Raw genomic sequence first — 55,635 nt, forward strand, 5'->3', positions numbered from 1 at the left:
CGACTTCATCCCGGAAAGCGACGTGCGCATGCCGATGTTCATCGCGCGCGATCGACCGGTGCATACCGGGCAGCGGCGGACGGTAGCGCCCGCGTTCACGCCATCCGAAATGGTGCGGATGAGCGACGACATCCGCCGCCGCACCGCGGAAATCCTCGACAGCCTGCCGTGGAACACGCGGTTCGACTGGGTGGATACCGTCTCGATCGAACTGACGACGCAGATGCTCGCCATCCTGTTCGACTTCCCGTGGGAGGACCGGCGCAAGCTCACCTTCTGGTCCGACTGGGCGGGCGATATCGAGCTGGTGAAGAACGAGGAGCTGCGCAAGCAGCGCCTCGGCTACATGTACGAATGCGGCGCGTACTTCCAGAATCTGTGGAACGCCAAGGTCGGCCAGCCGCAGACGCCCGACCTCATCAGCATGATGATCCATTCGGACGCGATGAGCCACATGGATCATTTCGAATTCATCGGAAACCTGATCCTGCTGATCGTCGGCGGCAACGACACGACGCGCAACTCGATGACCGCGCTCGCGTATGGCCTCGATCGTTTCCCCGACGAGCGAGCGAAGCTGGAGGCGGACCCGTCGCTGATCCCCAACATGACGCAGGAGATCATTCGCTGGCAGACGCCGCTCGCGCACATGCGCCGTACCGCGACGCGCGATACCGAACTGATGGGGCAGACGATCCGTGAAGGCGACAAGCTGGCGCTGTGGTATATCTCCGCCAACCGTGACGAGAGCGTGTTCGGCCCGGATGCCGACAAGATTGTGGTCGACCGGCCCAATGCACGCCGGCACCTCGCGTTCGGCCACGGCATCCACCGTTGCGTGGGCGCGCGGCTGGCCGAATTGCAGATCGGCATCCTGATGGAGGAAATGGCGAAGCGGCGGATGCGGGTGAACGTCGTCGGCGAACCGACGCGCGTCGCCGCGTGCTTCGTGCATGGTTACCGGCAGTTGCCGGTGGAGATCAGCCGGTATTGATGGCTGCCCCTCCCGTCATTGCGAGCGAACCTATGCTACGCTCGCAATGACGGTCAGAGGACCCACCCCTTAGTTCGGCTTCACCACCTCGACGCTCACCGGCGCCACATCCGAGCAGTCGCCCGCTTCCGCCTTGGCAACCGCAGCCGGCTTCTTGCGACCCATCGTCCAGTTCGCCTGCATCCGCACGCGCGGGTTGGGCGCGCACCAGATTTCGCCGGTGTCGTTGATCGCGGTGACCCAGATCAGATTATGCTCCTGCCCGTAATCGATGACGGCGAAGGCATAGCCTGCCCCCTTGTCGAGGACGTGGACGGGAAGCGGCGGATCGAGCTGCTGGAACGACATGGTATCACCTCTCGGTCATGCCAAGCGCGCGAATGGGAAGCGAGGTTCCCGGCCGAATCAATAGCATGGGTGGGGATGAAACCGGCCCGATCCCGTCCTACATCCTCATCATGACCGATCAGCCCAGCCGCCGCTCGCTTCTCTCCCTCGCCGCCACCGGTGCCGTCGGCGCCTTTCTGTGGGGGTGCCGCAATGCGCCCGCCGCAGCCGCGGAACGCTATCCGGTGGAGATGAGCGATGCCGCCTGGCGCAAGAAGCTGGGCGATGCGGCATGGACCGTGTTGCGGCACGAGGGCACCGAGCGGCCCTATTCCAGCCCGCTCAATGGCGAACATCGCGCCGGCACCTTTGCCTGCAAGGGCTGCGCGCAGCCGCTGTTTTCGTCCAAGACCAAGTTCGAAAGCGGCACCGGCTGGCCCAGTTTCTATGCGCCGCTGAAGGGTGCGGTCGGCACGCGCAGCGATCGGTCCCTGATGATGGAGCGTGTCGAGGTGCATTGCAGCCGCTGCGGTGGGCATCTGGGCCATGTGTTCGACGACGGGCCGAAGCCGACCGGCAAGCGCTATTGCATGAACGGCGTGGCGATGACGTTCCGGGCGGGGTGAGGGCGCGCTCTTTCGTTCGCGCTAAGCCTGTCGAAGCGCACCCCTCCCCCCAAGCGTCACATCCGCGGATGGCTGCCCTTCGACAGGCTCAGGGCGAATGGCGCTGGAGGTAAGCCCGTGGGTGTGGATTACTTCGCGGCGACCGGAACCACCGGCACGGCGGCAGCGGTGGCGATGATGCTGGTGTCCATGTCGACCATCGGCGTGGCGGGCTCGTCATCGATCGCCGGGGCATGGCCCGAATAGATGAAGCCGTTGGTGGGATAGCTCGAGGTGCCGAGGCCGCCGGTCGGGCCGTACCACACCTTCACTTCGCTCCAGTCGCCGGCGGCCGAGACGTCGATCGCGCGAACGTTGCGCTCGATCGCGCCGGGGCGCGACCAGTTGGCGTGGGTGAGGAGCACTTCGCGGTCGCTGACGACCCGCGACACCATCGCGACATGGCCGACGCGCATGCGGCGGGTGGACTGGAAGGCGAGAACCGCACCGACCTTCGGCGCATGGCCGCGTTCGTACCGGCCGGCGGCCTGGCTCCACCAGGTGTTGGCGTTGCCGTGGATGTCGATGCCCGAGATTTCGCGGGCATAGGGCGCGCACTGCCAGAACTGCGCCATGGCCGGGGTGGCCATCATCAGGCCGCACGATACCACCAGCGCAAAACGCGCTGCCAACGCCTTCAAAGTCATTTGCTGACCCCCCGGTCAAAACCCGTTCGTCGAGGATGTCGCTACACAGGGGGTCGGCTTTCGCCAACAGGCGCGGGAACCATAAGCGCCCAACGGTGTTTGCGCGCCGACGAAGCGATGGGATGAGCGGTGAATCGCGATCCTGTCGCCACGCTGAACGGCGAAATGCTCAGGAATCAGCCAGTTTTGCTGCCCCAAGTCGTGCCAGCCGCGCCTCATGCTCGGCACGGCCGAACGGAAAGCGGGTGAAGACGAACGCCGCGCAGCCGGCGATCAGCAGATAGGTGAGGCCGAAGGTCAGCGTCAGCCGGTCGATCGTGTCGATCGGTACGGTGCCGGGCACCGCCTTTTCGGGGAAGCCGGCGATCGCCAGGATGACGCCCGCCAGGAAGATACCGATCCCCGACGTGCATTTCTGGACGAAGAAGGATCCGGCGAAGAACACCCCTTCCGAGCGGCGACCGGTGCGCATCTCCGAATCCTCGACGACGTCCGCCATCATCGACGCCCCCAGGATGAACGCGCTGACGTTGCACGCGGTCGCCGCGGCGAAGAAAACGAGCAGGATCGGCAGCAGCGCGGGCTGCCCCACATCCGGCAGCACATGAAGCAACCGCAGCGCGTACGGCGCGATGTTGAGCGTCGCGCCGATCGCCACCGCGCCCGCCGCCGCGCGCGGCTTGCTCATCCGCTTGCCGATGCGCGGCGCGGCGACGAAGGCGACCAGCACGCCGCCGAACAGCGCGACCGTCGCATAGACGAACACGACGCCCTGAAAGCCCCAGACATAGGTGTAGAGATAGGTCGACATCGCATAGCTGATGCCCTGCACCGTATAGGCGCACAGGCCCGCCAGCATCAGGATGGCGAAGGCGCGGTTCTTCACCGTGTCCGCCAGTTCGCGCAGGTTTTCGCGGAACGTCTGCCGCTCGATCGGCGGGTTGGGCAGATTGGGGATCTCCTTATGCGTCCCCGCCGCCGAAGTCAGGATCGCCGCGCCCATCAGCAGGGCGCCGAGGATCGAATAGCCGATATAACCCTGCCGGTTGAGCAGCCCGTTGGCATGCTCCGGCGTCGGCGCGAGAAAGTAGAGATAGGCCGACACCAGCATGGTGAGCCCGCCCGCCCAGCCGAACAGATAGCGCCACGCCATGACCCGCGTCCGCTCGTCATAGTCCGACGACAGTTCGGGTGTCAGCGCGACCGAGGGGACTTCATAGGCACTCACCGCGGTGCGGACGAGCACGGCGCAGGCGAACAGCCAGCCGAGCGTCGCGCCCTGCCCCCAGCCGCTCGGCGGATTCCACAGCAGAACCCAACCGACCATGATCGGTAGCGCGGAGCCATACATCCACGGGTGCCGCCGTCCCCAGCGCGTGCGCGTCCGATCGGACAGGAACCCCACGGCAGGGTCGACGAAGGCATCGATCAGCAAGGCGACCATCACGACGAGGCCGACGGTGGCGGAGGGCAGACCGACCACTTGGTTGTAGAAGAGCAGCAGGAAGGTGCCGAAGCCGGCATCCTTCACGCCATAGGCGACCGCACCGAAGGCGTAGCTGCCCATCGCACCGCTTCGCAGGCGCCGTGCCGCCGGTACGGCCGTCGTCCCTGCTGTCGCCTCTGCCACCGGTCGCATGCAAGCTCCTGTTTTGTCGGGGATCATAGCCGCGCACCGGGGGTGGTCAATCACGCTTTCGAATTTCGGGTTTGCAGCCGTTTCGTCCAGATCATAGGATAATCAGGTCACAACCCGCCCGCATCAGGGCATCGCAGTGGATACGGCATGGCCCTCGACCCCGAAACCTTCGACGCGCTGATCGATACCGTCCGTCGCTTCGTCGGCGAACGGCTGCGCCCCCTCGAAGCCGATGTGGAGGCCGCCGACGCCATTCCCGATGCGGTCGTCGCGGAGATGAAAGAGATGGGCCTGTTCGGCCTGTCGATCGCCGAGGACTACGGCGGCCTGGGCCTCGACATGGTCGAGGAATGCCGCGTCGCGATCGAGATGGGCCGGACCACGCCGGCCTTCCGATCGACCTTCGGCACCAATGTCGGGATCGGCAGCCAGGGGCTGGTGATGGCCGGCACGCCCGAACAGAAGGCCGCATGGCTGCCGCGCATCGCGAGCGGCGAGATCGTCACCAGCTTCGCGCTGACCGAACCCGATGTCGGCAGCGATTCCGGCAGCGTGAAGACACGGGCCGTCCGGGATGGCGACGTCTATCGCCTGTCGGGGACCAAGCGCTACATCACCAATGCCGACAAGGCGCAGCTGTTCACCGTGATGGCGCGCACCGGTGACGAGAAGGGCGCACGCGGCGTCTCCGCCTTTCTGGTGCCCAAGGACCTGCCCGGCATCACCATCGGCGAACCCGAAAAGAAGATGGGGCAGAAGGGCGCCAAGGTCGCCGACGTCCATTTCGACGACGTGCCGGTGCCGGTCGCCAATCGACTGGGCGCGGAGGGCGAAGGCTTCAAGATCGCGATGCGCGTGCTCGACCGCGGCCGGCTGCACATCAGCGCGGTCTGCGTCGGCGTGGCCGAACGGCTGATCGCCGACAGCGTCGCTTATGCCACCGGTCGCCAGCAGTTCGGCAAGGCGATCGCCGAACACCAGCTGATCCAGGGCATGATCGCCGACATGAAGACCGAGGCGCTCGTCGCCCGCGCGATGGTGCTGGAGACGGCGGCGAAGAAGGATCGCGGTGAAGACGTCGTGCTGGAAAGCGCAGCGGCGAAGTATTTCGCCAGCGAGATGGTGGGCCGCGTCGCCGACAAGGCGGTGCAGGTCTATGGCGGCGCGGGCTATATCGCCGATTACGGCATCGAACGCCTGTACCGCGACGTGCGCCTGTTCCGCATCTACGAAGGCACCAGCCAGATCCAGCAGGTCATCATCGCGCGCGAAACGATGAAACGCGGGGGGTAGGCCGCAGCGAATCAGCCCCGCTGATCCGCGGCTCGGCGGCCTACCGCGGCCAGCGGGTCGCGGCACGCGAACCCGACTGACGACGCGGCTTTGCCGCGGCGCGTAACCAGGAGAAACATCATGGACACCACCAACCTCTTCCGCCTCGACGGCAAGGTCGCGCTCGTCACCGGCGGCAGCCGCGGCATCGGCAAGATGATCGCCGCCGGCTTCATCGCCCAGGGCGCGAAAGTCTATATCTCCAGCCGCAAGGCGCCGGCCTGCGACGACACTGCCGCCGAACTCGGCCCCAATTGCATCCCCCTGCCGTGCGACGTCAGCACCGTCGCCGGCTGCAAGGCGCTGGCCGAGCAACTCGTCGCACATGAGGACAAGCTCGACATCCTCGTCAACAATGCGGGCGCCGCCTGGGGCGTGCCGTTCGAGGAGTTCCCGGAAAGCGGCTGGGACAAGGTGATGGACCTCAACGTCAAATCGCCCTTCTTCCTGACGCAGGCGCTGCACGGCCTGCTGAAGGCCGCCGGCACGGCGGGCCGCCCGGCCAAGGTCATCAACATCACCTCGATCGACGGCCAGCGCCTCAATCCGTGGGAGACGTACAGTTACCACGCCTCCAAGTCGGCGCTGATCTATCTGACGAAGCGCATGGCCGCACGGCTGGTGCGCGACCACGTCAACGTCACCTCGATCGCGCCGGGCGCCTTCGCCAGCGACATGAACAAGGCCGCCCGCGACCATGGCGACGACGTCGCGCAAGGCATACCCGCCGGCCGCATCGGCACCGATGAAGACATGGCCGGCGCCGCCATCTACCTCGCGTCGCGCGCGGGCGATTACGTGATCGGCGAGACGATCACGGTCGACGGCGGGTTGGTCCACGCCGCGCTGGGCACCAGCATCGACGCATGAGCCCAGCGGCCGGGACGGTGATGTCCGTCCCGGCCAGCGCGCGCCCTCACCCCGCCCCGCTGACCGCAGCCGTCTCGGCGGGCGCAGGCGCATCGGGCAACGCCTCGACGCCGGGCAGGTCCCAGCGATCCATGGTGATCGCCGAACAGGCATAGGTCGCCTTGTTGCGGAAGGTCGCTGGCTTCATCGCGGCGGCGAGGGCCGGCTGCGATCCGGCCAGCGCCTTCTGCGCGTCATCGGCATGGCGGACATAGACGATGCCGGAGGTCGACACACCGAGCGCCGACTTGCTGTCGACGACCGGAATGAAATCGCCGAGATAGGCCACCTCGCCCGCCTCGACATGAAAGGTCGGTGCCCCGAAGCAGTTGGTCGTCGTCGCCATCTTGGTGATGACGGCGGTCGAGGCGATGACATAGTCGCCCGGCGTCACGCGCAGCACCTGCACCTCATAGGGTGCCTTGCGATCGGCGCTGCCGACGGCGAGGTCGTAGACGGTCTTGTCGCCCGTCTTCTTCCAATCCTTGGGGCGATAGACGAGGTCCCGCCCCTTCGTGTCGTACCGCGTCAGTTGCACAAAACCGGACCGGCCCGCGCTCGCCGCGTTCGGGCGGCGGAAGGCGACGACCACCGCCGCCTCGCCGGGCGCGAGGACGAAGGGCGCGGCGGCATCCACCTTCTTGCCCAGGAACAGCGTACCGGGCGCGCTGAGCGGCGCATCGACGCGCGCGACGAGGTCCTCGGGTTGCGCGAAGGTCGTGCGTTCGGTGATCGTACCGTCGACGGTCTGCGCGCCGACGATGCCGTTGAAATAGGCGTCGCGATCCGCGTCGGTCATCGCACCGACCCTCGCGGCATTCTCCTTCGACACCTCGACCATGCGCCAGCCGTCGATCAGCAGGCAATTGCGGCGGTTCGCGCGGCGCTGCTGCCCCTCAGCGATCGCGCCGGCGATCAGGCCGCCAATCCCGCCGCCGATCCCCGCGGCGATCGGCGACATCAGCGCCGGGTTGTAATAATAAGGGATCGACCCCGAGGGCGTCCGCGACCCGCGCGCGATCAGGCGACAGCGCTGCCAGGCCGCATCATATTGCGCGCGCGTCGCGCCCGGCCGGTTGTAGAAATGGCTGTCCTTCAGGTCGCGCGCCGCATCCTTGGCGATCTCTTCGGGTGTATCGCGCGGATCGGCGGGCGGCGTCTGCGCCACGGCGGGCGGTTTGGTGCCGCCATAGGTCACAGGCAGCGTCGCCTGAGCATAAGCGATATGCGCCGTACCGCACGCCGCGAGCAGGCTCGCGGCCACCATCATCCTGTTCATGCATCCCCCCCGGAACTGGTTCCGAAGCGGATCATACGCAGGCCAAGGCCGGCGGCAAGGCTCTATCGCCCGCCGCCGGCCCCTGTCCGGTCAGCGCGCGATGCCGCCCGCCGCCAGCACCGCCAGTGTCACCAGCTCGCTCGCCGTCGAGGTCATCGGCGCGATCTGCACGGGCTTTTCCATGCCGATCAGCATCGGGCCGATCACGCTGTCACCACCCAATTCGCGCAACAGCTTGGCGGCGATATGCGCCGATTGCAGGCCCGGCATGATCAGGATGTTGGCGGGCCCCGACAGGCGCGCGAACGGATAGTTCGCGAGCTGCTTGGGGTTCAGCGCGACGTCGGGCGGCATCTCGCCTTCATATTCGAAGCCGACATTGCGCTTGTCGAGTTCGGACACCGCATCGCGGATATTGTCGACCCAGGCGCCCTTGGGGTTGCCGAAGGTCGAATAGCTCAGCATCGCGACACGCGGTTCGTGGCCCATGCGGCGCGCGACCTGCGCGGTCTGTTCGGCGAAGTCGGCGAGCTGTTCGCCGGTTGGCCGTTCGTTCACCGTCGTGTCCGCGATGAAGACGGTGTGGCTCTGCCCGACGAGCACGTGAATGCCGAAGGGGGTGCGCCCCGCCTCCGGATCGATCACGCGCTTCACCTGGCGCATCGATTCCGCCCAGGTGCGGGTGATGCCGGTGATCATCGCATCCGCCTCACCCAGCTGGAGCAAGGCCGAACCGAAGACGTTGCGGTCCTGGTTGATCATCCGCTCGACGTCGCGGCGCAGATAGCCGCGGCGTTGCAGGCGGTTGTACACGAAGTCGACCATCTTCGGCACCAGCGGCGAATGGCGGCTATTGTGGACCTCATATTCCTGCGGGTTGGAGACACCCAAAGCCTTCAGGCGATCGTAGACGTCGTCGCGGCCGACCAGCACCGGCGTGCCATAGCCGCCTTCCTTGAAGGCGATGGCGGCGCGCAGCACGACTTCCTCCTCGCCCTCGGCGAACAGCACCCGCTTGGGCCGCGCGCGCGCGCCTTCATAGGCGAGGCTGAGCACCGACGTCGTCGGATTGAGCCGCGCGCGCAGCTGCTGGCGGTACGCCTCCATGTCGAGGATCGGCTTGGTCGCGACGCCCGAATCCATCGCCGCCTTGGCGACGGCGGAGGGCACCAGCTCCATCAGCCGCGGATCGAAGGGCGCGGGGATGATATATTCGGGACCGAAGCTGTGCTGTACGCCATAGGCCATCGCCACCTCTTCCGGCACGCGTTCGCGCGCCAGTTCGGCGATGGCATTGGCGGCGGCGATCTTCATCGCATCGTTGATGCCGGTCGCGCGCACGTCGAGCGCGCCGCGGAAGATGAAGGGGAAGCCGATGACGTTGTTGACCTGGTTCGGATAGTCCGACCGGCCGGTGGCGATGATCGCATCGGGGCGCGCCGCCTTGGCGAGTTCGGGGCGGATTTCCGGTTCGGGATTGGCCATGGCGAAGATGATCGGCGCCTTCGCCATGTCCTTCACCATCTCGGGCTTCAGCGCACCCGCGGCGGACAGGCCCAGGAAGACGTCGGCGCCGTTCAGCGCCTCGGTCAGCGTGCGGCGGTCGGTGGCGGCGGCATGCGCCGACTGCCACTGGTTGATGTCTTCGCGGCCCTGGTAGATCACGCCTTCGCGATCGCACATGATGACGTTGTCGTGGCGCACGCCCATCGCCTTCATCAGTTCGGTGCAGGCGATCGCCGCCGCGCCAGCGCCGTTGACCACGACCTTCACCTCGTCCAGCCGCCGCCCGGTCAGCAGGCAGGCGTTGATGAGCCCCGCCGCACAGATGATCGCGGTGCCGTGCTGGTCGTCATGGAAGACCGGGATGTTCATCCGCTCGCGCAACGTCTGCTCGATGATGAAGCATTCGGGCGCCTTGATGTCTTCCAGGTTGATGCCGCCGAAGCTCGGCTCCATCAGTTCGATCGCATCGATGATCCGATCGACGTCCTCGGTCTTCAGCTCGATGTCGATCGAGTCGACGTCGGCGAAGCGCTTGAACAGAACCGCCTTGCCCTCCATCACCGGCTTCGACGCCAGCGCGCCGAGATTGCCCATGCCGAGGATCGCGGTGCCATTCGAGATGACCGCGACGAGGTTGCCCTTGGCGGTATAATCATAGGCGGTGGCGGGATCGTCGGCGATCGCCTGCACCGGCACCGCGACGCCGGGCGAATAAGCGAGCGCTAGGTCGCGCTGCGTCGCCATCGGCTTGGACGCGATGATCTCGATCTTGCCCGGGCGCCCCTCCGAATGGAACAGCAGCGCCTCGCGCTCGGAAAACTGGACGGACGCTGTGTCGGACATGGGGACCTCGCTGCCGGGGAAGGACGCTACGGCTCTTGGCCGTTCCGGCACGGGCTTTCAACCCAAAGGCGGAGCAGGTATGATCGCGGCATGAAGCACGAGGCCGACGTCGTCCCCCGACCGCGCCGCATTCCGGACGCCGGCGACTTTGCGCGTGCCAAGGCGGCGTGTGCCGCGGGCGCCCCGGTCGAGCACGTCGTCGTCGGACAATGGCTGCTGACCTGGGGCAAGCCCGGTCGCAAGACTTTCGAGGACTGGCTCAACGACCAGAATGGCTGAGGTCGTCTGGGACCCAGCGGCGCTCGCAGACCTGAACGATACGATCGCCTATATCGAACAGTTCGATCCACAGGCGGCGGACAGGATCGGCACGCGGCTGTTCAACCTCGGCGAGAGCCTTGCCGACTTCCCCCATCGCGGGCGGCCTGCGGGTGGCCGTCAGCGCGAGATGACGAACGTTCCGCCCTATATTCTACGCTATGACGTACACGGCGATCTGGTCACGATCCTCGCCATCCGGCATGGCGCACGCCAACCCGATGCCGACTGACGAATCATGACCACCCCCACCCCGATGATGGCGCAATACCTCGGCCTGAAGGCGGAGGCGGAGGATTGCCTGCTGTTCTACCGCATGGGCGACTTCTTCGAATTGTTCTTCGATGATGCGCGCATTGCGAGCCAGGTGCTCGATATCGCCCTCACCGCCCGCGGCGAGCATGACGGCGAAAAGGTGGCGATGTGCGGCGTGCCCGTCCATGCCGCGACCGCCTACCTCCAGCGCCTGATCAAGGCGGGCCACCGCGTCGCCATCGCCGAACAGACCGAAAGCCCCGAGGCGGCGCGCAAGGCCCGCGGCAGCAAGGCGCTGGTCAACCGCGCGATCGTGCGGGTCGTCACTGCCGGCACGCTGACCGAGGAGGCGCTGCTCGACGCGCGGGCCGACAATTGGTGTGTCGCCATCGGCGAGGCGGCGGGCGCGGTGGCGCTGGCGGCGGCGGACGTATCCACCGGGCGGTTCGTGGTGATCGACTGTTCGGCCGACGCACTGGGTGCGGAACTGGCGCGACTGGGCGCCGCCGAGGTGGTGGCCTCCGAAACCAGCGACCATGCAGACGCGGCGACCAGCCTGCGGCCGCGCGGCGGCTTCGACAGCGGCAGCGCGGAGGCGCGGCTGAAAGCATTGTTTGGCGTGGCGACGCTCGACGGCTTCGGCAGCTTTTCGCGCGCAGGCCTGGCCGCGGCGGGCGGTCTCGTCGCCTATCTGGAGCATACCGCGAAGGGCGCCCTGCCCTTCCTCCGCCCGCCGCAGCTTGCCCGCGCCGCGGAGACGATGGCGATCGACGCCGCGACGCGCGAAAGCCTGGAGCTGACCTGCACCACCAACGGCCAACGCAAGGGCAGCCTGCTCGACTGTATCGACCGGACGGTGACGGGCGCGGGCGCACGGGCGCTGGCGAGCGATCTTGGCGCACCACTGATGGATGCCCGTGCGATCGACGAGCGGCTGGATCTGGTGCAGCATTTCCACGATCAGGCGGGCCAGCGCGAGCAGGTGCGGGCCGCGCTGCGGGCACTGCCCGATATCGGGCGCGCCATCGGCCGGCTGGCCGCGGGGCGCGGGTCGCCGCGCGATCTGGGGCAACTGCGCGACGGGCTGGACGGCGCGTGGCACCTCGGCGAGCGGCTGGGCCAGATCGACGCGCCGCTGGCGTTGCTCCGCCGGATCGCGCCTGCGCTGCGCGGCCATGGCGCGCTGATCGACCTGCTCCGCCGCGCGCTCGTGCCGTCGCCGCCGATCGAGGCGAGCGACGGCGGCTATATCGCGGCGGGCTATGACGACGCGCTCGACGCGCTGCGGGATACCGGCGCAGGCGGCCGGCGCGCGATCGCGGCGCTGGAGGCGGAGATGAAGGCCGCGACCGGCATCGCGACGTTGAAGGTCCGCCACAACAATGTGCTCGGCTATCACGTCGAGGTGCCGGCGCGATCGGCCGACGCGCTGATGCAACCCGACAGCGGCTTCACCCATCGCCAGACGCTGGCGGGCGTCGTGCGCTTCAACACGCCCGCGCTGCACGAGGTCGCGGCCAAGGTGTCGCAGGCCGGCGCGCATGCGCTCGCCGCCGAAGCGGCGCATCTGGAAGAGCTGACCGCCGCGGCACTGGCGCAGCGCGAGGCGATCGCCGCCACCGCCGATGCGCTCGCCCGGATCGACGTCGCCGCAGGCCTTGCCGAACGCGCGGCCGAAGGCGGCTGGGCGCGCGCGACGATCGCCGACCATCCCTGCTTCGACGTGATCGGTGGTCGGCATCCGGTGGTCGAGGCCGCCGTCGCCAAGGCCGGCGAGCGCTTCGTCGCCAACGACTGCACGCTGTCGCCCGACTCCCGCCTGTGGCTGGTGACGGGCCCCAACATGGGCGGCAAGTCGACCTTCCTCCGCCAGAACGCCCTCATCGCCGTGCTGGCGCAGGCAGGCAGCTTCGTGCCCGCGACCAGCGCCACGCTGGGGCTGGTCGACCGCCTGTTCAGCCGCGTCGGCGCGTCGGACAATCTGGCACGCGGCCGCTCGACCTTCATGGTCGAGATGGTCGAGACCGCCGCGATCCTGGCGCAGGCGACGCCGCAGAGCTTCGTCATCCTCGACGAGGTCGGGCGCGGCACCAGCACCTATGACGGGCTCGCCATCGCCTGGGCGGTGGTGGAGGCGATTCACGAGGACAATCGCTGCCGCTGCCTGTTCGCGACGCACTACCACGAACTGACCCGCCTTGCGGAACGCTGCGACGCGCTGACGCTGCACCATGTCCGGGCGCGCGAGTGGAAGGGTGAGCTGGTGCTGCTCCACGAGCTGGCGACGGGGCCGGCGGATCGCAGCTACGGGCTTGCCGTGGCGCGGCTGGCGGGAATGCCGCCGGCAACGGTGGCGCGGGCGAAGGCGGTGCTCGCCAAGCTGGAGGCGGGACGCGCGAAGACCGGCGGCCTGGCCGCGGGGCTGGACGACCTGCCGCTGTTCGCGGCCGCCGCGCAGGTGGAGGAAGACACGTGCGACGCGATCCGCGCGGAGGTGGAGGCGCTCGACGTCGACGCGCTGACGCCGCGCGAGGCGCTGGACACGCTGTACCGGCTGAAGGCCCTGGCGCGGGAGGGGTGAGCAGGTTGCCGGGCCAACGGCCCGGCTGAAACCATCCGGGGGATGGTTTCACCTGCTCACATTCCGGACGGATCGCGGGGTGCGGGGATGGGCCTGCCCTACACCCGCCGTAACCCCGGGCTTGACCCCGGGTCCCGCTGTTTTGCGGCGGTGCAGAAGAAGCGGGACCCCGGCTCAAGGCCGGGGTTACGGAGGATGTAGGGCGGCGTTCCGGGTTACAACACGAACCGGCTCAGGTCCGTATTGCGCGCGATGCCGGCCAACTGCTTTTCCACATAGGCCGCATCCACCGTCACCGGTTCGCTGCGGTCCTCGGCATCGAAGCTCACCTCTTCCAGCAGCTTTTCCATCACCGTCTGCAAGCGGCGCGCGCCGATGTTCTCGACTTGGCCGTTCACCTCGGCGGCGATGCGGGCGATCGCGGCGATGCCGTCGTCGGTGAAGGTGACGTCGACGCCCTCGGTCGCGATCAGCGCCTTGTACTGCGCCGGCAGCGACGCCTTGGTGTCGGACAGGATCGCGATAAAGTCCGCTTCCGTCAGCCCCTTCAGTTCGACGCGGATCGGCAGGCGGCCCTGCAACTCCGGCAGCAGGTCAGACGGCTTGGCGACGTGGAAGGCGCCGCTGGCGATGAAGAGGATATGGTCCGTCTTCATCGGCCCGTATTTGGTCGCCACCGTCGTGCCCTCGATCAGCGGCAGCAGGTCGCGCTGCACGCCTTCGCGGCTGACCGAACCGCCGCGGACGTCGCTGACCGCGATCTTGTCGATCTCGTCGAGGAAAACGATGCCGTTCGCCTCGGCGTCGGCCAGCGCGGTGCGGCTCACCTCGTCCTGGTCTAGGCGCTTGTCGGCCTCTTCCTCGACCAATTTGTCCCACGCCGCGCGCACCGTCAGCTTGCGGCGCTTCAATTGCTGACCGCCGCCGAACGACTTCATCATCTCGGTCAGGTTGATCATCTGCGGCGCGCCACCGGGCACCTCGAACGGCATCGACGGCGCCTGTTCCAGCTCGATCTCGATCTCGGTCTGGTCGAGATGGCCGTCGGCGAAGCGCTGCTTGAAGCTTTCGCGCGTCGCCTGGCTGCTGTCCTTGCCGACGAGCGCGTCGAGCAGGCGCTTCATCGCCGCATCCTCCGCCTTGTCCTTCACCGCGAGGCGGCGGCGCTCCTTCTCCAGACGGATCGCTTCCTCGACGAGGTCGCGCGCGATCTGTTCGACGTCGCGGCCGACATAGCCGACCTCGGTAAACTTCGTCGCTTCCACCTTCACAAAGGGGGCGTCCGCCAGCTTCGCCAGGCGGCGGCTGATCTCGGTCTTGCCGCAGCCGGTGGGGCCGATCATCAGGATGTTCTTCGGCGTCACCTCATCGCGCAGGTCGGGCGAGAGCTGCTGACGGCGCCAGCGGTTGCGCATCGCGACCGCGACCGCGCGCTTGGCGTCGGCCTGGCCGATGATATGGGCGTCGAGCGCGGCGACGATCGCCTTGGGGGTAAGATTTTCGTTCATTATCTGCCTGTTCGCCGGAATTCGGCGATCTGAAAGGTCACAAAAGTCACACGGATGCGCGTGTTTTTCAGCTCGCGCTGTCGAGCATTTCGATCGTCGTGCGGTCGTTGGTGTAGACGCAGACTTCCGCCGCGATCGCCATCGCCTTGCGGCAGATCGTCTCGGCGTCCTGTTCGTAATCGACCAGTGCACGGGCTGCGGCGAGCGCGTAATTGCCGCCCGATCCGATCGCCGCGACGCCGTTTTCAGGCTCCAGCACGTCGCCGTTGCCGGTCAGGATCAGCGTGACGTCCTTGTCCGCGACGATCATCATCGCTTCCAAGTTGCGCAGGTACTTGTCGGTGCGCCAGTCCTTTGCCAGCTCGACCGCGGCGCGCATCAGCTGGCCCTGATGGCGCTCCAGCTTCGCTTCCAGCCGCTCGAACAACGTAAAGGCGTCGGCGGTCGCGCCGGCGAAGCCGCCGATCACCTGCCCCTCGCTGCCGAGGCGGCGGACCTTCTTCGCGTTGGGCTTCATGACCGTCTGGCCCATCGAGACCTGGCCGTCGCCGATGACGACGACCTTGCCATTGCGACGGACGGACAAAATGGTGGTGCCATGCCAGACCGGCATGGCGTGTGGATCGTTCCCGCTCATGGCCCGCGATGTAGGTGCGCAGCGGGTGGGTGCAAAGGGGGCTGTTCACGCGAAGACGCGAAGCCGCGAAGAGGGGGTTCACGCGGAGACGCGGAGAAGAAGAAGGCTCGCCGCGCCAGCGGCCCTCGACGACACGGGCTAGTGATGGTGAAAGACGCTTCGCGTCGAACGCAACACCTCCGCGTCTCCGCGTCTCCGCGTGAATCACCCTTCTTCGCGTCTTAGCGGCTTCGCGTGAATCACCTTTCCACCCCCTTCGCCTTCCCCCACGCCCGCGCGGCCGTGTAGCCGAGGTAGCCCGTACCGAAGAGCGCATAGAGCGGCTCAGGAATGGCATTGAGGTACGCACCCGCCCCCCGCGCCATGGCGATGGCGACATCGGGCCGGATCGCGGCGATCAGGCTCATCGGGATGGTCCACAGGATCAGCGCATACATCACGTAGAGGAAGGCGGGGCGCGCGCGGCGCACCCATGGGTCCTCCGCAACCGGCCGGCGCGGCGTCACGAGACGCGCCCCGCGAGCCAGCCGTACAGAAAGGCCTCGTTGGCGGGGCGGCGCTCGGCGAGCGCGACATAGCGTTCACCCTGCAAGGCATCGATCGCCTTGACCAGCACCGCCTCCCCCGCTGTGCCGCGCCGCGCCAGGAAGGCATCGAGTGCCGCGAGCGTTCGCGCGCCCACCGCCCCGTCGGCGGCGAGGTCAGGATAATCGGCCTGCCCACGGTTGAGCGCGTTGAGCGCACGCTGGAGAAACCCGATCGCGGTCGCGGTGCCCATGTTGACGCCGGTATCGAACAGCTCGCCCGCCAGCATGGGCGCTCGTGTGGCGATCCGGTCGAAGCCCGGCCCCCGCCAATAGACGCGTTCGTAGATCTCGACGGCCCGCGCCCGCGGCAGATCGCGGATCGCCCCCTGCCAGCCGTTGGCACGGGCGACCGCGGTGGTGATCCCCCAATGGGTGGCGCCGCCCCGATCGGCGGGATGATCGACATAGCCGCCCTCGCGGGCGATCAACCGGTCGATAAGGGCATGGATGGTCATGGTGCGCTCCCCTGCTGTGATGGTGCGGGAGGATCATGGTTTCGGGGAATAGGACAGGGGGTGGGTCTGGCGGCGGGATTTCCGGTTGCTGGGCAAGGAGATGCGCCGACCGGATTGTGACCGGCGTCCAACACGCCTTGGCGGCGACTCATTCCCGTCGCCCTACACACTTCGTCACCCCGGACTTGGTCCGGGGTCCACTCCGCGGCGAGGGGGGAGGCTGGAGGCGCAAACGCTCCCTCGCGGCCCAGTGGACCCCGGACCAAGTCCGGGGTGACGGAGGGAATGGGGCGGGCGCTGCGATCCCCTCGCCGTCCCCCATCCTCCCCATCGCCCCGGATTTGCATCGCCCCGGATTTGCATCGCGGCGCGCTTCGCGCTAACCGCGCCGCATTCGCATGGACCCGGTGCAATTCCGGGTGGCTATTCCGGCCGCCGATCCGCCGGACAACGTATACCGCGCCACTTCATACCATTGCCTTTGCCGGTGATGCCTCACCTTGCGCGGTCGATACGGACCCTCGTTACATGACTTTCGATTTCGCCCGCTACCGCGCCGAATGGTATAGCGGCCCCGCCGCCGCGCGCCGGGACATCCTCGCCGGCATGGTCGGCACCTTCGCGTTGGTCCCAGAGGTCATCGCCTTTTCCTTCGTCGCCGGTATCGACCCGCAGGTCGGCCTGTTCGCGTCCTTCGTCATCGGCATCGTCATCGCGATCGTCGGCGGGCGCCCGGCGATGATCTCAGGCGCGGCCGGCTCGGTCGCACTGGTGGCCGCCGCGCTGGTGACGGCGCATGGTCTGCCCTATCTGCTCGCCGCGACCGTGCTGGCGGGCCTGTTGCAGGTGCTGTTCGGTCTGCTGCGGCTCGACGTGCTGATGCGCTTCGTGTCGCAGTCGGTGCGCACCGGCTTCGTCAACGCGCTCGCGATCCTGATCTTTTCGGCGCAGGTGCCGCAGCTGCTCGGCGTCGACTGGCACACCTATGCGATGATCGGGCTGGGCCTCGCGATCATCTACCTCACGCCGCGGGTGACGACCGTCATTCCGTCGCCGCTGATCTGCATCGTCGTGCTGACTGCCGTCAGCGTTGCGTTTCCGATGCCACTGCGCACGATCGCCGACCTCGGGCGGCTGCCCGACGCACTGCCCGCCTTTGCGCTGCCCGCGGTGCCGATCGAATGGCGCACGCTCGGCATCGTCGCGCCCTATGCACTGGCGATGGCCGCGGTCGGCCTACTCGAATCGCTGATGACCGCGCGCGTCGTCGACGATCTGACCGAGAGCGGCAGCGACAAGGCGCGCGAGGCGACCGGCCTCGGCCTCGCCAATGTCGCCGCGGGGCTGTTCGGCGGCATCGCCGGCTGCGGCATGATCGGCCAGACCGTCGGCAACGTCCGCTATGGCGGGCGCGGGCGGCTGTCGACGCTGGTCGCGGGCGTGTTCCTGCTCGTCGTGATGGTGCCGCTGCGCCCCTGGGTCGCGCTGGTGCCGGTCGCGGCGCTGGTCGCGATCATGGTGATGGTGTCGATCAGCACCTTTTCCTGGGGATCGCTGCGCGACCTCGCCCGTCATCCCAAGGTGTCGGGCGTCGTCATGCTGGCGACCGTCGCGGTGACGGTGGCGACGCACGATCTGTCGGCGGGCGTCGCGGTCGGCGTGTTGCTGAGCGGCGTGTTCTTCGCGTTCAAGGTGATGCGGATGATGCGCGTCGACGTCGCCTATGACGCCGGCACCGACACGCGCGTCTACACGGTGTCGGGGCAGGTGTTCTTCGCCAGCGCGGAGATGTTCGCCGACCGGTTCGACCTGCGCGACACCGCGGCGCGCGTGCGGATCGATCTGACGCACGCGCATCTGTGGGACGTGACGGCGGTCGCGGCGCTGGACGATGTCGTCGCCAAGATGCGCAGCCATGGGATGGTGGTGGAGCTGGTGGGCCTCAACGCGGCGAGCGCGGTGCTGGTCGATCGGCATGCGCCGCTGGTGATGGGGGCTTGAGCGGGGGCATTGCCCTGCACGCTCGTCATTCCCGCGCAGGCGGGAATCCAGACTGGCTGACGGTGCGGCTTGATCGCCAGCGTTAGAGGTTATGGATCCCCGCCTGCGCGGGGATGACGTGGCTCATGACGGAAAAGGCCGGACGCGACCCTGTCGTCGCGCCCGGCCTTACCCGATCAATACACCCGCTTCTTCGGCTTGATGTATTCGACGTCGTCGGTGAGCGTGTAATCGTGCACCGGGCGATAATCGATCGCGGTCGCGCCGCCGACGCCGCCCCAGCCGGTGAAGGTGGCGATCGTGTGCTTCATCCAGTTCGCATCGTCGCGATCCGGGTGATCCTCGTTCACATGCGCGCCGCGCGATTCCTTGCGGTTGGCCGCCGAATCGATCGTCACCAGCGCCTGCGCCACCAGATTGTCGAGCTCCAGCGTCTCGATCAGGTCGGTGTTCCAGATCAGGCTGCGGTCGTTGACCTGCACGTCCTGCATCGAGGCGTAGATGTCCTTCATCAGCGCCTGGCCTTCGCTGAGCAGCGCGTTGTCGCGGAACACCGCGCAATGCTTCTGCATCGTGCGCTGCATCTTGCCCCGGATTTCCGCGGTCGGCGTGCTGCCGGCGGCATTGCGGAATTTGTCGAGGCGCGTCAGCGACAGCTCTTCCGAACCCTTGGGGAGCGGATTGTGCGTCGTGTTGGGCTTGCAGATGTTGGCGATGCGCTTGCCGGTCGCGCGGCCGAACACCACGAGGTCGATCAGCGAGTTCGAGCCGAGGCGGTTGGCGCCATGGACCGAAACGCACGCCGCCTCGCCGACCGCGAACAGGCCGGGGACGACCGTGTCCGGATTGCCGTCGACCAGATTCACGACCTCGCCGTGGAAGTTCGTCGGGATGCCGCCCATGTTGTAATGGACGGTCGGCGTGACGGGCAGCGGCTGGCGCGTCAGGTCGACGCCCGCGAAGATCTTGCCCGTCTCGGTGATGCCCGGCAGGCGCTCGTGCAGCACCTTGGGATCGATATGGTCGAGGTGCAGGAAGATGTGGTCGCCGTTCTTGCCGACGCCGCGGCCTTCGCGCATTTCCATCGCCATCGAGCGCGACACGACGTCGCGCGACGCCAGGTCCTTCGCCGACGGGGCATAGCGCTCCATGAAGCGCTCGCCTTCGGAATTGGTCAGATAGCCGCCCTCACCGCGCGCGCCCTCGGTGATGAGCACGCCCGCGCCGTAGATGCCGGTCGGGTGGAACTGGACGAACTCCATGTCCTGGAGCGGCAGGCCGGCACGCAGCACCATGCCGCCGCCGTCGCCGGTGCAGGTGTGCGCCGAGGTCGCCGAGAAATAGCAGCGGCCATAGCCGCCCGTCGCCAGCACGGTGTTGTGGCTGCGGAAGCGGTGGATGCTGCCGTCTTCCATGCACAAAGCGATCACGCCGCGGCACACGCCGTTTTCCATGATCAGGTCGAGCGCGAAATATTCGACGTAGAAGTCGGCGTCGTAGCGCAACGACTGCTGGTACAGCGTGTGGAGCATCGCATGCCCCGTGCGGTCCGCCGCGGCGCAGGTACGCTGTGCGGGCGGGCCTTCGCCCATATTCTGCATCATGCCGCCGAACGGGCGCTGGTAGATGCGGCCTTCGTCGGTGCGGCTGAAGGGCATGCCGGCATGTTCCAGCTCGTACACCGCCGCCGGCGCCTCGCGGACCATGTACTCGATCGCGTCCTGGTCGCCCAGCCAGTCCGACCCCTTGACGGTATCGTACATGTGCCAGGTCCAGTGATCCGGGCCCATGTTGCCGAGGCTCGCGGCGATGCCGCCCTGCGCCGCGACGGTGTGCGACCGGGTCGGGAACACCTTGGTGATGCAGGCGGTCTTCAGGCCGTTCTGTGCGCATTCCATGACGGCGCGCAGGCCCGAACCGCCCGCGCCGACGACGACGGCGTCATAGGTGTGGTCGATGATCTTATAGGCAGGCGCGTTCATGCCGCAGCTCCGAAGGCGACCTTGAGGATCGCGAAGATGGCGATCGCGGCGGTCGCGACCGTGAAGAAGTTCAGCGCGAGCATGTAGGCGACGCGCTTTTCGCCGTGCTGGTAATCCTCGATCACCACCTGCAGCCCGAGGCGGAAGTGGTAGAAGACCGACACGATCAGCAGGATCATAGGCACCGCGACCCAGCTGTTGCGCAGCCAGTCGTGGACGCTGGCATAGTCATAGCCCGGCAGGCGCAGCAGCGAGAAGACGAACCAGAGCGTCAGGAACAGGTTCGATGCCGCGGTGACGCGCTGGCGCCACCAGTGATGCGCGCCTTCCTTGGCGCTGCCGAGGCCGCGGACGCGGCCGATGCTGGTGCCCGAACCCATTACTTCATCCCCAGGTAGAGCCAGAAGGCCGCGGTCAGCACCACGCCGCCGACGATGACGACCATGCTGAACATCTTGTTGCGCTTCAGTTCGAACGCGGCGCCCGCGTCCATCACCAGGTGGCGGATGCCGTTCAGCGCGTGCGTGAAGAACGCCCAGGTCATGCCGACGCCGATAATCCAGCCGAGCGGATTGAGCGCGCCGCTGTCATGCGTGAACACGTCGCGGAAGGTCGCGTAGCTTTCCGCCCCGCCCGCGATCGCGGCGAGCCACCACACCAGCAGCACCGTGCCGACCGTCGCCATCCCCGAACCCGTGGCGCGATGGAGGATGGAGACCAGCATATGCGGCCCCCAGCTGTAGTGGAGCTTCAGAAAGCCCGAGAAAAGATGCGGGCTGCGCGGGCGCGCCGGGGTACGGGATGCCATGAACGGTCCTCGGGCAAGATCGATTGCAGTGCCTATTAGGCCACGCGTTCGCCGATGCAACCCATAGCATCCGCTCCTAACGGAGCATTAACCACTTGGGCGGTAGGCACGACGGTCGAGAGGCCCGTTTACCGGGCACGTCGCTCGTTCGCCGGAGACTTCAGCTTTGCCCGACATCGCCCTGCCGCCCCCGGCCAGCATCGCCGCCAGGATCGACCTGCCGAGTCGAATCAAGGCGTTCGACGGCGGCGACGACACATTGGTCGCGCAGGCACGGGAATTGTGGACGATCATCGAACCCGATGCGGGCGAGATCGTGGATGCCTATTGGGATCATTGGCGCGCCGCCAATCCGGGCGCACCGACCTGGACGCCAATGGAGGGGGAGCGTCGCCGCGCGGCGGGCGTGGCCTATCTGCGCAACCGCTTCTGCCATCTGGAAGGGATCGCCTGGGTCGAATCGCTCGAACGGTCGGTCGCCGCTGCCTATGCCGCGGGCGTCGAGACGATGGAATTGCTCGCCATGTCGTGCGCCAGCGATCGCGCCGTCCTGAAGGCGCTGAAGAAGCGCCTGCCCGAAGACACGATGCACCGCACCGGACTGGTGGACGCACTGATGCGGCTGTTCGGCATGGAAACCGAGCTGACCGTCGCCCTGTTCGCCGGCTTTGCCGGCTATAGCGCCCATGCGGCGCGCGAGCGGCTGGCGGGCGATTTCCGCGAAGGCATCGCCGACGCGGTCGAGACCGCGACCGTCGAAGGCCGCACCTTGCGCGCGCAGGCCGAACGCAGCTCCGGCTCGGCGCGCGGCATGCTGGGCAAGACCAGCGAGGTCGCCGCCGCCGCCGAACAATCCGCCGTCGCGATGCGCGAGGCGGCACAGACCGCCGCGGGCCTGATCCGCGCGATCGAGGACGCACGGACCGAGGTGGAGGCCGCTGCCGAGATCGCCAGCCGCGCCTCACGCCAGGCGACCGATGCGGTCGGCATGTCGGAAACGCTGTCCGACCACGCCAAATCGATCGAATCGATCCTGGGCCTGATCCGCGACATCGCCGGGCAGACCAACCTGCTGGCGCTGAATGCGACGATCGAGGCGGCGCGCGCCGGTGACGCCGGCCGCGGCTTTGCCGTCGTCGCGCAGGAGGTGAAGAGCCTCGCCAACCAGACCGCGCGCGCGACCGACGACATCGCTGCAAAGATCGCCTCGATCCAGTCAGCGACGAAATCCACCGTCGAAACCAACGCCAGCATCCGCACGACGGTGACCGAGGTGCAGGAATCGGCCGATCGCATCCGCTTCGCCATGGAGGCGCAGGCGCAGACCGTCACCGCCATCACCGCCGCGGTCGATGAAACCGCGCTCGCCGCCGATTCGATGGCGAGCACGATCGCCACGATCCGCATGGACACCGAAACCGTCGCCGCCGAGATCGACGGCGTGGGCCGCGGCTTCGACAGGCTCGACGGGCGGTTGCAGACACTGAAGAGCAGCGCGGGCGATTTCGTCGCCAAGGTCGCCGCCTGATGGCCCGTGCCATTCCGTCGCTCCGTTCGCAGCGGAGCTGACAGCATCATGCAACGCCGCATCGTCGACCATCTGGGCGAATATGACTGGGACGGCACGCTTGCCGACACTTCGCGCGATATCTGCGCCTTGCTGTCGGAGGCGGATTATCGCGACATCGCGCGCTGCTTCTGGGACCAGTATCTCTCGCTGCCCGCGACGCAATCGGTCCGCCACCTGTTCCATGGCGATCGGCTGGAGCGCCGGATGCGCGAGAGCATCGAATATGCCCGGCTGAAATATGGCGACCCGTTTGACGACGGCTGGGTGAGGATCGCCCACCGCCATGCCGACCAGTGCATGCGATCGAACGTCCCCCTGCCCAGCCTGCAGGCAGCGCTCGCCCATTCGCACAGCCACACGGTCCGGATCCTCGAAGGCTATTGCACGGGCGACACGCCGCGCCTGCTGCGGATGTGCGATGCGGTGCAGCGCATCTCGCTGGTCGAGGCCGATCTGATGTCAGGCTATCTTGCCGAGGTTCATGAGAACGAGGCGCGCAGCGAACGGCAGGAACGCTCCGCCGCCTTCCGCGAAAGCATCGCCGTCTCGATCGAATCGGCGGTGGCGCTGGGTGCACGCATCCGCGTGCAGGCCGACGCGGCCTCCACATCGACCCGCACCGTCATGGAAAAGGCGCGGATCGTCGCCAGCAATGCCGAGGAAACCGCGCTCGCGATGCGCAGCGCCGCGCAGACCGCCGCCGGCCTGACGCATGCGATCGACAGCGCCCGTACCGAGGTGGAGGCCGCCGCCGGCATCGCCACGCGCGCCAGCGAACATGCCGTCGATGCGGTGCGCGCCAGCGAGACGCTGTCCGACCACGCCAAATCGATCGAATCGATCCTGGGCCTGATCCGCGACATCGCCGGGCAGACCAATCTGCTTGCGCTCAATGCGACGATCGAGGCGGCGCGCGCCGGTGACGCCGGCCGCGGCTTCGCCGTCGTCGCGCAGGAGGTGAAGAGCCTCGCCAACCAGACCGCGCGCGCGACCGACGATATCGCCGCCAAGATCGCGGCGATCCAGGCGGCGACGCGGTCCACCGTCGAAACCAACATCAGCATCCGCCAAACGGTAGATGCGGCGCGCAATTCGGCGCTGCGCATCCGCAGCGCGATGGAGGAACAGGCGCGCACCGTCGACACCATCACCGCCGCGATCGATGAAGGCGCGCTCGCCGCCGACACGATGGCGGCGACGGTCGACACGATCCGCGACGACACGCATGCCGTCGTCGGCGAGATCGTGTGCCTGGGCGCGGGCTTCAGCGAGGTCGGTGACCGGCTGGCGCAACTGCAACGCTCCGCCGAAAGCTTCTCCGCCAGCGTGGGCTGACGCGGGATTTCCGCGCTTATCGCCGACGGTTGCCCGCCCGGCCACCGCCGGTTAGGGCCGCGGCCATGACCATCATCGTTACCGGATCGAGCCGCGGCATCGGCGCCAGCATCCTCACGACGCTCCGCGACGGCGGCCATGCCGTCATCGGCCAGGCGACCGCCCCCGGCAGCGGGGCCGACATCGCCGCCGATTTCGCCGACCCCGCCGCCCCCCGTGCGCTGTGGGATGCCGCGCTCGCCCGCGCGGGCGGCACGATCGACGTCCTGATCAACAATGCCGGCGTGTTCGAGGCCAATCCGCTGGACCGCGCGTCCGACGACTGGGTCGCCGACTGGGAACGCACGCAGCGTATCAACCTGACCGCCGCCGCCGAACTGTGCCGCCTCGCCGTGCTGCACTGGCAGGACCGGAAGGTCAGCGGCCGCATCGTCAACATCGCCAGCCGCGCCGCCTATCGCGGCGACAGCCCCGCGCACTGGCATTATGCCGCGGCCAAGGCAGGCATGGTCGCGATGACCAAGACGATCGCGCGCGCCTATGCGAAGGACGGCATCCTCGCCTTCGCCATCTGCCCCGGCTTTACCATGACCGGCATGGCCGACGATTATCTGGCCAGCCGCGGTGGCGACAAACTGCTCGCCGACATTCCGCTGGGCCGCGTCGCCGACCCGGATGAGGTGGCGACGCTCGCCCGCTTCTGTGCGCTCGAAGCGCCCGCCTCGATGACCGGCGCGGTGCTCGACATCAATGGAGCCTCCTATGTCCGCTGAGTCCAACGGCACGAGCTGGCGGATCACCCTGCCCTGCACCCGCGCCGAGGCGGAGGCGATCGACAGCGCGTCCGATCTCGCGATCGACGCGGTGCTGATGACCACCGAAGAGGTGGAGGACGACGTCGAACGCTGGCGGCTCGACGCCTATGTCGAGCATGAGCCCGATGCGGCGATGCTCGCGACGATCCACGCTCTGGTGCCGAGCGCGAGCGGCCATGATCCGGTGGTGACGCAGCTGGGCGACGAGGATTGGATCGCGATGAGCCAGGCGGGATTGGAGCCGATCCGCGAAGGCCGCTTCGTCGTCCACACCAGCGCGCACCCCGTCGCGGCGCCGGCGGGGGGACGCGCTTTCCTGATCGATGCGGGGCAGGCCTTCGGCACCGGTCATCACGGCACGACCAGCGGTTGCCTCGCCATGCTCGATGGCCTGGCGGTGGCGGGCAAGACCTTCACCCGCGCGATCGACGTCGGCACCGGCACCGGCCTGCTCGCCTTCGCTGCGGTCGAGCTGTGGCCCGACGCGCTGGTCGTCGCGACCGACATCGATCCCGTCGCGGTCGATGTGACGCGCGAGAATGCCGCGCTGAACGGCATTGCGGCAGACGCCGTGACGCTGTTCGTCGCCGACGGCGCGCGCCACCCCGATATCGACGCCGCCGCGCCCTACGATCTGGTGATTGCCAACATTCTGGCGGGGCCGCTGGTATCGATGGCGCCCGAGCTCGCCGCGATCGCCGCGCCGCACGCGACCATCGTGCTGGCGGGCCTGCTGGAAACGCAGCGCGAGACCGTCGTCGCGGCCTATGTCGCCTGCGGCTGCACGCTCGACGCGATCGATCGCCGCGGCGACTGGACCGTCCTGCGCCTCACCGCCGGCGCGGACCGCTACGTGCCCACCGCCCCCTTCGACCCCAAGGGCCGCGACGGCTGGGCGCTGGATCTGTAACCCCCTTCCCCCCGTCACCCCGGACGTGTTCCGGGGTCCACTCCGCGGCGAGGGGGGCGGCAAGAGGCTCAAGCGACCCCGTGCGGCCGGGTGGACCCCGGAACACGTCCGGGGTGACGAATCGTATCGGGAACGACTGCACACCCCCGCGCGCATGACATCGGCGGAACGCTCAGCCCGCCTTCCCCCGCGCATATTCCTGCGTGCCGTGCGTCAGCACCTCGTCCCCCTCGACGATCGCCGCGACCGGGATGTCGTCCTGCGCCTTTAGCGTTTCGTACAAGGGCGCGAAGTCCGTCTCGACCGTCACGCGCAGCAGTTCGTCGAAGCTCGGAATGACGAAGTAATTCTGCTGGAAATCGTCGATCCGATACTCCGTCCGCATCACCCGCGCGATATCGAACCCGATGCGATTGGGGCTGGGATCATCGAGCGCGAAGCGGCTTTCGGCGTAGCTCGACACGATGCCCGACCCATAGATGCGCAGGCCTTCCGGCTCCTGGATCAGCCCGAACTCCACCGTGTACCAGTACAACCGCCCCAGATATTTCAGCGCATCATGCTGCATCGCGCGCTGCCCACCGCGGCCGTAGGCCTCCAGGTAATCGGCGAACACCGGATCGGCGAGCATCGGCACATGGCCGAACACGTCGTGGAAGACGTCGGGCTCCTGCAGATAGTCGAGCTGGTCCGGCCGACGGATGAAATTGCCCGCGACGAAGCGGCGATTCGCCATATGATCGAAAAAAACATCGTCCGGCACCAGCCCCGGCACCGCCACCACCTGCCACCCGGTCAGCTTCATAAGCCGTTCGGACAGTTCCTCAAAATCCGGAATGCCGGGTTTCGACAGCTTCAGCACGTCCAGCCCGCGCAGATAGGCGTCGGACGCACGGCCGGGAAGCAGTTGGGATTGGCGCGCGAACAGCGTATCCCAGGTCGCATGCTCCTCCGCCGTGTAATGCTGCCAGTTCTGGGGGATCGTCCAGTCTGCGGCGGCATCGGTGGGGGGCGAAGCGAGCGCGTGCGTGTCTGTGGCCATGACGACGGCGTAACATAAGGTTTCGGATGATACTATATGCGGCGATACGACGGATGGGACGGGGGCTGCTCGTGGTGCTTGCCGTGCTGGCCGTCGTCGTCGCGGGCTATGCCGGCGCCGGGATGATCGGTGGTGCGATCCCCGCCAACGCCGGCTGGCGGCCGCCCGCACGCGGCGTCCCCGTCTATCTCGAATCGAACGGCGTGCATGTGTCGCTGGTGCTGCCCAAGGTCGCGGCCGGAATCGACTGGCGCGACTGGGCGCCGGGAGCCGACCTCGCCGATCCGCGTTATGCCCGTTATGACCATATCGCGATCGGCTGGGGCGAACGGACCTTCTTTCTCGATACGCCGACCTGGGCGGACGTGCGGCTGGCGACGATCCTGCACGCCGCGATCGGCAGCGACGCGACGCTGCTCCATGTCGAGCACGTTCCCGCGCCCGCGCTTGGCGACGGCATCCGCGTCGTGACGCTGCGGCCTGAGGAATATCGCCGACTGGCGGCCGGCATCCGCGCCAGCGCCGCGCCGGTCCGCCGCAGCTTCCGCGGCTATGGCGCGAACGACGTCTTCTATGCCGGCACCGGCCATTACAGCGCGCGGCACACGTGCAACGCCTGGGTCGGCGCGACGCTGGCGAATGCGGGTGTGCGGGTCGGGCGCTGGACCCCCTTCCCGATCACGGTGCTGTCATGGTTCTGAGCCGGTTGCAGACGGGCCTCGCCCGCTGGCGCAGCGAACCGCCGTCGCACGCGCGCTTCGGCGACCGCTTCGACGCGCCCCCGCCCCCGCCCAAGGCGCTCGCGGCGAGCGAGGTGCCGCGCGTCGCCTGGATGCTCGCGACCCGCTGGCGCCACGCCGCCGCGCTCGCCGCGGTGCCGCAGGGCGCGGGCGGCACGGTGATGATCCTGCCCGGCCTGTTCGACGCCGACGGCTCCAGCCTGGTGCTGCGGCGCTTCCTCGAAGGCCTCGGCTATCGCGCCGAAGGCTGGGGGCTGGGCCGGAACCTGGGCGTGAAGAGCGTCGGCGCGGAGGCGGAGCGGCTGATCGCCCGGGTCGAAGCGCTGGAGGCGGAGGACGGGCCGGTGACGCTGGTCGGCGTCAGCTTGGGTGGCATCATGGCACGGCTGGTTGCGCATCGCCGGCCCGATCTGGTCCGGCGCGTGGTGACGGTCAGCTCGCCCTATGCCGGCTGGGGCCGCGCCACCAACGTCTGGCGCGCATTCGAATGGGCGACGGGCGAGCGCGTCGACGATCCCGCCGTCATCGCCCGGAGCGAAGCGATCGCCGCCCCGCTACCGGTGCCCTGCACCGCGATCTGGAGCCCGCACGACGGCTTCGTCAACGGCTTCATCTGCCACGATCCGAGCGCCGAGGCGGTGCAGGTGAACAGCGGCCACCTGGGCGTGCATATCCACCCGGAGGTGATGATCGCCGTGGCCGCGGCGCTGGCGAAGGGCGCGGTGGCGCAGGATCGGTGAGGGTTTGGCACCCGGCACCCGCCAACGTTCCATTCGTCATTCCCGCGAAGGCGGGAATCCAGACTGGCTGACCGTGCGGCTTCATCGCAACCGTTAGAGGTTCTGGATTCCCGCCTTCGCGGGAATGACGGACGTGTGGGGCTTGGGCGCCGCCTCCCCCCACCCTCGTCATCCCGGCGGACGCCGAGATCCATGGTTGCGGTGAACGCCGTTGTCGCGTGCTACCATCAGTCGCCCGTGTCCATGGATCCCAGCGTTCGCCGGGATGACGAATTGGCGGGGGAGTGCCTGATGAACACCTCGGCCAAGGCCATATAGGCGTCATTCCCGCGAAGGCGGGAAACCAGACTGGCTGACCGCGCGGCTCTATCGCAACCGTTTGAGGTTCTGGATTCCCGCCTTCGCGGGAATGACGGATTTGGGGGTGTCAGGCGCCGCCTCTCCCACTCTCGTCATCCCGGCGGACGCCGGGATCCATGGTTGCGGTGAACGCCGTTGTCGCGCGGCGCCATCAGTCGCCCGTGTCCATGGATCCCGGCGTCCGCCGGGATGACGGGAGGGGCGTGTCGCAAGACGGCGTGACGAAAAGAGCGCCCCCCTTCAATACCCCGCGCGATACCCGGAATAGCGGCACGCATCCTGATCGTCGGGATGCTTGCGGCATTGCTCCGCAGCCTTGCGGCGTTCGCGCCCCTCTTTCGCTTCCTGCTTGCGCATCTTGCGGCCGTAATTGCGGTCGGCCTCGTCCTGGCTGGTCGTCGTCCAGTCGATCGCCTTGCCGGCGACCTTGAACGGCGCCTTCACGATCGTGGCGGCGGTGCTGACGCAGCCGGTGGTGGCGAGCGCGAGCGGTATCAGAGCAACGCAGGAAACAGGGGCGATACGCATTTACGGATGATCCTTGGCCGACCGAAGGGTCTCTACGCCAATTAGCGGATAATCCGTGAAGAATCCGTCGATCCCCTGCGCCAGCCCCGCCGTGATCTCGCCCGCGATATCGCCATGCGCGGCCTTGTCCGTCCCCCGCTGGAAGCGCGGCGGCAGGAAGGCGTTTTCGGCGCGGTAGGTCCAGGGGTGGACGCGAACGCCCGCGGCATGCGCATCGGCGACGAGCGTGGAGGGCGTGGTCGCCGTCTTGTCCGTCCACAGCTGCGCCTTGTCGGGGCCGATGCCAAAGGCATAGGTCGCGATTTGCTTCAGCCCCGCCGGCGTCAGCATCGCGGCATAGGAGGGCGCGGCGCCATCCGCCGGCGCCCCCTCGCCCGCGACGAGCTGGATCAGGCGGATGCCCGTCATCGCGTGGATGCGTTGCAGGTTCTTCACCTCGAACGACTGGATGAAGACCGGCGCGCTGGCGTCATGCCACCCCGCCTTGCGCAATTGTTCGACCAGCAGGACGTCGGTCGGATGGCCGATGCTGGCGAAATACGTCGGGTGCTTGGTTTCGGGATAGATGCCGATCGTCCGCCCCAATTCCTTCGACTGGCGCTTGGCGAGATCGATGATCTCGGCCAGCGTCGGCACCTGATACTTGCCGTCATAGGCGGCATTGCCGGGGCGCAGCTGCGGCAGGCGCTCCTTCGCGCGCAGCGTCTTCAATTCGGCGAGCGTGAAATCCTCGGTAAACCAGTCGGTCAGCGTTTGGCCATCGATCGTCTTGGTCGTCTTGCGGTCGGCGAATTCGGGATGTTGCGCGACGTCGGTGGTGCCACCGATCGCATTTTCGTGGCGCGCGACGAGCACATTGTCCTTGGTCGGCACCAGATCGGGTTCGATGAAATCGGCGCCCTGCTCGATCGCCAGCTCGTACGAGGCCAGCGTATGTTCGGGGCGCGATCCGCTCGCGCCGCGGTGCGCGATCACGATAGGGGGCGAAAGAGGCGCATGCGTCATGGGACGATCCTGCCCGGTTGCGGGAACGGATGCCAGCAGCATCCCGGTGAGAGCGATTCGCAAAGCGGAAACCATCATGACCCAGAGCGTTACGGCCCTAATCTGACAGGGGTGCGACACCCCCGAACTGCGAGGGTTTCCATGCACTTCACGATCAACGGGCAGTCCTATCAGGCGGAGCCCGATATCCGCACCTCGCTGCTCGACCTGTGTCGCGAGCATCTGGGGCTGACGGGCAGCAAGAAGGGCTGCGATCACGGCCAGTGCGGTGCGTGTACGATGCTGGTCAACGGCCGCCGCATCAACAGCTGCCTCAGCCTCGCAGTGATGCACCAGGACGATGAGATCGTGACGATCGAGGGCCTCGGCACGCCCGACGACCTCCACCCGCTCCAGGCCGCCTTCGTCCGCCACGATGGCTATCAGTGCGGCTATTGCACGCCGGGCCAGATCTGTTCGGCGGTCGGTATGATGGACGAGGTGAAGAAGGGCTGGCCCAGCCACGTCACCGGCGACCTCGACGCGCCGCGCTTCGACGATGGCGAAATCTCCGAACGGATGAGCGGCAATCTGTGCCGCTGCGCCGCCTATCCCAACATCGTCGATGCGATCCGCGAAGTGGCAGAGGCGAACGGCACGGTCGATGTCGCGCTGCGCCATAGCAACACCAAGGCGGAGGCAGAGGCATGAAGACCTTCACCTATGCCAAGGCGGACAGCGCCGATGCCGCGGTGCGCGACGCACACAGCTCGGGCGCCAAGTTCATCGCGGGCGGCACCAATCTGCTCGACCTGATGAAGCTGCAGATCGAAACCCCTGAAAAGCTGGTCGACATCAGCCGGCTGCCCTTGGGCGAGATCGAGGAGCGCGAGGACGGCGGCCTGACGATCGGCGCGCTCGTACCCAATTCGGACCTCGCCGCCGACCCCCGCGTCATCGCCAAGTACGAGGTGCTGAGCCGCGCCCTGCTCGCCGGCGCCAGCGGCCAGTTGCGCAACAAGGCATCTACGGGCGGCAACCTGCTGCAGCGGACGCGGTGCTACTATTTCTACGACACCGCCATGCCGTGCAACAAGCGCGAGCCCGGCACCGGCTGTTCGGCGATCGGCGGGTTCAACCGCATCCTCGCGGTGCTCGGCACGTCGGAGCAGTGCATCGCGACGCACCCCAGCGACATGGCGGTGGCGATGCGCGCGCTCGATGCCACGATCATCACGCAGCGCCCCGACGGCGACAAGCGCCGTATCTCCATCCACGATTTCTACCGTCTGCCCGGCGACACGCCGAACATCGAGACGGTGCTGGAGACGGGCGAACTGATCACCCATATCGAACTGCCCGCGCCGCCCAAGGGACGCCAAGTGTACCGCAAGGTCCGCGACCGCGCGTCTTATGCCTTTGCGATCGTGTCGATTGCCGGCGTGGTGAGGGTGGAGGATGGCAAGATCGCGTCTGCATCGCTCGCCTTCGGCGGCCTCGGCCCGATGCCGTGGCGCAACCCGGCGGTGGAGGCCGCACTCGTCGGCCAAGCACCGTCCGACGCCGCATTCAACGCCGCCGCCGATGCGCTGCTGGCGGATGCCAAGGGCTATGGCTCGAACGACTTCAAGATCCCGCTGACGCGCCGGGTGCTCGTCGCCACGCTTCGCGACCTGACGGGAGAATAAGGCATGTTCGGTTTCGGCAAGGGCGACACCAATTCGCTCACGATGAATGCAAGCCATCCCGACAGCTTGCTCGACACCTCGTCGCAGGACGTGATCGGCAAGCCGATCGACCGGATCGACGGCCCAAAGAAGGTGTCGGGCAAGGCGACCTATGCGGCGGAATATGCGCTCGACAACGTCGCCTACGGCTATCTCGTCCGCGCGACGGTGGGCGCGGGCAAGATCACCTCGCTCGACGCAAGCCGTGCCAAGGCGCTGCCCGGCGTGATCGACGTCATCACCGATTACGCCAGCTTCATCCGCAACCCGCAGCAGGGCGGCGAGACGACCGCGCCGACGCAGGGCGTCGAGGATGTCGCTTACCACGGCGAGATCATCGCGATCGTCATCGCCGAAAGCTATGAGGCCGCACGCGACGCCGCCTTGCACGTCGACGTGCAATATGACGCCGCGGAAGGCCGCTACGACTTCGAGGCGCACAAGAGCGAGGCGGAAGAGCCCAAGCCGCAGCAGATCCCGCCGCACCACGACCAGGGCGATATCGACACGGCCATGGCCGACGCCGCCTTCACCGTCGACGTCACTTATACCACGCCCTCGCAGAATTCCGCCGCGATGGAGCCGCATGCCAGCCTGGCGGTGTGGGAAGACGGCGCGCTGACGCTGTACGGCGCCTACCAGATGCCCTCGTCCGACAAGCAGCAGCTCGCCAAGGCGCTAGGCGTGGCGGCTGACAAGGTGCGGATCGTCGCGGCCTATGTCGGCGGCGGCTTCGGATCGAAGCTCGGCATCGCCCCCGAAAGCGTCGCGGCGGCGATCGCGGCGAAGCGTCTGAACCGCCCGGTGAAGGCGGTGATGGCACGCCAGCAGGTGTTCGACGCGACCGTGCGCCGCTCGAACACCGAACAGCGGATGCGCCTCGGCGCCACCGCCGACGGCAAGCTGACCGCGATCGGCCACGAAACCCTGGTCAGCAACCTGCCGGGCGAGGATTTCTTCGAACCGACCGGCATGGCGACGCACTTCCTCTATGCGGGCGACAATCGGCGGATCACGCACGACATCGTTCGTCTCGACTGGATGTTGGCGGGATCGATGCGCGCGCCGGGCGAAGCGGTCGGCCTGATCGCGCTGGAGGGCGCGATCGACGAACTGGCGGAAAAGATGCGCATCGACCCCATTGAATTGCGCCGCCGCAACGAGCCCGAAAAGGATCCGGAAAAGAACATCCCCTATTCCTCCCGCTCGCTGATCCCCTGTCTGGAGCGGGGAGCAGAGGCGTTCGGCTGGTCGAGCCGCAAGCCCGCCGGCACCGACCGGCGCGGTGACTGGCTGTACGGCATGGGCGTCGCCTCCGCCGCGCGATCGAACATGCTGATGAAGTCCGCCGCCAAGGTCTCGATCGACGGCCAGGGCAAGGCGCATGTCGAAACCGACATGACCGACATCGGCACCGGCACTTACACGATCCTGGGCCAGATCACCGCCGAGATCCTCGGCCTGCCCATCGAGGACGTCACCGTCCACCTCGGTGATACCGACGCACCGCCGGGCGCGGGGTCGGGCGGGTCGTGGGGCGCGGGATCATCCGGCACGTCGGTCTATCTCGCCTGCGAGGCGTTGCGCGCCAAGATTGCCAAGGCGATGGGCGTCGCCGAAGATGCGATGACGCTGAAGGACGGCCGCGTCATAGCCGACAATCGCAGCGTGCCGCTGGCCGAACTGGTCGGCGATGGCATCGAGGCGACCGGCGAAGTCAGCCCCGGCCGCCAGGAAAAGACGTTCAACCAGGCCAGCTACGGCGCGCATTTCTGCGAGGTCGCGGTCCATGCGGTGACGGGCGAGGTGCGCGTCAAGCGGATGCTCGGCGTCTTTACCGCCGGCCGCATCCTCAACGCCAAGACCGCGCGTTCGCAATGCCTGGGTGGCATGACCTTCGGCATCGGCTGCGCACTGTCGGAGGAGCTGGTCCACGATCCGCGCAACGGCAAGATCGTCAACCGCGACCTCGGCGAATATCACGTCCCCGTGAACGCCGACGTGCCGCAGCTGGAGGTCGAATTCCTGCCCGAACGCGACATCCAGGCGAACCCGCTCCACGCCAAGGGCATCGGCGAACTCGGCATCTGCGGCGCGGCGGGTGCCGTCGGCAATGCGATCTATAACGCCACCGGCGTGCGCGTGCGCGACTTCCCGGTGACGCTCGACAAATTGCTGGAGGGCCTGCCCGCGGTGTGATTCCGCCGCCCCGAACCCCTCCCGTCATCCCTGCGAAGGCGGGAATCCAGACGTGCTGCCGTCGCGCCTCTGTCGCGATTGTCAGAGGTTATGGATTCCCGCCTTCGCGGGAATGACGGGAGGGTTGACGAAGTATGAAGGGGCCACCCTTTCCCCTCCCCGCCCAACACCTTACATTCGCCCTCACCCGGTCCCGGGCAAGGATCAGAAGCCTGTATGAACGAGATGACGATGGACCGCGCGTATCGCCCCCACGGGCTGGCGCACGGGCAGCAGGGCGTGCTCGGCGCGCCGATCGCGCGGATCGAAGGGTCGGCGAAGGTCAGCGGCACCGCCACCTACGCCTATGAGGACGCGCCCGACGGCACGCTCTACGCCGCGATCGTCGGCGCGCCGGTGCCGCGCGGCCGCGTGACGGGGATCGACGCCAGCGCCGCAGAGGCGATGCCCGGCGTCGTCGCGGTCATCCACGACGACCCGCGCATGGTCACCGGCGGCAGCAATTCGCAGGGCGCCGCGCACAGCGGCACCGACACGATCTTCCATTACGGCCAGCCCGTCGCGATCGTCGTCGCCGAGGATCAGGCGATCGCCCGCGACGCGGCCGCCCGCGTCGTCGTATCGGTAGAAGAGGCGCCCGCCCGCCTCGCCATGGCGGAGCAGTCGGTCGAACAGGACCACGACCTCGGCTTCCTGCCCGCGATCGACAAGGGCGACCTCGACGCCGCGCTGGCCGACGCGGCGGTGACGATCGACCTTGCCTACACCACCCCCGTCCATTTCCCCGCCGCGCTCGAACCGCATGCCAGCACCGTCTGGTGGCAGGACGGCACGCTCACCGTCCGCACCAGCAACCAGGTGATCGGCGCCGCGCGCACCACGATCGCGAAAGCGCTGGGCCTCGATACGGACAAGGTCCGCGTCCTTGCCCCCTTCGTCGGCGGCGGCTTCGGCGGCAAGACCGGCGTCGGGCCGGAGGTGATCCTCGCCGCCATCGCCGCACAGAAGACCGGTCGTCCGGTCAAGGTCGCGCTCGCCCGCGCGCAGACCGCCTATCTGGTCCACCACCGCTCGGCGACGACGCAGCGCGTGCGGATCGCCGCCACGCAGGATGGCCACATCACCGCCTTCGCGCACGAAGGCGTCGCCGCGCAGAACGACGACGCGCGCTTCCTCGAACCCATCCCGTTCGGCTCGCTGCCGCTGTACGGCGGCGCAAACCGCCGCTTCCGCACCGATCTCGTCCGGCTCGACCTGCCTGCTACCGGCGCGGTGCGCGCGCCGGGCGAGGCGATCGGCACCTTCGCCGTCGAATGCGCGATGGACGAGCTCGCCGAACGGCTGGGGCTGGACCCGATCGAGCTGCGCCGCATCAACGAACCCGAGGTCGATCCGGTCAGTGGCAAGCCCTTCTCCACCCGCCGCCTGCTCGATTGCTATGACGAGGGCGCCCGCCGTTTCGACTGGGACGCTCGCAACCGCACGCCCGGCGCGCGCCGTGAGGGCGAATGGCTGATCGGCCACGGCATGGCCGCGGCACTGCGCGGCAACTTCACCGTCAAGGCCGAAGCCGAGGTGCGGCTGGAGGCGAACGGCCGCGCAATCGTCGCCTGCGACATGACCGACATCGGTACCGGCACCTACACCATCCTCGCGCAGACCGTCGGCGAGATGCTCGGCCTGCCCGTCGCTTCGGTCGAAGTGCGGCTGGGCGACAGCGACCTGCCGCCCAGCGCCGGCTCGGGCGGATCGTTCGGCGCGGGCAGCGCCTGCGCCGCCGCGGCGCTCGCCTGCGGGGATATCCTCAGCGACCTCGCCCGCCGCATGAACGCCGCGCCCGAAGATTTGACGCTGAAAGACGGCTGCGTCACTGCCGGCGGCCGCAGCGTCGCGCTGCCTGACCTGCTGCGCGGGGAACCGATCGTCGCCCGCGGCAAGACCGCCCCCGGCAAGGAAAGCCAGCGCACCAGCCAGGCAAGCCATGGCGCGCATTTCGTCGAGGTCGCGGTCAACGCCGTTACCGGCGAGGTGCGCGTGCGCCGTATGCTCGGCGTGTTCGACGTCGGCCGCGTGCTCAACGCCAAGACCGCGGCGAACCAGCTGATCGGCGGCATGGTGTGGGGCATCGCCTATGCGCTCAGCGAAGAGGCGGTGGTCGACCCGCGCTCGGGCCATTTCGTCAACCCGGACTTCGGCGAATATCACGTCGCGGTGAATGCCGACGTGCCGCAGATCGGGGTGCATTTCGTCGAGGAGATCGACGACAGCGCCAATCCGGCGGGCGCAAAGGGGGTCGGCGAACTCGGCATCTCGGGCGCGGGCGCGGCGGTGGTCAACGCCATCTACAACGCGACCGGCGTGCGGGTGCGCGACTTCCCCGTCACGCTCGACGCCCTACTGCCGGGCTTGCCACCCCTCTAAAATTCCTCCCCCGCCAGGGGGAGGTGGCAGCGAAGCTGACGGAGGGGGAGGTAACTATTCGGCCTGTCATGATGGACACCGCCAACCGCCCCCTCCGTCACCGCCTTCGGCGGCGCCACCTCCCCCTGGCGGGGGAGGACTGAAAAAGGACACGACATGGCCGAAAACGCCGCCCTCGCCACTGCCAGCCGCCCTTACCCCACACACATCGTCACCCCGGACTTGGTCCGGGGTCCACCGTGCCGCGTGGGCAACGTCGGAGCCTCCTGCCATCCCCCTGCGGCGCCGTGGACCCCGGAACACGTCCGGGGTGACGGAGTAAGGTCCGCAACTTCACCCACCCCCTCTCACGATCACCGCTAGGGCAGGAACCGCAACACCATGGCCGAAAACGACTCCGTCCTCGCCGCCGCGCGCGAATGGAAAGGCGAACCGCTCGCCCTCGCCACCGTGGTTTCCACCTGGGGCAGCGCGCCGCGCCCCAAGGGCAGCCACATGCTCGTCCATGGCGACGGTCGGTTCGAAGGATCGGTGTCGGGCGGCTGCGTCGAAAGCGACATCTTGCAGACCGCCGCCGACGTCATCGCCGGCGCGCCCTTCCAGCTGAAGCGCTACGGCGTCGCCGATGCCGCGGCCTGGGAGGTCGGCCTGCCCTGCGGCGGTGAGATCGCGGTGATGGTGCAGCCCGTCTCCGCCGCCGGCTTCGACCCCGAACTCTTCGACCGCATCGCCGACGCGCGTGACCGCGGTGAGGCGCTGACCGTCACCACCGACCTCGCCACCGGCCACAGCGATCTCAGGCCGCAGGAAACCGGCGAAGTGTTCGTCAACCGCTACGATCCCCCGCGCCGCCTGCTGATCGTCGGCGCGGTGCAGATCGCGCAGAGCCTTGTCGCGCTGGCGACGACGCTCGGCATCGCCACGACGGTCATCGACCCGCGCGCGCGCTTCCTCACCGAAGAGCGCTTCCCCGGCGTGACACTCGACGACCGCTGGCCCGATGAGGCGATCGCCGCGCTGAAACCCGGCCCCGCCACCGCGGTCGTCACCTTGAGCCACGACATCAAGATCGACGATCCCGCGCTCATCGCCGCGCTCGCCACCGACGCGCCGTACGTCGGCGCGCTCGGCAGCCGCCGCAGCCATGCCGCGCGCCGCGAACGGCTGACCGCGGAGGGCCTTACGCCAGCGCAGATCGACCGGATCGACGCGCCCGTCGGCATCGATATCGGCGCGATCGGCCCGTCGGAAATCGCGCTGTCGATCGCCGCGGCCATGGTGGGGGCGTTCCATGATCGCCGCTGAAGACTGCGTGCTTGTGCTGCTCGCCGCCGGGCGTTCGCAGCGGATGGGCGACCTTGGCAGCAAGCTCGACGAACCGTTCCTCGGGCGCGCGCTCGGCCTGCACGTCGCCGTCGCGCTCGAAGACATGCCGTTCCGCGAACGCGTCGCCGTCATCGGCAAGGCGCAATGCGATTATGCCGCACACGGCTATACGATTGTACGGAACGACGATCCTGCACTGGGCCTCGGCCGATCGGTAGCGCTCGGCGTCGATTGCGCGCGCGCGCATGGTGCGCAGGCCGTGGTCGTGGCGCTCGCCGACATGCCGCGCGTCACCGCCACGCACATCTGGCACCTGCTCGAGGCTGCGGATGGCCCCGACGCGGTCGTCGCTTCCAGCGACGGCATCAGCCCCAAGCCCCCCGCCGTCTTCGGCCGCAACCGATTCGACGCCCTGCTGGCGCTGGAAGGCGATCAGGGCGCCCGCGACATGGTCCGCGGCGGCAAGCACGTCGTCACGACCTCGGCCGAACTGATCGACGTCGACACGCCCGAAGAGCTGGAACGGCTCCGCGCATTGGTCGGCGACCCCGAAACCTACACGCGCCTGCGACGGCCGTAATGCGCCCCACCTTCCCCGTCACCCCGGGCTCGACCCGGGGTCCCGCTTCTTCTTTAACGCACGGCCAACAGCGGGACCCCGGATCACGTCCGGGGTGACGAACGATCTCAAAGACCTGTCTTTACCCCCCAACCCGTCATTGCGAGCGGGCCGAAGCAATGATGGACGAAGCGGTCAGGCGCCCCAACGCCAAGAGCGATGTTGGACGCAACCCACCTCAACCGTTTCCACCAGGTGTTCACCTTGTCCATATCGCCGCCCACGTCACTCGTGTCGCAGCGCATCGATCGGGTTCAGCGCCGCCGCCCGCCGTGCGGGGAAGTATCCGAACACCACGCCGATCACCGCCGATATGCCGAACGCGATCAGGTTGATCTGCGGATCGAACGTCCAGGGCACCTGCATCAGCGGCACCAGCGCCAGGATCACGCCCTGCGCGATGATCAGGCCGACGATCCCGCCCAGGCACGACAGCGCGACCGCCTCGACCAGGAATTGCAACAGCACCTCGCGCGCGACCGCGCCGATCGCCAGGCGGATGCCGATCTCGCGCGTGCGCTCGGTCACCGACACCAGCATAATGTTCATGATGCCGATGCCGCCGACGACCAGGCTGATCGCCGCCACCGCTGCTACGATGCGGGTCAGCAACGTCGTCGTGCCGGTCAGCGTGTCCGAAATCTGCTTGGTGTCGAAGATGTTGAAATCGTCCGGCCGCGCGCCGGTCAGGTGGCGGCGTTCGCGCAGCAGGGCGGTGATCGACGACTGCACGGTCGCGCTGGAATAGGCCGGATCGACGCCGACCAGCATCACGCGCACGTCATCGTTGCCGACGAAGCGGCGCTGCACCGTCTTGATGGGCATGACGACCACATCGTCCTGGTCGCCGAAGCCGCCCTGCCCGCGCGTCGTGAGCACGCCGATCACGTCGCAGCTGACATTGCCCAGCCGGATGCGCGTGCCGACCGCATTGCCGGACGGGAACAGGTTCTTGCGCACGGTATTGCCGATCAGGCAAACCGCCTTGCCCGCCTCCTGCTCCGCCGGCGACCAATAGCGCCCGGCGGCGAGCGGCCACGGCTGCACCGTGTTGAACGCCAGCGTCGTGCCGTTGATCGTCGTCGACCAGTTCGCGCCCTCGTAGATCGCGGTGGCGCTGGCGTTGGTCTGCGGCGCGACCGCAGTGACGCCCGCGATCTGCGTCGCGATCGCATCCGCATCAGGCACCTTGAACGGCGGCGGCGGCGGGCCGCCACCACCCCGGCCGAAGCCCTGGCCGGGCCGCACCTGCAACACGTTGCTGCCCAGCGCGCTGATCTGCTGCTGCACCGCCGCCGTCGTCGCCTTGCCCAGCGTCACCATCGTGACGACCGCACCGACGCCGATCACGATGCCCAGGATGGTCAGGAACGAGCGCAGCAGATGCCGCCGGATCGACCGGATCGCGAGGATGAAGGTGGTGCCTAGCATCTATGCCTCCACCGCCTCGCCCTGCCGGTGCTGCGCCTCGATCCGCTCGACCAGGCCGTCCTTGAAGTGGACGACCGTGCGCGCGAACGCCGCCATGTCGGGTTCGTGCGTCACCATCAGCACGGTGATGTTGGCGGTGCGGTTGAGGTCGGTCAGCAATTCCATGATCTCGACCGATCGTTCGCTGTCGAGGTTGCCGGTCGGTTCGTCGGCGAGCAGCACGTCGGGCTGCGTCACAATCGCGCGTGCAATGGCGACGCGCTGCTGCTGGCCGCCTGACAGTTCCGCGGGCGTATGATCCCACCAGCGATCGAGGCCCACCTTCTCCAGCGCCGCCATGCCTAGCTCGCGCCGCGTCTTCTTGTCCTCGCCGCGATAGAGCAGCGGCAGCTCGACATTCTCCAGCGCGCTGGTGCGGCTCAAGAGGTTGAACCCCTGGAACACGAAGCCGAGATAGCGCCGCCGCAACAGCGCGCGCTGGTCGCGATCCAGCGTCTCGACATGGTGGCCGCGGAACAGGAAGGTCCCGCCCGACGGCACGTCCAGGCAGCCGAGGATGTTCATCGTCGTCGACTTGCCCGACCCCGACGGCCCCATGACCGCAACGAAATCGCCCGCCTGGATGTCGAGGTCGACACCCTTCAACGCCTGAAACTGCGTCGCGCCGGTGCCATAGACCTTGGTGACGTTGCGCAGCGAGATGAGCGGGTCAGCCATGGGCAACGTCCCGCTTTCCCGCCACGGAGGGAGGCGCGCAACAGCGCCACGCCCTACCCGTCACCCCGGACTCGGTCCGGGGTCCACTCCGCGGCGAGGGGAATGGCTGGAGGCTCAAGCGTTGCCCCCGCTGCCCGGTGGACCCCGGAACGAGTCCGGGGTGACGGGGGAAGCCTGGCAGACGCCCCTGCATACCCACAACGCCTGAAAAGACCCCCTTACTGCCCACCGGCCCCGCCCCCGCGACGGCCGCCGCCGGCACCGCCCGCGCCGCCACCGCGCCGCGATCCGCCGGCCTTGTCGCCATTGCCCGCCAGCTGGCCGGTGATCACCTGCTGTCCCGGCTTCAGGTCGCCGCTCAGCACCTCGGTCATCGTGCCGTTGGTGTCGCCGGTCGTCACCTGCACCGGCTGCGGCTGGCCGTCGGCACCCTTGACGTAGACGGTCTGCGTCGCGCCGCGGCCCAGCGTCGCGGTCCGCTCCGGCCGGTCGCGGCGCGGGCGGAAGGTGAGCGATCCGGCGATGCCGCCGCTCGATCCGCCAGCCGACGCGCCGTCGCTCGGCTTGAAGCGCAGCGCCGCATTGGGGACGAGCAGCACGTTCTGCTTGTCCGACGTCACGATATCCGCGGTCGCGGTCATGCCCGGGCGCAGCTGCAACGACGGGTTGGCGACGGTCAGGTCGGCGGCATAGCTCACCACCTGGTTCGACGAGGCGGTCGTCGCCGTCGTCGCGGTGGAGCTCGCCGAATTGACCGTCAGGTTCGATCCCAGATCGACGCGGCTGATCGTCGCGGGGAAGGTGCGGCCGGGGAAGGCGTCGACGGTGAAGGTCGCTTTCTGCCCGGTCTTCACCTCGCCAACGTCGGCCTCGTCGATCGCGACCTCCAGCTTCATCTGGGACAGGTCTTCGGCGATGACGAACAGCGTCGGCGTGTTGAACGAGGCGGCGACGGTCGCGCCCGGATCGATCTGGCGCGCCAGCACCACGCCGTTGACCGGCGACCGGATGATCGCGCGCTGCCGCTGCGTCTGGCTCTGCGCGAGCAGGGCCTGCGAGGCGCTGACGTTCGCCTGCGCGGTCTTCAGCGCCGCAATCGCGCGCTGGTAATCGGCGCGACCGGACTGGAGTTCGGTGCCCGACGGCACGCGCCCGTTCGACAGCTTGTACACCTCTTCGAGCCGGGCGAGCTGCGCGCGGCTTTCGGCGACGGTCGCCTGCGCCTGGTTCACCTGCGCCTGGTTCGCCGCGATCTGCGCACGCTGCTGGCGGATCTGATCGTCGATCTGCTGCGGGTCGATCAGCGCGAGCGGCTGGCCAGCCCGGACGCGATCGTTGACGTCGACCACCACCTTGGTGACGAGGCCCGACAGCTGCGAGCCGACCGTCACCTGGTTGGTCGGCGCGAGCTTGCCCGTCGCCGACACGGTAACGGTGAGGTTGCCACGCTCCACGCCCTGCGTCGCATAGCCCGCCTCCGCCTTACCGCCGAAGCAGCTCTTCAGCAGCAACGCGAGCAGCACCACGCCGATCGCGACCAGCCCCCATTTCAGATAGCGGCGCCACACCGGCACCGGCTTCACGCCGAGGAAATCGTCGAGCTGTGCGTCGGCCATCAGCGGGGTTCCGTTGCGAAAATGGGGGTAGCGCCGCGTTCGGACGCCTGCGGCACGATGCTGGGGTCCCAGCCGCCGCCGAGCGCATCGTACAGCGCGATCAGCGCCGTCGCCTGATCGGACCGCGCCTGCGTCAGACCGTTCTGCGCCGAAAGCAACGCGGCTTCCTGCTGGTTCAGCGTCGTGAAGTCGGTAAGCCCGGTGCGATACTGGCTGCGGCTCAGGATCGCCGAGGCGTTGGCGGCATCATAGGCGATCGCGAACTGCGTCTCGCGCCGCCGCGCCGAATCCAGCGCGACAATGGCATTTTCGATGTCCTCGAGCGCCAGCAGCACCACGCCCTTGTAATTGGCGAAGGCCGTATCTGCCGCCGCTTCGTTGCTGCGCACCTGCGCGCGCAGCCGCCCGCCGTTGAAGATCGCCTGCGTCAGCCCGGCGAACAGGCCGCCGGTGATCGCATCGCCCAGCCCCGTAAGGCTGGTCGCGTTGCTATTGATGTTCCCCGTGATCGCCAGCGCCGGGTACAACTGCGCCTTGGCGACGCCGATCCGCGCGGTGGCGGCGGCCAGCGTGCGCTCGGCACTACGCACGTCGGGGCGGCGGCGCAACGCATCGGCCGGAATGCCGACGCCGACGCTCGCCGGCCCTTTCGGGATCGCCCGCGGCGCGGCAAGCGCGCTGCGCAACGCGCCAGGCGCCTGCCCGGTCAGAACGCGCAGCCGCGCGACGGCGGCGGCATATTGCTGTTCGATCTGCGGCACGCTCGCCGCGGTCTGCGCCCGCTGGCTGCGCGCCTGCTCGACATCGACCGATGAGACGAGGCCCGCCTGCACGCGGAACCCCGCAATCTCCAGATTGTCGTCCTGAATCGCCAGGCTGGCGCGCGCATTGGCGAGCTGTGCCTGATAGGCGCGCGCCAGCACGTAATTGCGCGCGACCTCGCTTTCGACGCTCAGCAGCACGGTCGCATAGTCGAACCCGCTCGCTTCATATTGCGCGCGGCTCGCCTCCACCGTCCGGCGGATCTCGCCGAACAGGCCGACCTGATAGCTCGCCGACAGGCCGGCGGAGAAGCTGTTGGTGCCGCCGCCACCCGTGTCGACCACGGTGCCGTCGGGCAGCGTGAACGAGCGCCCACCGCCGCGCAGATTCTCGTTGCGCTGATAGCCCGCCGACCCAGACAGCGTCGGCAGCAGCGACGCGCGGCTCTGCACCAGCGCCTCCCGCGCCTGCCGCAGGCGCCCGATCGCCTGGGCGATATCCGTGTTGGCGCCGCGCGCCTGCTCGACCAATTGGCCGAGGACGGGGTCGTCGAAGTTCGACCACCAGCGCGTCAGATCCTCGGGACTGGCCGGCGCCGGCACCGAATAGGCGGTGGGAACGCCCAGCTCGGCGGGCGTCTTCGCGCGATAATCGGGGCCGACGGTGCAGCCCGCCAGGGCCAGCGCGGCGAGCGCCGGAGCGGCGAACGGGGAAGCGGTCAGGCGAGCCATGCGTCCTGTGTGATCAACACACCGCATCGCGTCCAGCGCTTTTGTGTCGCAAAATGTCACGTCCGCGTCATTAGCGCCCCTGGAACGCCGGCTTGCGCTTTTGCAGGAACGCCATGCCGCCCTCGGTCGAATCCGCCGATCCCCGCGCGGTGCGCTGCGCATCCGCTTCGGCGGCCAGCGCTGCGGCATAGTCGCTCTCCATCGCCCGGCCCAAGGCGCGCCGCATCAGGCCCAGCGCCACCGTCGGCCCCGCCGCCAGCCGCGTCGCGAGCGCCAGCGCCTCGGCATCCAGCGCCTCGTCGGCAACGACGCGGTGGATCATGCCCCAATCGAGTGCCTTGGCCGCCGGCACACGCTCGCCGAGCAACATCATCTCCGCCGCCCGCGCCCGCCCGATCAGCCGCGGCAGCATCCACGACGCGCCACCGTCCGGCACCAGCCCGATATTGACGAACGCCTGCAGGAAATAGGCGGTCTCGCTCGCCACGCAGAAATCCGCGGCCAGCGCCAGGCTGCACCCGATCCCCGCCGCCGGTCCGCGCACCGCGCTGACCACCGGTACGCCAAGATCGGCAATCGCCAGCATCGTCGGGTTGTACTGGTCGGTCAGCGCCGCATAGGTCGCCTCGCCGGGATCGTCGGCGCCCAGCGCGCCGCCGCCGACGTCCGCGCCCGAACAAAAGGCCCGCCCCGCCCCCGCCAGCAGCACCGCCCGCGCGCCATCCAGCCGCGTCAGCGCGTCGCGCAGTTCGTCGAACAGCGCCGGCGGCGCCGCATTCAGCCGATCGGGCCGGTTGAGCGTCAGCACCAGCACCGCGCCCTGCCGCTCGGCCAGAATATGCTCATACGCCATGGTCACGTCTTCCTCTCCCGTGCGACGTCGATTCCACCGGTCCGTCCGCCGCTCGTCCAGAGACATAGCGAAGTGCGGAGCGGGTGCCATAGGGGACTTCGGCCGATCCCGGATCAGCCCATGATGCGACGCGCGATGACAGAAACGCCGGCGTCAGTCAGCAATTCGGACCTTTCATGCGCCAGAGACCGTCATCGCGACGCTTTCCAATCCCCGAGCGCAACATAATAAGACAATGTTGCATACATATCACAATGCCAAGAAACGTTCATAATGCTGTCATTTTGTTGCTTGATCCGGATGCGGCGAACCGATCTTATAGCCCCTAGAAGGCTCCGTAAGGGGCTGGGACCAAAGGGGTTAATTCGTGAAACTGTCGCATCTCTATGCGGCGACGGCGATCCTGCCGCTCGCCCTCGCTACTGCTTTGCCTGCGTTCGCGCAGACCACCGCCACCGATACCCAGACCAGCCCGGTCCCCGATCCCACCCAGGTCCCGACCGACCAGCAGAACCCGCAGTCGCCCAACGCCGACGCAGGCAGCAACACGCAGAGCGGCGGCGACATCGTCGTCACCGGGTCGCGCATCCGCCGCGACGAATTCTCCGTCTCCGATCCGATCACCGTTATCGGCAAGGACGAGATCACGCAGGCGGGCTTCGCCAGCGCCGCCGACGCGTTGCAGAGCAATGCGATCACGCAGGGCACGTCGCAGATCAACAACACCTATGGCGGCTTCGTCACCGACGGCGGCACCGGCGCGAACACGCTGGGCCTGCGCGGCCTCGGCCCCAACCGCACGCTGATCCTGCTCAACGGCCGCCGCCTGGCGCCGGGCGGCACGCGCGGTTCGGTGGTCGCCGCCGACCTCAACGTGCTGCCGACTGCGATCATCGACCGGATCGAAGTGCTGAAGTCCGGCGCCTCGTCGGTCTACGGCTCGGACGCGGTTGCGGGCGTCGTCAACATCATCACCGACAAGGCGCTGACCGGCCTGCAGCTCGACCTGCAGACCAACGTGCCCGCGGTCGGCGCCGGCGTCGATCGCCGCGCCAGCGCCAGCTTCGGCATGCAGACCGATCGCCTCGGCATCGTCGGCTCGCTCGAATATCGCAAGCGCAACGCCCTTGCCCGCGGCGACGTGCCGTTCTTCAACTGCCCGATCGGCGGCTTCCTCGATGGCGAGGGGTCGGCGTTCGGCTCGGGCGATCCCTTCCCGGTCGGCGATCCGCGCAACTGTTTCACGATCGACAATGGCGGCACCACGATCAACACGCTCGGCCTGCCGACGCGTCAGGCGATCGGCCGGACCAGCGGCGTGCTCGGCAACTTCAACCGCTTCGTCCCCGCCCCCGGCGTCACCACCGGGCCGTTCCCCGGCTATCTCGGCGTCGGCAATTACGATCGCGACACGTTCGATCCGGCGATGCAGCGCGAACCGCTCGTCACCGGCGTCGAAACCTACACGGGCTATCTGTCGGCGACCTACAAGCTGGAAGCGCTGGGCAACGCCGAACTCTACGGCGAACTGCTCGGCACCCGCCGCAAGTCGGGATCGCCGCTGTATCGCCAGCTGTCGCTCGATTATCTCCAGGGCAGCCCGCTGCTCCCGGCGAACATCCGCAACGGCTCGTTCGCCAACCCGACCAACACGTCGAGCGGCCAGATCATCGCGGCGCGCGCCTTTATCGGCTTCGGCCTGACCGAAGACGCGCAGACCGTCGATTACGTCCGCGCCTCGGGCGGCATCCGCGGCGACTTTTTCTTCCCCGGCTGGCGCTATGACGCCTATGTCGGCAAGTCGTGGAACGATGGCGTCTACACCGGTCAGTCGTTCCTGATCGATCGCCTGGCCAACTCGCTCAACGTCGTCGCCAACCCCGACGGCACGTTTAGCTGCGCCAGCGCCGCGTCCAATCCGCAGTGCGTAGCCGCACCGGCGCTGACCGCGGCGGTGATCGGCGGCCAGCTGCCGCAGAACTTCCGCAACTACATCTTGGCGAATACCCGCGGCACGACGGCGTTCCGCGAGACGACCTATGCCTTCAACATCGACGGCCCGCTGTTCAAGCTGCCGGGCGGCGATGCGCAGCTGGCTTTGGGCGTCGAGCACCGTCGCCAGAGCATCAACGACCAGCCCGACCTCAATTCGATCAACGGCAATCTGTACGGCCTGACCGCCGCGACGCCGACGGTCGGCAAGGACAACGTCAAGGAAGCGTTCGGCGAAATCTTCCTGCCGCTGCTGCAGGACCTGCCCTTCGCCTATCGCCTGAACGTTACCGCATCGGGCCGCTACACCGATTACGCCTCCTACGGCTCGGGCACGACCTACAAGGTCTCGGCCGAGTGGGAACCGTTCCGCGGCTTCGGCTTCCGCGGCAGCTACGGCACGTCGTATCGCGCGCCGGCGCTCGCCGAACAGTTCCTGGGCGCGACCAGCGGCTTCCTGCCGACCAACTCGGACCCGTGCAGCGGCCTGCCGGTGCTCGCGCAGCAGTCGCCCAACCAGCAGATCATCGCGCGCAACTGCGCCTCGATCGGCCTGCCGGCGGACTTCGAACAGCGCAACAGCATCACCTCGTTCCGCGTCGGTGGGGCAGAGGCGGGCTTGAGCGCGGAAACCTCGACCAACTGGACGGTCGGCGCGGTGCTGCGTCCGCGCCTGCCGGAATCGGTCGGCCAGCTGTCGCTGTCGCTCGACTATTTCGACGTGAAGGTCGACAACGGCGTGTCGGACCTGTCCGGTGCGACGATCCTGTCGCGCTGCTACAGCAACCCGAATTTCGATGCGAACGCCGGGTTCTGCCGCTTCGTGCAGCGTGACGCCAATCAGGCGCTTACCGTCACCAGCAGCTTCGTGAACCTGTCCGAAAACATCGTGAAGGGTTACGAGTTCAACGGCCGCTACGCCCGCAACCTGTTCGGCGGCAAGTTCGTCTTCAACGCGAACGTCACCAAATACACCGAACAGTCGACCCGCCTGTTCCCCGAGGAATTCCTGACCGACGCCAACGGCATCGTCACCTCGCCGGAATGGGTCGGCAACTTCGACGCCAACTACACCGTCGGTCCGATGACGGTCCGCTACGGGCTCGACTGGATCGGCGGTGACCACAACAAGACGTACAATTACTTCGCATTCGACAATTTGACCGGCATCACCGATCCGGCGCTGGTCCAGCAGTATCGCGACAATTACTTCCTGGAAGCGGACGGCTACGTCCTCCACCAGCTGTCGGTGCAGTTCAACGTGCAGAAGAGGTACCAGTTCACCTTCGGCGTGCGGAACCTGCTCGACACGAAGCCCCCGCGGATCACCTCCATCGGGTTCACGACCATCGGCAACGCCCCACTCTATTCGGGCTATGATTATGTCGGCCGGTCGTTCTTCGCGAACGTCAACGTCAAGTTCTGACCTGTATCGGAAGGCTCCGGGGCAACCTGGGGTCTTCCTTGTTTCTCATGACGACGATCGATCCCCAACCGCCCTGCGACGCCCGAGCCGAAGCGATCCGGGCAAACCTGCGCCTGGCCCTGGCCGATCAGGTTAAGGCGTGGCAGGTGCCGCAATCGACCGCGGCCGCGCGGCTCGGTATCGGGCGCTCGACGCTCAACAACATCCTCAATCACGACAACCGCCGGATTTCGATCGCGTCGCTGATCACGATGCTGTCGCGCGCCGGCGCCGATGTGTCGGTGGAGGTGGCACTCGCGCCGGCTTGGCCTGACGCGCAATGAGGCTCGGGATTCGTTGTCGCGAGCGAAACGTGCTTCGCTCCGCTCGCAATAACGGACTGGAAACCGGCCCGTCCCCTACAGGGGCCGGCAGAGCGGGCCTACCGCCCGGACCAATTCCCCGGCCGCTTTTCGACGAAGGCCGCCATGCCCTCCTTCTGATCCGCCGTGCCGAACAGTCCGTTGAACAGCCGCCGCTCGAACTGGATGCCTTGTGCCAGTGGCGTTTCGAACGCGGCGTTCACCATCTCCTTGTTAGCCAGCACGGCGAGCGGCGCCATCGCGGCGATCGACGCGGCGGTCTTCACCGCCTCCTCGACCAGATCGGCCGCCGGGATGATCCGGCTGACGAGGCCGGCGCGCTCCGCCTCGGCGGCATCCATCATCCGTCCCGTCAGGCACATCTCCATCGCCTTCGCCTTGCCGACCGCGCGGGCAAGGCGCTGCGATCCGCCCATGCCGGGGCTGACCGCCAGCTTCACTTCGGGCTGACCGAATTTGGCGGTGTCGGCGGCGAGGATGAAGTCGCACATCATCGCAAGCTCACAGCCGCCGCCCAGCGCATAGCCGGCCACCGCCGCGATCACGGGCTTGCGCGTCTGCGTCAGCCGCTCGTAGCCGGCGAAATGGTTCGTCCCGTACATGGCGGCGAAGTCCATCGCCGCCATTTCCTTGATGTCCGCGCCCGCCGCGAACGCTTTGGCGCTGCCGGTCAGCACCGCGCAGCCCTGGCTTGCGTCGGCGTCGAACGCCGCAAGCGCCGCCAGCAGATCGGCCAGCACCTGCGCATTCAGCGCATTCAGCGCCTCCGGCCGGTTGAGCGTGATGAGCGTCACGGCATCGCGCCGCTCGACGAGGATGGTCTTGTAATCGGACATAGGGGGCCTCTCCTTAATTCGGCGTCCACGCCTCGGCGGGCGGCAAAGGTGCGAAGATCTGGTCGATCAGGTGATCGGTCACGGCCTCCGGCGTCGCCGGGTTCCAGCGCGGGCTATTGTCCTTGTCGACGATCACCGCGCGCACGCCTTCCAGGAAATCGTGGCGCTGCACGACATGCGTCGCGACCGCATATTCCTGGCGCATTTCGTCGGCGAAGCTCTGCATCAGGCTGCCGTCGTAGAGCAGGCGCAGCGACACCTTCATCGACTGCGGCGACTTGGTCTTGAGGATCGCAAGCTGTTGCGCGGCGAAGTCACCACCATCCGCCTCCAGCGCCGCGAACACCTCTTCCAACGTGTCGGACGCGAACAGCCGGTCGATGTCGGCACGATGGTCGAGCAGCCCCGCACGCGGGGCCGCGACGCTCGCCGCTGTCAGGATCGCATCGATACCGTGCGGGTCGGCGGCGATCGCCGCCTTCACCTCGGGCAGCGCGCTGGCAGGCAGATAATGCGTCGCCAGGCCCAGCGCGTGCGCCTCCGCCCCGTCGAGCCGGTGGCCGGTCAGCGCGATGAACTGGCCGATCCGCCCCGGCAGGCGCGACAGATACCAACCACCGCCGACGTCGGGGAACAGGCCGATCCCCGTTTCCGGCATCGCGAACTTCGTATTCTCGGTGGCGACGCGATAGCGGCACGGCAGCGCGATGCCGACGCCGCCGCCCATCGTCACGCCGTCCATGAACGCGACGGTCGGCTTGGCATAAGCGAACAGCCGGTGGTTGAGCTGGTACTCGGTATGGAAAAAGGCCCGCGCCGCTGCGCCATCGCCCGCGCCGCTGTCGGCGAGCATGCGGATATCGCCGCCCGCACAGAAGCCGCGCGCGCCCTTCGGATCGCCGTCCGCCGAGGGCGCGTGGTCGATCATCACCGCCGCGATGTCGGCATCGGTACGCCAATCCTCCAGCGCCGCGAGCATCGCCTCGCACATCGCCATGTTGAGCGCATGCAGCGCGCGTGGTCGGTGCAACCGCAGCCGCCCGAGCGCGCCATTGATCTCGATCAAAACATCCTGGGTCATGGCGGCGAGCTTTGCCGGGCGGCAGGCCGCGCGTCCATACCGATCCGACGAATTGGCCTGCCTAAGGGTTTGACTCGCGCCCGACCCCGGCCCATTTCAACAGCATGCCCGCGTTGCGTCCAAAACAGACCCTTGATTCCGCCCCCCGATGGCCGCTCGGCGGCGGAGAGTGCGGTGCGCTGATCCGCGATCATGACTGGTCCGCGACTCCGCTGGGGCCGGTTGCCGGCTGGTCGGGTGCGCTGCGTACGACGGTCGCCAATATCGTCAACTCGCCGGTGCCCAAGGTGCTGATGTGGGGGCCGGCCAACGTCCTGATCTACAACGACGCCTACACCGCCATCGCGGGCGACAAGCATCCGGCGGCGCTCGGCGGCACCGCCGAAGGCGTCTGGCCCGAAATCTGGGACTGGAACCGCGCGATCCTCGAACGGTCCGCGACCGGAGAGGTCGTCGCCTATCGCGACCAGCCGATGACGCTGCTGCGCGACGGCGTACCGCAGACCTTCTTCTTCGACCTGTTCTACACCCCCGTCTACCTCGACGACGGCACGGTCGGCGGCGCGATGTGTACGGTGATCGACAATACCGCGCGCGTCAGCGCGGAGGTGGCGGTCGCGCACAGCGTCGCCGAATTGCGCACCATCACCGACGCGTTGCCGGTCCTCATCTCGTATCTCGACCGCGATCTGGTCTACCGCTTCGCCAACGGCGCCTATCAGCAGTGGTTCGGCCGTACGCCGGATCAGATGATCGGGTGCCATCTGCGCGAGGTGCTGGGCGAGGAGAGCTACGCCGAGCGCCTGCCGTTGGTCGAACGTGCGCTCGCCGGTGAACCCATTGCATCGGAAGGACGTCTGCCGCATCGCGATGGCAGTTTCCACCGCGCGGACATCCGGTACATCCCCCGCGTCGGTGACGATGGCGACGTGCTGGGCATCCATGTCCTGGTGACCGATGTCGAGGAGCGCGCGCAACGCGAAGCGGCGATCCGTCGCAGCAACGACCGCTTCCGCGGCGCGATGGAGGCGGTCCACGGCGTCTTGTGGACCAATTCGCGGGATGGTCAGATGACCGGCGAGCAGCCCGGCTGGGCGGCTCTGACCGGGCAATCGCGCGAAGACTATGCCGGCTATGGCTGGGCGAACGCCGTCCATCCCGAGGATGCCGACGCGACCGTCGCGGCTTGGAATGCCGCGGTCGCCGCCAAATCGGTCTTCGTGTTCGAACATCGCGTCCGCCGCCATGACGGCGCGTGGCGCAACTGCCTTATCCGCGCGCAGCCGATCACGGGTGCCGATGGCGAGATCGTCGAATGGGTCGGCGTCCATACCGACATCACCGAACAGCGCGCCGCCGAACAGTCGCTGCGCGATCAGGCCGAGCATCTGCAACGCCAGGTCCGCCATCGCGAACGGGCCGAGGAACAGCTGCGCCACCTCAACGAACATCTCGAAGCGCGCGTCATCTCCGAAATCGGCGAGCGTCGCCGCGCCGAGGCGGCGCTGGCCCAGGCGCAGAAGATGGAGACGATCGGCAAGCTGACCGGCGGCGTCGCGCACGATTTCAACAATCTGCTGCAGGTCGTGTCGGGCAACCTTCAGCTGCTCGCCAAGGATATCGCCGGCAACGATCGTGCCGAACGCCGCGTCGCCAATGCGATGGCCGGCGTTTCGCGCGGGTCGAAGCTCGCCGCGCAGCTGCTCGCCTTCGGCCGGCGTCAGGCGCTCGAGCCCAAGGTCGTCAACGTCACCCGCTTCGTCCAAGGCATGGACGACATGCTGCGCCGCGCGATCGGCGAGGGCGTCGAGGTGGAGACGGTGTTCGGCGGCGGCCTGTGGAATTGCTTCATCGATCCTGCGCAGATCGAGAATGCGCTGCTCAACCTCGCGATCAACGCGCGGGACGCGATGAGCGGCCAGGGCAAGCTGACCATCGAACTGTCCAACGCGCATCTCGACGACGACTATGCCCGCACGCATGACGAGGTCGAGCCGGGCCAGTATGTCATGCTCGCGGTCAGCGACACGGGCACCGGCATGACGCCCGACATCGTCGACAAGGTCTTCGAACCCTTCTTCTCGACCAAGTCTGAGGGCAAGGGATCGGGCCTTGGCCTTTCCATGGTCTATGGCTTCGTCAAACAATCGGGCGGCCATGTAAAAATCTATTCGGAGCCCGGCCACGGCACGACGATCAAACTGTACCTGCCGCGCAGCATGGACAGCGAGGATGTCGAGGTCATCGTCAACACCGGTGCGATCGAGGGCGGCACCGAAACGGTGCTGGTCGTCGAGGACGACGACGAGGTGCGCGCCACCGTGGTCGAGATGCTGGGTGATCTCGGCTATCGCGTGCTGAAGGCGGTGGACGCGCAAAGCGCGCTCAGCGTCATCGAAAGCGGCATCCCGATCGACATGCTGTTCACCGACGTGGTGATGCCCGGCACGCTGAAGAGCCCTGAGCTTGCGCGCAAGGCGAAGGAGCGGCTGCCCGAACTCGCGGTGCTGTTCACCAGCGGCTATACCGAAAATTCGATCGTGCATGGCGGCCGCCTCGACGCCGGCGTCGAGCTGCTGTCGAAGCCGTACACGCGCGAGGCGCTGGCCCGGAAGTTCCGCACCGTGCTGGCCAACCAGCGCCAGCGCAGCGCCAGCCTCGCCGCGCGCGACCTGACCACGGCGCCGGCCCCGCTGCGTAGCGCCGCGGGTGCGGCGGGACAGGTCACCGTACTGCTGGTCGAGGATGACGAGGTGATCCGCGCGACCACCGCCGAAATGCTACAGGCCTGCGGCTATGTCGTCGTCGATGCGGCGAGTGCAGAGGATGCCGCCACGGCGCTCCAGACCGTGCCGATCGACGTGCTGGTCACCGACGTCAATCTGCCCGGCGCCTCCGGCCCGGCCTTCGCGGCCCGCGCGCGCGATCTGCGTCCGGGCGTCGGCATCGTCTTCGCGACCGGCGACACGGCGGGTGTGCCCCCGGGCACCGGCGCGGTGCTGCTCGCCAAACCTTATGGTGCCGATGCGCTCCAGGCCGCCATCGCCGCAGCGCGAACGGGCGAGACGCCGGTGCAGGCGCGCAAGCTGGAACGCGAGGCGGACTGACGAGGCGGATTGACGGTACGGGGCAAACGCGCCCTCAGCCGAACGGCAGTTCGCCGTCGCGTCGTTCCAGCGCCAGCAACTGCGCCTTCGCCGTCATGCCGCCCGCAAAGCCGGTCAGCTTGCCCGTCGATCCGACGACGCGGTGGCAGGGCACGATGATCGAGATCGGGTTGCGCCCGTTCGCCGCGCCGACGGCCCTCGACGCATCGGGCCGGCCCAGTGCCAGCGCGATCGCGCCATAGCTGCGGGTTTCGCCATAGGGGATGGTCAGCAGCGCCGCCCACACCGCCTTTTGAAAGTCGGTGCCGCGCATATCGAGCGGTACGTCGAACACCCGCCGCTCACCCGCGAAATAGGCCGTCAGCTGCGCGGTCGCAGCTCGTAATATCGGATGGTCGTCATGCTGGACGATCGCGGGCAGCGGCACGCGCCGCGGATCGTCATCCGGCCACAGCACGGCGACCAGCCCGACGTCACTCGCCACCAGCGTCAGAACACCCACGGGGGAATCGAGGCGCATGGCGGCGAGCGTCATGGCGTCCGCACTAACCCGAACGCCGACATCGGGAAAGCCCGTCAGTTGCGCAGCGAATCCGGCACGATGCCGCCATTCTCGGCCAGCTTCGCCATCACCGCCTTGTGCAACGCGATATTCTGTTCGGCGCTGCCGTCCTCGCCCGCATGGACGCCCAGTTCCTGCCCCAGCTCACGCCGCGCGGCGAGGCTGGAGTCGAGGTCGAGCAGCTTCAGCAAATCGACGATAGACGATTGGTAATTGCCTCCGCCATTCTTCATCGTCGCCATTTCCGCCAGCACCGCGCCGACATCGACCGGCGCTGCGGGCGTCGGCGCGGTGGCGGCAGGGGCCTGCGGCGGCGCAGAGGTTGGCTGCGGTGCCTGCGGAGCAGCCTGGGCCGGTGCCGGGGTCGGGGCGGCCGATGCGGCGGGCTTGTGGCCGAAAACCTTGCTCATGATGCTGCCGAAGATGCTCATCGTCATGCTCCCGTTGCGTCGCCGAAGCAGCGACCGTCGCGCCCTCAAACGTCGATCCGCGCCGAATGCTCCCCGCGCCGGAACGCAGCGCCGCGTCCGAACGTTGGCCACCCCGAATTGAGGGAGTGGACAATGTCTAAGAATTTCATGGGGATCGCGTCGGCCGCAGCGCTCGCGCTGGCGCTGTCCGCCTGCGGATCGCGTACCGACACCGCCAACAGCGCGGACGCCACGATGGCGAACGACACCGCGGGCTTCGACGCGGCCAATGCCGGTGCGACCGGCGCCAACATGGGTGCCGCCTCGCGTCCCGCCGCCGGCCAGACCTTCGTCAACACCGCGGCGGCAAGCGACGCGTTCGAAATCGCCAGTTCGAAGCTCGCGCTCGACAACAGCTCGTCGGCCGCGATCAAGAAATACGCCAATCAGATGATCGCCGCCCATACCGCGTCGACGGACAAGCTGAAGGCGACCGTTTCGGGCCTCAGCCCGGCGATCACGCCCGATCCGACGCTCAACGCCGATCAACAGGCGAAGCTCGATTCACTGAAGGGCCTGACCGGCACCGCCTTCGACACCGCCTATATCGCGGCACAGCAGCAGGCGCACCAGCAGGCCTATGACATGCTGACCGCCTATGGTGCGACGGGCGACGTGCCTGCGCTGAAGACCTTCGCCTCGGGCCTCGCCCCCACCGTCGCGGCGCACCTCAACATGGCAAAGGCGCTGAAGGCCTAAGCCACGCCCGGCATCACGCTCAGCGCGGATGACGCCGCGCGAGCGCGATGCCAGCCAGGTTCTTCGATCGCGGCACATGGCGGACATGGACGCGATCGAAGCCCTCGCGCGCCTGTACCCAGGCGTCACGATGCGGCAGCAGTTGCGGGCTGCGGCAGGCCCAACGCCCCAATGCCTGTTCGACGATGGTCCGCGCATCGCCGATGAACAGCACGTCGCGCGCGCCCGCGGCGATGGCGATCGCGGCGGCATAGCGCAGCGCCAGCCATTCCGCCGTGCAATTGTCGCCGACGCCGATGTCGTCCCGAATGTAGCTGCGGCCATGCGCCACCACGCCGATCTCCATCCGCGCCGGAACGCCGCGCGCGCCGCCGTCGAAATACAGCGTCATCCGCTCCCTT

At 67.9% G+C, this 55,635-nt stretch carries 49 protein-coding genes and 1 other annotated feature (1 of these 50 running past the window's edge); of the genes, 24 read left to right on the forward strand and 25 right to left on the reverse strand.

Annotated features, from left to right (window positions below):
• Positions 1-994, forward strand: partial view of a cytochrome P450 gene (locus ACP7A3_RS04365; protein ID WP_426255345.1) — the 3' portion only. Its footprint begins 242 nt before the window's first position; the window shows 994 of its 1,236 coding nt (coding positions 243-1,236); its start codon lies beyond the left edge, outside the window; its stop codon occupies positions 992-994.
• 69 nt (positions 995-1,063) lie between these two features.
• Here ACP7A3_RS04365 and ACP7A3_RS04370 read toward each other — a convergent pair whose 3' ends face one another.
• Positions 1,064-1,342 (reverse strand): hypothetical protein, encoded by a 279-nt coding sequence (locus ACP7A3_RS04370; RefSeq protein WP_426255209.1) that lies wholly within the window; start codon positions 1,340-1,342, stop codon positions 1,064-1,066.
• Positions 1,343-1,407: 65 nt separating this feature from the next.
• On the opposite strand from ACP7A3_RS04370, the gene msrB reads away from it, so the two are divergent.
• Positions 1,408-1,947 (forward strand): peptide-methionine (R)-S-oxide reductase MsrB, encoded by a 540-nt coding sequence (gene msrB / locus ACP7A3_RS04375; RefSeq protein WP_244056091.1) that lies wholly within the window; start codon positions 1,408-1,410, stop codon positions 1,945-1,947.
• A 128-nt stretch (positions 1,948-2,075) separates the two neighbouring features.
• Here msrB and ACP7A3_RS04380 read toward each other — a convergent pair whose 3' ends face one another.
• Positions 2,076-2,633 (reverse strand): CHAP domain-containing protein, encoded by a 558-nt coding sequence (locus tag ACP7A3_RS04380; protein ID WP_426255208.1) that lies wholly within the window; start codon positions 2,631-2,633, stop codon positions 2,076-2,078.
• A 169-nt stretch (positions 2,634-2,802) separates the two neighbouring features.
• Entirely contained in the window at positions 2,803-4,200 is a 1,398-nt protein-coding gene (locus ACP7A3_RS04385) for an MFS transporter (protein ID WP_426255344.1), read from the reverse strand.
• Positions 4,201-4,419: 219 nt separating this feature from the next.
• Between ACP7A3_RS04385 and ACP7A3_RS04390 the strand changes: the two genes are divergently transcribed.
• Together ACP7A3_RS04390 and ACP7A3_RS04395 are read left to right on the forward strand one after the other, a co-directional pair.
• Positions 4,420-5,565 (forward strand): acyl-CoA dehydrogenase family protein, encoded by a 1,146-nt coding sequence (locus tag ACP7A3_RS04390; RefSeq protein WP_426255207.1) that lies wholly within the window; start codon positions 4,420-4,422, stop codon positions 5,563-5,565.
• 120 nt (positions 5,566-5,685) lie between these two features.
• The gene (locus tag ACP7A3_RS04395; RefSeq protein WP_426255206.1) at positions 5,686-6,474 is read left to right on the forward strand and encodes an SDR family oxidoreductase; all 789 of its coding nucleotides are present in this window, start codon (positions 5,686-5,688) and stop codon (positions 6,472-6,474) included.
• 46 nt (positions 6,475-6,520) lie between these two features.
• Here the strand turns inward: ACP7A3_RS04395 and ACP7A3_RS04400 are convergent, their stop codons facing one another.
• Together ACP7A3_RS04400 and ACP7A3_RS04405 are read right to left on the reverse strand one after the other, a co-directional pair.
• Positions 6,521-7,792 carry a hypothetical protein gene (locus ACP7A3_RS04400; protein WP_426255205.1) on the reverse strand — a complete coding sequence of 424 codons (1,272 nt, stop codon included), beginning with the start codon at positions 7,790-7,792 and terminating at the stop codon, positions 6,521-6,523.
• 90 nt (positions 7,793-7,882) lie between these two features.
• A complete protein-coding gene (locus ACP7A3_RS04405; RefSeq protein WP_017979684.1) occupies positions 7,883-10,141 on the reverse strand; it encodes an NADP-dependent malic enzyme in 2,259 nt (752 codons plus the stop codon).
• Positions 10,142-10,231: 90 nt separating this feature from the next.
• Here ACP7A3_RS04405 and ACP7A3_RS04410 point away from each other — a divergent pair, with 90 nt between their 5' ends.
• From ACP7A3_RS04410 to mutS, 3 genes are read left to right on the forward strand one after another with little or no spacing between them, the layout of a single operon-like run.
• Positions 10,232-10,420, forward strand: a complete 189-nt coding sequence (locus tag ACP7A3_RS04410; RefSeq protein ID WP_426255204.1) for a hypothetical protein — start codon at positions 10,232-10,234, stop codon at positions 10,418-10,420.
• Positions 10,413-10,691: a type II toxin-antitoxin system RelE/ParE family toxin gene (locus ACP7A3_RS04415; protein WP_426255203.1), complete on the forward strand. Its 279-nt coding sequence runs from the start codon at positions 10,413-10,415 to the stop codon at positions 10,689-10,691. The genes ACP7A3_RS04410 and ACP7A3_RS04415 overlap by 8 nt, the downstream gene beginning before the upstream one ends.
• A gap of 24 nt (positions 10,692-10,715) precedes the next feature.
• Entirely contained in the window at positions 10,716-13,295 is a 2,580-nt protein-coding gene (mutS, locus tag ACP7A3_RS04420) for a DNA mismatch repair protein MutS (protein ID WP_426255343.1), read from the forward strand.
• Between the two features lie 215 nt (positions 13,296-13,510).
• Here mutS and hslU read toward each other — a convergent pair whose 3' ends face one another.
• From hslU to ACP7A3_RS04440, 4 genes are all read right to left on the reverse strand, one after another.
• A complete protein-coding gene (gene hslU, locus ACP7A3_RS04425; RefSeq protein WP_116461667.1) occupies positions 13,511-14,803 on the reverse strand; it encodes an ATP-dependent protease ATPase subunit HslU in 1,293 nt (430 codons plus the stop codon).
• A 67-nt stretch (positions 14,804-14,870) separates the two neighbouring features.
• The gene (hslV, locus tag ACP7A3_RS04430) at positions 14,871-15,416 is read right to left on the reverse strand and encodes an ATP-dependent protease subunit HslV (protein WP_017979689.1); all 546 of its coding nucleotides are present in this window, start codon (positions 15,414-15,416) and stop codon (positions 14,871-14,873) included.
• Positions 15,417-15,679: 263 nt separating this feature from the next.
• The gene (locus ACP7A3_RS04435; RefSeq protein WP_426255202.1) at positions 15,680-15,946 is read right to left on the reverse strand and encodes a 3TM-type holin; all 267 of its coding nucleotides are present in this window, start codon (positions 15,944-15,946) and stop codon (positions 15,680-15,682) included.
• On the reverse strand, positions 15,943-16,482 hold the full coding sequence (locus ACP7A3_RS04440; protein WP_426255201.1) for a glycoside hydrolase family 108 protein: 540 nt from the start codon (positions 16,480-16,482) through the stop codon (positions 15,943-15,945). Before ACP7A3_RS04440 ends, ACP7A3_RS04435 begins: the two co-directional genes overlap by 4 nt.
• Before the next feature lie 397 nt (positions 16,483-16,879).
• Positions 16,880-16,935 (forward strand) — a sequence feature (sul1 is cis-regulatory element that is thought to sense ions involved in sulfur or methionine metabolism; They are found in Alphaproteobacteria).
• Positions 16,936-17,010: 75 nt separating this feature from the next.
• On the opposite strand from ACP7A3_RS04440, the gene ACP7A3_RS04445 reads away from it, so the two are divergent.
• Positions 17,011-18,483: a SulP family inorganic anion transporter gene (locus ACP7A3_RS04445; protein WP_426255200.1), complete on the forward strand. Its 1,473-nt coding sequence runs from the start codon at positions 17,011-17,013 to the stop codon at positions 18,481-18,483.
• A gap of 176 nt (positions 18,484-18,659) precedes the next feature.
• Here ACP7A3_RS04445 and sdhA read toward each other — a convergent pair whose 3' ends face one another.
• Genes sdhA through sdhC form a run of 3 tightly spaced genes read right to left on the reverse strand, consistent with a single transcriptional unit; the run spans position 18,660 to position 21,273 of the window.
• On the reverse strand, positions 18,660-20,465 hold the full coding sequence (sdhA, locus tag ACP7A3_RS04450) for a succinate dehydrogenase flavoprotein subunit (RefSeq protein ID WP_426255199.1): 1,806 nt from the start codon (positions 20,463-20,465) through the stop codon (positions 18,660-18,662).
• The gene (gene sdhD, locus ACP7A3_RS04455; protein WP_426255198.1) at positions 20,462-20,845 is read right to left on the reverse strand and encodes a succinate dehydrogenase, hydrophobic membrane anchor protein; all 384 of its coding nucleotides are present in this window, start codon (positions 20,843-20,845) and stop codon (positions 20,462-20,464) included. Before sdhD ends, sdhA begins: the two co-directional genes overlap by 4 nt.
• Positions 20,845-21,273, reverse strand: coding sequence for a succinate dehydrogenase, cytochrome b556 subunit (gene sdhC, locus ACP7A3_RS04460; protein WP_331361671.1), 429 nt, complete (start codon positions 21,271-21,273; stop codon positions 20,845-20,847). Before sdhC ends, sdhD begins: the two co-directional genes overlap by 1 nt.
• A gap of 166 nt (positions 21,274-21,439) precedes the next feature.
• Here sdhC and ACP7A3_RS04465 point away from each other — a divergent pair, with 166 nt between their 5' ends.
• The 4 genes from ACP7A3_RS04465 (at position 21,440) to ACP7A3_RS04480 (ending at position 25,903) form a co-directional block, all read left to right on the forward strand.
• Positions 21,440-22,801: a methyl-accepting chemotaxis protein gene (locus tag ACP7A3_RS04465; protein ID WP_017979696.1), complete on the forward strand. Its 1,362-nt coding sequence runs from the start codon at positions 21,440-21,442 to the stop codon at positions 22,799-22,801.
• 48 nt (positions 22,802-22,849) lie between these two features.
• Positions 22,850-24,178: a methyl-accepting chemotaxis protein gene (locus tag ACP7A3_RS04470; protein ID WP_426255197.1), complete on the forward strand. Its 1,329-nt coding sequence runs from the start codon at positions 22,850-22,852 to the stop codon at positions 24,176-24,178.
• 65 nt (positions 24,179-24,243) lie between these two features.
• The gene (locus ACP7A3_RS04475; protein WP_426255196.1) at positions 24,244-24,951 is read left to right on the forward strand and encodes an SDR family NAD(P)-dependent oxidoreductase; all 708 of its coding nucleotides are present in this window, start codon (positions 24,244-24,246) and stop codon (positions 24,949-24,951) included.
• A complete protein-coding gene (locus ACP7A3_RS04480; protein ID WP_426255195.1) occupies positions 24,941-25,903 on the forward strand; it encodes a 50S ribosomal protein L11 methyltransferase in 963 nt (320 codons plus the stop codon). The genes ACP7A3_RS04475 and ACP7A3_RS04480 overlap by 11 nt, the downstream gene beginning before the upstream one ends.
• Before the next feature lie 172 nt (positions 25,904-26,075).
• On the opposite strand, the gene phhA is transcribed toward ACP7A3_RS04480, so the two are convergent.
• Positions 26,076-26,945, reverse strand: coding sequence for a phenylalanine 4-monooxygenase (phhA, locus tag ACP7A3_RS04485; RefSeq protein ID WP_294210821.1), 870 nt, complete (start codon positions 26,943-26,945; stop codon positions 26,076-26,078).
• A 26-nt stretch (positions 26,946-26,971) separates the two neighbouring features.
• Here phhA and ACP7A3_RS04490 point away from each other — a divergent pair, with 26 nt between their 5' ends.
• Complete coding sequence (locus tag ACP7A3_RS04490) at positions 26,972-27,646, forward strand: DUF2459 domain-containing protein (protein WP_426255194.1); 675 nt, start codon at positions 26,972-26,974, stop codon at positions 27,644-27,646.
• Positions 27,637-28,425 (forward strand): alpha/beta fold hydrolase, encoded by a 789-nt coding sequence (locus tag ACP7A3_RS04495; protein ID WP_017979701.1) that lies wholly within the window; start codon positions 27,637-27,639, stop codon positions 28,423-28,425. Before ACP7A3_RS04490 ends, ACP7A3_RS04495 begins: the two co-directional genes overlap by 10 nt.
• Before the next feature lie 600 nt (positions 28,426-29,025).
• Here the strand turns inward: ACP7A3_RS04495 and ACP7A3_RS04500 are convergent.
• Both ACP7A3_RS04500 and ACP7A3_RS04505 read right to left on the reverse strand, forming a co-directional pair.
• Complete coding sequence (locus ACP7A3_RS04500) at positions 29,026-29,313, reverse strand: hypothetical protein (RefSeq protein ID WP_043060565.1); 288 nt, start codon at positions 29,311-29,313, stop codon at positions 29,026-29,028.
• Positions 29,314-30,360 carry a glycerophosphodiester phosphodiesterase gene (locus tag ACP7A3_RS04505; RefSeq protein WP_426255342.1) on the reverse strand — a complete coding sequence of 349 codons (1,047 nt, stop codon included), beginning with the start codon at positions 30,358-30,360 and terminating at the stop codon, positions 29,314-29,316. It lies immediately after the preceding gene.
• 99 nt (positions 30,361-30,459) lie between these two features.
• Here ACP7A3_RS04505 and ACP7A3_RS04510 point away from each other — a divergent pair, with 99 nt between their 5' ends.
• The 6 genes from ACP7A3_RS04510 (at position 30,460) to ACP7A3_RS04535 (ending at position 38,550) form a co-directional block, all read left to right on the forward strand.
• Positions 30,460-31,008 (forward strand): 2Fe-2S iron-sulfur cluster-binding protein, encoded by a 549-nt coding sequence (locus ACP7A3_RS04510; RefSeq protein ID WP_082049304.1) that lies wholly within the window; start codon positions 30,460-30,462, stop codon positions 31,006-31,008.
• Complete coding sequence (locus tag ACP7A3_RS04515) at positions 31,005-31,985, forward strand: FAD binding domain-containing protein (protein WP_426255193.1); 981 nt, start codon at positions 31,005-31,007, stop codon at positions 31,983-31,985. Before ACP7A3_RS04510 ends, ACP7A3_RS04515 begins: the two co-directional genes overlap by 4 nt.
• Before the next feature lie 3 nt (positions 31,986-31,988).
• Positions 31,989-34,223, forward strand: coding sequence for a xanthine dehydrogenase family protein molybdopterin-binding subunit (locus ACP7A3_RS04520; RefSeq protein ID WP_426255192.1), 2,235 nt, complete (start codon positions 31,989-31,991; stop codon positions 34,221-34,223).
• 216 nt (positions 34,224-34,439) lie between these two features.
• Entirely contained in the window at positions 34,440-36,644 is a 2,205-nt protein-coding gene (locus ACP7A3_RS04525) for a molybdopterin cofactor-binding domain-containing protein (protein ID WP_426255191.1), read from the forward strand.
• Positions 36,645-37,025: 381 nt separating this feature from the next.
• Complete coding sequence (locus ACP7A3_RS04530; protein ID WP_426255190.1) at positions 37,026-37,949, forward strand: XdhC family protein; 924 nt, start codon at positions 37,026-37,028, stop codon at positions 37,947-37,949.
• Positions 37,936-38,550, forward strand: a complete 615-nt coding sequence (locus ACP7A3_RS04535; protein WP_426255189.1) for a nucleotidyltransferase family protein — start codon at positions 37,936-37,938, stop codon at positions 38,548-38,550. The genes ACP7A3_RS04530 and ACP7A3_RS04535 overlap by 14 nt, the downstream gene beginning before the upstream one ends.
• A 264-nt stretch (positions 38,551-38,814) precedes the next feature.
• On the opposite strand, the gene ACP7A3_RS04540 is transcribed toward ACP7A3_RS04535, so the two are convergent.
• The 5 genes from ACP7A3_RS04540 to ACP7A3_RS04560 all read right to left on the reverse strand — a co-directional run bounded on the left by ACP7A3_RS04540 (position 38,815) and on the right by ACP7A3_RS04560 (position 44,699).
• Positions 38,815-40,020 (reverse strand): ABC transporter permease, encoded by a 1,206-nt coding sequence (locus ACP7A3_RS04540; protein WP_244056119.1) that lies wholly within the window; start codon positions 40,018-40,020, stop codon positions 38,815-38,817.
• Positions 40,021-40,737, reverse strand: a complete 717-nt coding sequence (locus ACP7A3_RS04545) for an ABC transporter ATP-binding protein (RefSeq protein WP_043059219.1) — start codon at positions 40,735-40,737, stop codon at positions 40,021-40,023. It lies immediately after the preceding gene.
• Between the two features lie 218 nt (positions 40,738-40,955).
• Positions 40,956-42,353, reverse strand: coding sequence for an efflux RND transporter periplasmic adaptor subunit (locus tag ACP7A3_RS04550; RefSeq protein WP_063686002.1), 1,398 nt, complete (start codon positions 42,351-42,353; stop codon positions 40,956-40,958).
• Complete coding sequence (locus ACP7A3_RS04555; protein ID WP_426255188.1) at positions 42,353-43,846, reverse strand: efflux transporter outer membrane subunit; 1,494 nt, start codon at positions 43,844-43,846, stop codon at positions 42,353-42,355. The genes ACP7A3_RS04550 and ACP7A3_RS04555 overlap by 1 nt, the downstream gene beginning before the upstream one ends.
• A 70-nt stretch (positions 43,847-43,916) precedes the next feature.
• The gene (locus tag ACP7A3_RS04560) at positions 43,917-44,699 is read right to left on the reverse strand and encodes an enoyl-CoA hydratase-related protein (protein ID WP_426255341.1); all 783 of its coding nucleotides are present in this window, start codon (positions 44,697-44,699) and stop codon (positions 43,917-43,919) included.
• 367 nt (positions 44,700-45,066) lie between these two features.
• Here ACP7A3_RS04560 and ACP7A3_RS04565 point away from each other — a divergent pair, with 367 nt between their 5' ends.
• Both ACP7A3_RS04565 and ACP7A3_RS04570 read left to right on the forward strand, forming a co-directional pair.
• Entirely contained in the window at positions 45,067-48,117 is a 3,051-nt protein-coding gene (locus tag ACP7A3_RS04565) for a TonB-dependent receptor domain-containing protein (RefSeq protein ID WP_426255187.1), read from the forward strand.
• 47 nt (positions 48,118-48,164) lie between these two features.
• On the forward strand, positions 48,165-48,440 hold the full coding sequence (locus ACP7A3_RS04570) for an XRE family transcriptional regulator (RefSeq protein WP_043059146.1): 276 nt from the start codon (positions 48,165-48,167) through the stop codon (positions 48,438-48,440).
• Positions 48,441-48,538: 98 nt separating this feature from the next.
• On the opposite strand, the gene ACP7A3_RS04575 is transcribed toward ACP7A3_RS04570, so the two are convergent.
• Both ACP7A3_RS04575 and ACP7A3_RS04580 read right to left on the reverse strand, forming a co-directional pair.
• Positions 48,539-49,315, reverse strand: coding sequence for an enoyl-CoA hydratase (locus tag ACP7A3_RS04575; protein ID WP_426255186.1), 777 nt, complete (start codon positions 49,313-49,315; stop codon positions 48,539-48,541).
• Positions 49,316-49,328: 13 nt separating this feature from the next.
• Positions 49,329-50,396, reverse strand: coding sequence for an enoyl-CoA hydratase/isomerase family protein (locus ACP7A3_RS04580; protein ID WP_426255185.1), 1,068 nt, complete (start codon positions 50,394-50,396; stop codon positions 49,329-49,331).
• A 104-nt stretch (positions 50,397-50,500) separates the two neighbouring features.
• Here ACP7A3_RS04580 and ACP7A3_RS04585 point away from each other — a divergent pair, with 104 nt between their 5' ends.
• Entirely contained in the window at positions 50,501-53,503 is a 3,003-nt protein-coding gene (locus ACP7A3_RS04585; protein ID WP_426255184.1) for a PAS domain-containing protein, read from the forward strand.
• Between the two features lie 34 nt (positions 53,504-53,537).
• Here the strand turns inward: ACP7A3_RS04585 and ACP7A3_RS04590 are convergent, their stop codons facing one another.
• Positions 53,538-54,038 carry a methylated-DNA--[protein]-cysteine S-methyltransferase gene (locus ACP7A3_RS04590; protein ID WP_426255183.1) on the reverse strand — a complete coding sequence of 167 codons (501 nt, stop codon included), beginning with the start codon at positions 54,036-54,038 and terminating at the stop codon, positions 53,538-53,540.
• Between the two features lie 41 nt (positions 54,039-54,079).
• Positions 54,080-54,496 (reverse strand): DUF3597 family protein, encoded by a 417-nt coding sequence (locus ACP7A3_RS04595; RefSeq protein ID WP_426255182.1) that lies wholly within the window; start codon positions 54,494-54,496, stop codon positions 54,080-54,082.
• A gap of 132 nt (positions 54,497-54,628) precedes the next feature.
• Here ACP7A3_RS04595 and ACP7A3_RS04600 point away from each other — a divergent pair, with 132 nt between their 5' ends.
• Positions 54,629-55,234, forward strand: coding sequence for a DUF4142 domain-containing protein (locus ACP7A3_RS04600; RefSeq protein ID WP_426255181.1), 606 nt, complete (start codon positions 54,629-54,631; stop codon positions 55,232-55,234).
• A 19-nt stretch (positions 55,235-55,253) separates the two neighbouring features.
• Here ACP7A3_RS04600 and ACP7A3_RS04605 read toward each other — a convergent pair whose 3' ends face one another.
• Positions 55,254-55,625 (reverse strand): reverse transcriptase-like protein, encoded by a 372-nt coding sequence (locus tag ACP7A3_RS04605; protein WP_426255180.1) that lies wholly within the window; start codon positions 55,623-55,625, stop codon positions 55,254-55,256.
• Between the last annotated feature and the right edge of the window lie 10 nt (positions 55,626-55,635).

Source organism: Sphingomonas sp. DC5200-1, from assembly GCF_049897245.1.
Lineage (GTDB): Bacteria > Pseudomonadota > Alphaproteobacteria > Sphingomonadales > Sphingomonadaceae > Sphingomonas > Sphingomonas aquatilis.

Coding starts and splice junctions, on each gene's coding strand:
- ACP7A3_RS04370 (WP_426255209.1), bottom strand. CDS start 1,342: ATGTCGTTCCAGCAGCTCGATCCGCCGCTTCCCGTCCACGTCCTCGAC.
- msrB (WP_244056091.1), top strand. CDS start 1,408: ATGGGTGGGGATGAAACCGGCCCGATCCCGTCCTACATCCTCATCATG.
- ACP7A3_RS04380 (WP_426255208.1), bottom strand. CDS start 2,633: ATGACTTTGAAGGCGTTGGCAGCGCGTTTTGCGCTGGTGGTATCGTGC.
- ACP7A3_RS04385 (WP_426255344.1), bottom strand. CDS start 4,200: ATGGGCAGCTACGCCTTCGGTGCGGTCGCCTATGGCGTGAAGGATGCC.
- ACP7A3_RS04390 (WP_426255207.1), top strand. CDS start 4,420: ATGGCCCTCGACCCCGAAACCTTCGACGCGCTGATCGATACCGTCCGT.
- ACP7A3_RS04395 (WP_426255206.1), top strand. CDS start 5,686: ATGGACACCACCAACCTCTTCCGCCTCGACGGCAAGGTCGCGCTCGTC.
- ACP7A3_RS04400 (WP_426255205.1), bottom strand. CDS start 7,792: ATGAACAGGATGATGGTGGCCGCGAGCCTGCTCGCGGCGTGCGGTACG.
- ACP7A3_RS04405 (WP_017979684.1), bottom strand. CDS start 10,141: ATGTCCGACACAGCGTCCGTCCAGTTTTCCGAGCGCGAGGCGCTGCTG.
- ACP7A3_RS04410 (WP_426255204.1), top strand. CDS start 10,232: ATGAAGCACGAGGCCGACGTCGTCCCCCGACCGCGCCGCATTCCGGAC.
- ACP7A3_RS04415 (WP_426255203.1), top strand. CDS start 10,413: ATGGCTGAGGTCGTCTGGGACCCAGCGGCGCTCGCAGACCTGAACGAT.
- mutS (WP_426255343.1), top strand. CDS start 10,716: ATGATGGCGCAATACCTCGGCCTGAAGGCGGAGGCGGAGGATTGCCTG.
- hslU (WP_116461667.1), bottom strand. CDS start 14,803: ATGAACGAAAATCTTACCCCCAAGGCGATCGTCGCCGCGCTCGACGCC.
- hslV (WP_017979689.1), bottom strand. CDS start 15,416: ATGCCGGTCTGGCATGGCACCACCATTTTGTCCGTCCGTCGCAATGGC.
- ACP7A3_RS04440 (WP_426255201.1), bottom strand. CDS start 16,482: ATGACCATCCATGCCCTTATCGACCGGTTGATCGCCCGCGAGGGCGGC.
- ACP7A3_RS04445 (WP_426255200.1), top strand. CDS start 17,011: ATGACTTTCGATTTCGCCCGCTACCGCGCCGAATGGTATAGCGGCCCC.
- sdhA (WP_426255199.1), bottom strand. CDS start 20,465: ATGAACGCGCCTGCCTATAAGATCATCGACCACACCTATGACGCCGTC.
- sdhD (WP_426255198.1), bottom strand. CDS start 20,845: ATGGGTTCGGGCACCAGCATCGGCCGCGTCCGCGGCCTCGGCAGCGCC.
- sdhC (WP_331361671.1), bottom strand. CDS start 21,273: ATGGCATCCCGTACCCCGGCGCGCCCGCGCAGCCCGCATCTTTTCTCG.
- ACP7A3_RS04470 (WP_426255197.1), top strand. CDS start 22,850: ATGCAACGCCGCATCGTCGACCATCTGGGCGAATATGACTGGGACGGC.
- ACP7A3_RS04475 (WP_426255196.1), top strand. CDS start 24,244: ATGACCATCATCGTTACCGGATCGAGCCGCGGCATCGGCGCCAGCATC.
- ACP7A3_RS04480 (WP_426255195.1), top strand. CDS start 24,941: ATGTCCGCTGAGTCCAACGGCACGAGCTGGCGGATCACCCTGCCCTGC.
- phhA (WP_294210821.1), bottom strand. CDS start 26,945: ATGGCCACAGACACGCACGCGCTCGCTTCGCCCCCCACCGATGCCGCC.
- ACP7A3_RS04490 (WP_426255194.1), top strand. CDS start 26,972: ATGATACTATATGCGGCGATACGACGGATGGGACGGGGGCTGCTCGTG.
- ACP7A3_RS04495 (WP_017979701.1), top strand. CDS start 27,637: ATGGTTCTGAGCCGGTTGCAGACGGGCCTCGCCCGCTGGCGCAGCGAA.
- ACP7A3_RS04500 (WP_043060565.1), bottom strand. CDS start 29,313: ATGCGTATCGCCCCTGTTTCCTGCGTTGCTCTGATACCGCTCGCGCTC.
- ACP7A3_RS04505 (WP_426255342.1), bottom strand. CDS start 30,360: ATGCTGCTGGCATCCGTTCCCGCAACCGGGCAGGATCGTCCCATGACG.
- ACP7A3_RS04510 (WP_082049304.1), top strand. CDS start 30,460: ATGCACTTCACGATCAACGGGCAGTCCTATCAGGCGGAGCCCGATATC.
- ACP7A3_RS04515 (WP_426255193.1), top strand. CDS start 31,005: ATGAAGACCTTCACCTATGCCAAGGCGGACAGCGCCGATGCCGCGGTG.
- ACP7A3_RS04520 (WP_426255192.1), top strand. CDS start 31,989: ATGTTCGGTTTCGGCAAGGGCGACACCAATTCGCTCACGATGAATGCA.
- ACP7A3_RS04525 (WP_426255191.1), top strand. CDS start 34,440: ATGAACGAGATGACGATGGACCGCGCGTATCGCCCCCACGGGCTGGCG.
- ACP7A3_RS04530 (WP_426255190.1), top strand. CDS start 37,026: ATGGCCGAAAACGACTCCGTCCTCGCCGCCGCGCGCGAATGGAAAGGC.
- ACP7A3_RS04535 (WP_426255189.1), top strand. CDS start 37,936: ATGATCGCCGCTGAAGACTGCGTGCTTGTGCTGCTCGCCGCCGGGCGT.
- ACP7A3_RS04540 (WP_244056119.1), bottom strand. CDS start 40,020: ATGCTAGGCACCACCTTCATCCTCGCGATCCGGTCGATCCGGCGGCAT.
- ACP7A3_RS04545 (WP_043059219.1), bottom strand. CDS start 40,737: ATGGCTGACCCGCTCATCTCGCTGCGCAACGTCACCAAGGTCTATGGC.
- ACP7A3_RS04550 (WP_063686002.1), bottom strand. CDS start 42,353: ATGGCCGACGCACAGCTCGACGATTTCCTCGGCGTGAAGCCGGTGCCG.
- ACP7A3_RS04555 (WP_426255188.1), bottom strand. CDS start 43,846: ATGGCTCGCCTGACCGCTTCCCCGTTCGCCGCTCCGGCGCTCGCCGCG.
- ACP7A3_RS04560 (WP_426255341.1), bottom strand. CDS start 44,699: ATGGCGTATGAGCATATTCTGGCCGAGCGGCAGGGCGCGGTGCTGGTG.
- ACP7A3_RS04570 (WP_043059146.1), top strand. CDS start 48,165: ATGACGACGATCGATCCCCAACCGCCCTGCGACGCCCGAGCCGAAGCG.
- ACP7A3_RS04575 (WP_426255186.1), bottom strand. CDS start 49,315: ATGTCCGATTACAAGACCATCCTCGTCGAGCGGCGCGATGCCGTGACG.
- ACP7A3_RS04580 (WP_426255185.1), bottom strand. CDS start 50,396: ATGACCCAGGATGTTTTGATCGAGATCAATGGCGCGCTCGGGCGGCTG.
- ACP7A3_RS04585 (WP_426255184.1), top strand. CDS start 50,501: ATGCCCGCGTTGCGTCCAAAACAGACCCTTGATTCCGCCCCCCGATGG.
- ACP7A3_RS04590 (WP_426255183.1), bottom strand. CDS start 54,038: ATGACGCTCGCCGCCATGCGCCTCGATTCCCCCGTGGGTGTTCTGACG.
- ACP7A3_RS04595 (WP_426255182.1), bottom strand. CDS start 54,496: ATGAGCATCTTCGGCAGCATCATGAGCAAGGTTTTCGGCCACAAGCCC.
- ACP7A3_RS04600 (WP_426255181.1), top strand. CDS start 54,629: ATGTCTAAGAATTTCATGGGGATCGCGTCGGCCGCAGCGCTCGCGCTG.
- ACP7A3_RS04605 (WP_426255180.1), bottom strand. CDS start 55,625: ATGACGCTGTATTTCGACGGCGGCGCGCGCGGCGTTCCGGCGCGGATG.